Genomic DNA, 55,956 nt, shown 5'->3' with positions numbered 1-55,956 from the left:
CCGTCTGCTGTGGGATCACCGTCCGCTGACGGATTTCTGGCGGGTAGGCCCCGGCTATGCCCGGAAGCTGGAGGCCAATGGGCTCTACACCATGGGCGACATCGCCCGCTGCTCCATCGGCAAGGAAACCGATTATTATAACGAGGAGCTGCTCTACAAGCTGTTCGGCGTCAATGCGGAAATCTTAGTGGATCACGCCTGGGGCTGGGAACCTTGCACTATCGCGGACGTGAAAGCGTACAAGCCAGAAAATAAGAGCATCGTTTCCGGGCAGGTCCTGCAATGCCCATATCAGTTTGAAAAGGCAAAGCTGGTAATGCGGGAAATGGCGGACGCACTGGCCCTTGATCTGGTGGATAAGGGGCTGGTGACCAACCAGCTTGTACTGACAGTTGGCTATGACCGGGAGAATCTGGACGATCCCCAGCGGAGCAAAAGCTACAAAGGCCCGGTCACCACAGACCGCTATGGCCGAAAGGTTCCCAAGCACGCCACCGGCACCATCAATCTGGACAGGTACAGCTCCTCCACCAACGAGATCATTCGGGCGGTGCTGGAGCTGTTTGACCGCATCGTGGACAAAAACCTGCTGGTGCGGCGGCTGAGCATTTCCGCCAACCGTCTGATTTGCGAGGCAGACGCGCCCAAAGAGCCTGCGGCGGAGCAGTTGGACTTGTTCACTGACTACGCCGCCCAGGAGGAACGCCGGAAAAAGGAGGACGCTGCCCTGGTCCGTGAGCGGAAGGTGCAGGAGGCCATGCTGGGCATCAAGAAGAAATTCGGCAAAAACGCCATCCTCAAAGGCATGAATCTGGAGGAGGGCGCTACCGCCAGGGAGCGGAATAAGACGATTGGGGGCCACCATGAATGACGAACAGATATAACGACATCATTGGCCTGCCCCATCCGACCTCGGCCAAGCATCCCAGGATGCCTCTCAGTGATCGGGCCGCCATTTTCAGCCCCTTCGCCGCACTGACAGGCCACGGAGCGGCCATCGTGGAGACGGCCCGGCTGACTGACCGGAAGATCGAACTGGACGAGGACAGCAGGGCCGTCCTGGACGAGAAACAACGGTATCTAGAGGAGATCATCGGCCAGCAGCCGGAGGTCACGGTCACATGGTTCCAACCGGATGAGCGCAAGGATGGCGGCAGCTATGTTACTGTTACGGGAAAATTGAAAAGGACGGACGGCGTTGAGCGTGTTATGCTCCTGACGGACGGCACAAGGATCCCGCTGGATGACATCGTCGGTATCGAAAGCAAACAGCTCCCAGGTGCGTTTCGGGATGAATTCTGAAAATCGCTCTGGGAACGGAATACGGCGCCGTGGATATAACCACAGCGCCGTACATAAAAAATCGTATTATACATATCAAAAAGCGAGACGCACCACATACAGGATGGGCTGCGTCTCGTTTTTGTTTGTCAGGATAGCTGTCAGGTTGGATCGTCAAGCCGCAAACGGCGCAGTGAACTCTTCAGGGAAAGCACCATATCGGTGATCAGCTTGATCTCCATATTGCTGCAATCCGCCACAAGCTCACTCAGCCAGCTGTTCATCAGCGGACGGGCTTGATCGATCTCCATACAGAAAAGCTCATCCGCTGAACACCCCAAAGCATTGATAATATCCAGCATGACCTGAAGGCTTGGGATACTGTTGCCGGTCTCGATGTGGCTGATGTGGGTAACGCCCACTCCGACCGCCTCTGCCAACTGCTCTTGTGTCATTTTCTTTTCCAAACGAACTGCCCTGATCCGGGAGCCGAGCGTTTTATAATCGACCATACTGCAAGTATCCTCCGCCAGCCTTGATACTTGTATTGTATGTGCAATCTGGCCATGTTATAATAATCTAAAAGCGCAATAGACCTTATAGGCATATTACAAAAACCGGATAAATTCAATTCACCCAATGAAATGGAGTTCATCATGAGTATAAAATCATGTGCCATCACTGGCCATCGCCCTGCCCGGTTCAAGTGGAAATACAAGGAGAATAACACCGGCTGCAAGCGGTTGAAAAAACGGCTGCGGGATCAGATCGTGGCGCTCTATGAGCAGGGAGTCCGCCGCTTTTATGTTGGCGGTGCATTAGGTGTGGATATGTGGGCCGGGGAAATACTGCTCCAACTGAAGGAACAACCAGAGTACAACGATATTGAGTTGTTTATCGCCCTGCCCTTTGAGGGGCATGATGCTGACTGGGACAGCCGCAGCCGGGGCCGTCTAAAGGTCTTAATTCAACACAGCACGGAAACCGTGGTAATTGGGACAAAGGCAGAGGTGCTTGCGGTCTGCTATAAGCGGCGTAATTACTACATGGTGGATCACGCCGATATACTTCTGGCCGTGTATGACAATGACCGCTCAATCCGCAGCGGAACAGGCATGACGGTCAACTATGCCAGAAAAAAGGGGGTGTCTGTCATATTGATCCATCCAGACAACGCAAGGGTTTCTATGGATGCCTCTGCTGAGTCATAGTGTCCTTGGCTTTACTTCTCGTAGTTGAAGCACTGCCATCCATGTAGTATAATGATCGTGGTCAAAAGCAAGAAAGCCTTTGCATTTACAACTCGTAGATTGGAACAAAACTGCCATGCAAACACAGAAACTGATTCTCCTTGTGGATGATGAAGTCAAGATCACACAAGTCCTGGCCGCCTATCTGGAAAAGGCGGGATATCGAACCATGTCGGCCCATGACGGGGAAACCGCGCTGGAGTTGCTGCGGCTTCATCCGGTCAATCTGATCCTGCTGGACTTAATGCTGCCGGATATACCGGGAGAGACATTATGCGGGCAGATCCGCGCACAGTACCGCATCCCCATCATCATGCTTACAGCCAAGAGCCAGGAGCAGGACATTCTGGATGGTTTAGAGGTCGGTGCGGACGATTATCTGACAAAGCCATTCAGCCCCCGTGTTGTGGTAGCCAAAGTGGGAGCGGTATTGCGGAGGACGGAGAGCGACGAGTTGTTGAGCGTTCCAGTCTCCTATCGGGACGGATATCTGGTGATCGACTTTCAGAACAAAACCGTTTTGAAGGAAGGGGCGCCCATCCACCTGACGCCATCGGAGTATCAAATACTGCGGACACTTGCCAAAGCGCCGAAACGGATCTTTACCAGAGAACAGCTGATCTCCTATGCGCTGGGAGATGATTACGACGGCTATAACCGAAGTGTTGATACCTACATTAAAAGCCTCCGCAGCAAAATCGAACCAGACAGACATGACCCGGAGTTTATTGTCACTATGCATGGTGTGGGCTATCAGTTCCAAGGCTGATGGGAGGGAGAGCAAATGGTACATTCCCTGAAGGCGAAGTTGACTGTTTACTTCTCCGCCCTGCTAATATTCTCTCTTGGCGCAATGACGCTCCTGTTTAACCTGACTCTGGACAACCTGTTTGCGCACTATGCCAACGACCAACGCCAGCGCCAGATACAGCAGATCATTGAGCAGGTCGAGGAGCAGTACCTGCCAGAAAGCCAAAGCTATAACATTGACGCAGTAGAGGTGATCGGTAATGCGGCGCTGCAAAACGGCCTGATTGTCCATGTGCAGACGCGCAACGGAGAGGTGGACTGGGATATCTCCATACATAAAGCACAAGAGTGCCAAATCGCACTGCAGCATGCAGAGGAGAATATGCACAGCCGCTATCCCTCTTTTAACGGTGCTTATTCAGAAACCACATACGATCTCTCCAGCGATGGAACGCTGACGGGCTATCTGACGGTTGGATATTACGGTCCCTATGCGTTGGACGATGACGCATTGATATTACTGAATACGCTCAATCGAGTAACGCTGGGGCTGGGTATTGCTTTTCTGCTTGTGGCCATGGTGCTTGCCTTCTTTGCGGCCAGACGCATCGCCCGACCGATCTCGGCGACAGTCGAGGTGACCCGCAGTATCGCGGAGGGGGACTATGGGCGAAAAATTGAAACAAAGACGAAAACCAAAGAGCTGGCGTCCCTCATGCAGTCGGTCAACGAGATGTCTGAAACGCTAAAACTGAGGGAACAGCAAAAGCGCCGGATGACTGCGGATGTGGCCCATGAGCTGAGAACACCACTAACCAATCTGCAAAGCCATGTGGAGGCGGTCATCGACGGGATATGGGAGCCGTCCCCGGAGCTGTTTCAGGGCTATCGGGAGGAGATTTTGCGGCTGACACGGCTGGTGGAGCAGCTTCAGGAATTGTCCAATCTGGAAAGCGGACAGATCATACTACATCTGGAACCAATGTCTGTTGCGGAATTGTTAGAGGACATTCGCCTTGATTTTCTTGCCAGATTTCAGAACAAAGGGGTCGCCTTTGAGTTAGATACCACTCCAGAAGGACTTGCCATGGTATGCGATCAGGATCGCATCAAGCAATGTTTGACCAACCTTGTCTCCAATGCGCTGCGGGCCACGCCGGAGAGCGGGATCGTCCGGCTGGAAGGCCGGCAGGAAAAAGACTTGATCCAGTTATCTGTGTCGGATACGGGCGAAGGCATTCCAGAGGAGCACCTTTCTCAGCTGTTCGAGCGGTTTTACCGGGTAGACCCATCCAGAAGCCAGCAGACCGGCGGCATGGGGATCGGGCTGGCTATTACAAAGTCCATCGTTGAGGCACATGGGGGAACCATCACGGCAGAGAGCGTCATCGGGAAAGGCTCAAAGTTTACCATTTGCATTCCGCTGCAAAGCGTATAACGAGAGCGGCAGGCCGGTTTTGAACTGGCCCGCCGCTTCTTTATTTGTTCCCATCGATTCGGCTTTTCCCATGCAATTTCCGATATTCCAGGGGTGACATCTCATAGGTTTCCCGGAATACCACGGAAAAGCGGCTCTGGCTCTCGTAGCCCACAGCTTGGGCAATTTGGGCGATACTATCCTTGGTCTGCGTCAGCAGCAGGGCCGCTTTCTCCATTCGGTGTTCATTCATGTGGGCGGCAAGGGAATCGCCATAAACCGCCTTGAACACAGCTTTCAATGTGGTGGGGTTGATCAGATACCGCTGAGACAGCTCCTGAATGGTGACCCGCTGCTCCATGTGCTGCAAAATATAATCGTGGACGCTGCGGGCGATCTCCACCTGCTCCGTCTGGTATTTGTCCGCTTCCCGTTTGGGTGATAAAGAAACCGCACTGAGATGGAGCAGCAGTTCCATGACCTTCAAACGGAAATACGCCTGCTGAAGCGGTTCCGGCTGCCCATAGAAACCGCCGAAAATAGGCTCTGTTTTCTCGTTTCCCGTAAGCGTCGCAGATGTCCCTCCGGCACAGAACTTTTCTGCCAATGCCTGTGCGGTCACGCCTGTTCCGCCAAGGAAGTCAGGCAGAGCCATATCAAATTTGGACAGATCCAGCCAGATGGCCAGCCCCTCATAGTGCCCCACTGGGAATGTCATGACCGAACCGGCGCAGAGCTGTCTGGTGTGCAGGGAAAAATCGCCGGGGCCAAGGTAAATCGAACTGCCGTCTTTCATGTTCCAGCCAACACGCCCGTAGCGGCAGTAGTTGATCTCCAGAAGGTCGCGCTCCGCTCCATGCTGGCAGGAAACCTGCCCCGCCAGAAAGTCCTGAAAAACAAGGGTACAGCCGGGGAATACTTCCCAAGAGGTTTTTTGTCCTTTTCCTCCTGGAATGGCCTCCGTGTGCCTCACACCACCTTTCCCGTCTGCAACGGGATGATGCTCCTCCAGAAGCAGGCCGTCCGGAACATCAGCCAATGCAGTTTGAATTTTTGGAAGATGCTGATGATACAAGCCGATCCCTCCGTTTTCCTCCTGCCTAATCCGGGCAGGATATCTTCATGATCTTCTCGATGACCTGATGGAGCAAAACGCTCTGCTCCGTCTCCGCCGCTTTATAGTAGACCTCTTTCCCCTCACGGCGACTGACAATCAATCCACGGTCTTTTAACTGCCGCAGATGGTGGGACACAGCAGGGCTTGTCATCTCCACCATAGCGGAGATGTTGATGACGCACTCCTCGCAGTGACACAGCAGCCAGAAGATCCGCAGCCGGCTGGAATCATCCAAAAGCTTGAATGTCCCGGCAACGGTCTGGAATGTTTCCGGCTTTGCCAACTGCGCCTTCAAAAACTCCGTATTCTGTCCCTCGCCGTGGTGATGGGGGAGCTGCAAGTCAGACATCACATATCCCTCCTTGAAAATTGTCCGTTTTGGAAATGCTTTTTGCCGGTTTGGAAGAAAGGCAGCGTAAGGCATTGACTTCCCGCCGCGAATCCATCATACTACAATCACATCAATTAAACAAGTGCTTGATTGATAAATCCAACAATTTCGAGAGGAGCTATTCCGATGAAAAAGACCTATAAGATCGAAGTTGACTGCGCCAACTGCGCCAATCTGATGGAGGACGCCGCCAGAAAGACCCCCGGCGTCGCCGCCGCCACCGTTAACTTCATGACCCAGAAGATGATCGTGGAGTTTCAGGATGGCCAGGAGCCGAAGGAGGTCATGCAGGCAGTCCTGAAAGCCTGCAAGAAGGTGGAGCCTGACTGCGAGATTGAACTTTGACCCGCAAGCGCCCCGGACGCATCAGGCGAAAGGGGCGCGTCTTTCACAGAAAGTATTAAATGATTGAGCAATCAATAAATTAAAGGGGGTTATACCGTGACAAAAAAGCAAACGATCATGCTGGTACGCATCTTGATTGCGGCGGCAATGATGATTGCGTTGAATTTCCTGGCGCTGCCCATGGGACTCTCAACGGCGCTTTATATGGCCGCTTACCTAATTATCGGCTATGACATTTTGAGGAAGGCCGTGAAGGGCATCCTGAACGGCCAGGTGTTTGACGAAAACTTTCTGATGGCGGTGGCCACCATCGGCGCCATCGCACTGGCCATCTATGAAAAGAGCGGCGACTACAACGAGGCCATCGCCGTCATGCTGTTCTATCAGGTGGGTGAGCTGTTCCAGAGCTATGCCGTAGGAAAGAGCCGTAGAAACATTACCGCTCTCATGGACATTCGACCGGACTACGCCAATATTGAGCGGAACGGACAGCTGGAAAAGGTAGATCCGGACGAAGTGGAGATCGGCACTGTGATCGTGGTGCAGCCCGGCGAAAAAGTCCCCATTGACGGCATCATCATTGAGGGTAATTCCGCCTTGAACACCTCCGCACTGACTGGTGAAAGTCTGCCCCGTGAGGCCGCTGTGGATGACGAGGTCATCAGCGGCTGCATCAATATGACCGGTGTTCTGAAGATCCGAACCACCAAGGAGTTTGGTGAGTCTACTGTATCCAAGATTCTGGAACTGGTAGAGGAATCCAGCTCCCGGAAATCCAAGTCGGAGGACTTTATCTCCAAGTTCGCCAAGGTCTACACGCCGTTGGTCTGTATCGCCGCGTTGCTGTTGGCGGTGCTGCCCCCCATCGGAAATATGCTGATGGGCAATCCCGCTAACTGGGCTAACTGGATCTATAGCGCCCTGACCTTCCTGGTCATCAGCTGCCCCTGCGCTCTGGTGGTCAGCGTTCCCCTCAGCTTCTTCGCCGGTATTGGCGGCGCCAGCAAGGAGGGCGTTCTGATCAAGGGCTCCAACTATATGGAGACCCTGTCCCAGACCAAGGTGGTGGTGTTTGACAAGACCGGCACTCTGACTCAGGGCGTGTTTGAGGTCAACGGCATCCACCACAACACCATGGAGGAAGAAAAGCTGCTGGAATACGCGGCGTTGGCCGAGTGTTCCTCCTCCCATCCCATCAGCAAGAGCCTGCAGAGAGCCTACGGGAAAGAAATCGACCGCAGCCGTGTGACCGATATCGAGGAGATCAGCGGTCATGGACTGATCGCCAAGGTGGACGGCGTTGAGGTTGCCGCCGGCAATGCGAAGCTGATGCAGCGTCTGGCCATCCCCTATGCGGATTGCAGCTCGGTTGGCACCATCATCCATGTGGCCATCAACGGCGAATACGCCGGACACATCCTGATCTCCGACATCGAGAAGCCCAACTCCAAGGCAGCTATCTCCGCACTGAAAAAGGCCGGAGTGGAAAAGACCGTCATGCTCACCGGCGATGCCAAGCGGGTGGCGGACCGTGTGGCAGCCGATTTGGGCGTGGACGAGGTTCACAGCGAGTTGCTCCCCGGCGACAAGGTGACCCAAGTGGAGAAGCTGCTGGCCGCAAAGCCGCCGAAGGCGAAGCTGGCCTTTGTGGGCGACGGCATCAACGACGCCCCCGTGCTGGGGCGGGCGGACATCGGCATCGCCATGGGCGCTATGGGCTCTGATGCGGCTATTGAGGCGGCGGATGTGGTTCTGATGGATGATGACCCCATGAAAATCGCAAAGGGCATCAAGATCTCCCGGAAGTGCATCTCCATCGTCTATCAGAACATCACTCTGGCTCTGGTGGTCAAGTTTATCTGCCTTGCTCTGGGTGCGATAGGCCGGGCCAATATGTGGATGGCGATTTTTGCCGATGTGGGCGTCACCGTGATCGCGGTCTTGAATGCGATTAGAGCCCTGCGGGTTCATAATCTGTAAAAAGGAGAGAAAGGGCGCGGGCCACTACTTTGGCCGCGCCCTTTCCATCAACCATCAAATGAATCATCAGAAGGAACATCACTGCCCTTGCGATCCTAAGTTTGTGCCGGCGATGGCAGATTTTTTCCGTGTGTTGGGCGACCCCACCCGCATCCGACTGATTGCTATCCTCCATGAGCAGGAAACTTGCGTGACGGAGCTTGCAGAGCGGTTACGGATGACGCAATCGGCGGTTTCCCACCAGCTGAACATTTTGAAGGCCCACAAAATAGTGGCACAGCGCAGGGTTGGCAGACAGATATTCTATTCTCTGCCTGAGCAGAATATATGGCCGATCATTGAAACAGGGTTGTCCCATCTTGCGGAGAAATAGTGGATAGAATTATGGTATTAGTTCTATTGTGACGATTTCACTGTCTGTTCCGACACGGATGGGCAGTTGAAAATAACCAGTTCCGGCTGAGATAATGCCATGTGTGTTTCTCAACTGGGTATGCCCATAGAAATGCCCTGGCGGATGAAACAGCTTTGTGAGCAAGGTCACGGGGAAAAACTGGCCCCGGTGGGTGTGGCCACTCAAAACCATGCTGGCTCCACACTGAGCCGCTTCCTCAAAGCCGTCTGGACTGTGATCCATAACGACCACCGGTTTATCTCCTGTGACAGAGGCCAGCAGTTCAGCCAGCGGCAAACGCTTCCCGCCGCTCCGCAAGAGATCATCCCGCCCAACGAGACAGATCTCCGGTAATTCCACGCTGTCATCCAGAAGTAAATGGATCCCGGCGTTTTTGAAAAATGCTTGAAGCTGCTTGTCCGCTGGAGATGGATCATGATTTCCCAGAACGGCAAATACGCCCTGTGTTGTCCGGAGGTTTTGAAGACTGCCGCAGATGCTCTCCAGTTCCCAGCACTCCCCGACAGAGCCATTATTGAAAATGTCCCCGGCGATCACGACCAGCTCCGGGTGCAATCCATTGACTTCATCCACCATTTTTGCAATATGCCGGGTTCCCACAAATAGTCCGATGTGGAGGTCGCTCAACAGCACGATCCTGCAAGAGTTGTCTAAGCGGGCTCCACAAGGTATTGTGTAGGACACATGGCGGAACTGCCGAGCGTGGAGGCTGCCATAGAGCGTTACGCCTGCGGCAATTATAAAAGCTATGCTCCATAGGAACACATGGATGTCGATAAGGCAGGAGAGTAACGCTCCGGCAAGCAAGTTCAAAAGATCAGCGCAGAGCAGCAGGCAAACGGAATACAGCAAGAAGCAGAAATAAAGGTATCCAGCCATTGATACGGCTCTGGCAATCCGGCTTGTGTCCACTCGTTTCATCTGAGAGGCATAAAAGGCGGTAAATATAAGCTGTGCGCCAAATATGGGCCAGACGCTTCCCAGATCCCACAAGCCTTCCAAAACTCTTTCCATGCGAATACTCACATAAAATAGTGCGGCCAGATAGCCCAGAAAATAGACCGCAAAGAAACTGTCCCATGACAACAGCCGTCTAAAACACTTCATGGAAACTCCTCACATTCGTTGGATGAAACATAATTGATACGAAAACAGGCGGGCAGTGCTGCCCGCCTGTTTGTTTTCCCTTAGTGGTGGGAACCACCGTGTCTGCTGCTTCCACCGGTTTTCGTTCCGTGAGAGGAGCCATGATGCCCGGATGTCGTTCCATCTCCGCTGTGGTCATGTGTCTTGGTGCAGGTCGCATGGGTGGCGTGGTCATGGACCGCAGAGCAGCTTGCGTCCACCGCATGATCATGATTTAAGGTGCAGGCGGCGTCAACAGCGTGGTCATGCTCCAGCGTACAGATGGCATCGGCCGCATGGTCGTGATCCAAGGTACAGCTGCTGTGGATACTGTGGTCGTGATCCTGTGTGCAGTAGCCGGCAGATGCGTCTGCTGCAAAAGCACCGACAGAAAGTGCCGCCGTCATAAGCAATGCTGCGGGAACCACCACAAGCTTCCGGATGTTATGTTTCATGGAAAGGACCTCCTAATTATTCTTGAAAAGGCTAAAACCCTTTTCAGTATGATGGATTTATGGAAAGAAGTCAATCCTTCACGATGCCTTCTTTCCAAAAGGGAAAAAAGTATTTCCAAAACAGATGATGTGTAGGGATCGGTATGTCAATGTCCAGCTTACAGCATCTTCATCATTACAAAAAATCACCGCCTCTGCACTTTTTTCGACAATCGCTTTTCACAGAATGCCCACAGCCGGCAGGCCAGCGCCCCGGCCGCGATCCCGATCACCGCACCGGCAATGACATCTGTGGGAAAATGGACATAGAGGTACAGCCGGGAGAAGGCGATCAGTCCGGCCATCAGAAGCGCAGGCAGCCACCCCTTGCTTTTTTGAAACAGCAGCACAGATGCCGCAGCAAAGGAAACCGCCGTATGTCCGGAGGGGAAAGAATAGTCCTCTGGAGCGGGAATGAGCAGCTGAACAGCCGAGTTCAACATAAAGGGGCGGGGCCTTGCCACCAGAGGCTTGAGAATGATATTGCAGGCCAGCACCTCTATGATAATGGCAAGAAACATGACACCGCCCAGCTTTTTCGTTTTCGGGATCAATATCAGGATACCGCACAAAAGCACCCAGCCGATCCCCTCATCCGCAAAAGTTGTGATGATTGGGAAAAACACATCGCCAAAGCCGGAGCGCAGGGATGTCTGTATCCAGTCCAAAATGGACAGTTCAAAGGAAACCATTTTTGTTCATCTCACATTCAGAGATAATCATAGGGATTTTGCACCTCTCCGTTCACCCGCACCTCAAAATGACAATGGCTCCCGGTGGAGCGCCCGGTAGAACCCGCCTCCGCAATGGCTTGTCCCTGATAAACAGAATCGCCCTCGGAAACCAACAGGTTGGAGTTGTGGGCGTAGTAGGTCTGAGTTCCATCGTCATGGGTAATGATGACCAGATTGCCGTAGTCCCCTTTCCAGCCGGCAAAGCTGACGGTTCCGCCGTCAGCGGCCTTGACCTTCGTGCCATAAGGAACGGCAATGTCCAGTCCGGAGTGATAATTCGTGCTTCCAAACAGAGTCCGACTGCCAGGGGACGAGGTGACGGTACCGTCTACCGGCCAGATGTAGGTGCCTTTGGATGCCGTGGCAGGCCGCTCCTTTGTCCCAGTGGCTACCACTTTCTTTTCCGGCTCTTTCTGGACCACGGCCTCCAAAACCGTCCGTGCGATCTCCGTGCCATTCTGATAAGTCACCTCGGCACGGATCCAGTTCTCGCCTTCCTCGCCCTCAGACAGTACATTGGAGTCGCCTTCATAGAGGGAATCGTCCTCCACATACTCTACCGGAGCCGGGATCGGCTCCGTATAGGTGACCTCATCCACTGTAACAACGGCGAGGAACGGGACTGCCCGCCGGATATTCAGCACATCCCCGATCATCAGCACATCCGGGTCAACGGATGGATTCAGTTCGGACAACTCCCTCTGCCGCATATCCAGACCTGCGGCGATCTCCGAAAAGGTGTCTCCGGCCGCTACAGTATAAGAGGCCGCCTCCACAGAGTTTGCGGTAAGCGCCGCATAAATCTGCTCCGGGTCATCGGGAATTTCAGTGGATGCGTGACCATATTCAATGGAAACCTCTGGCTCGAAGCGCACCTCCTTGGTACTTTCATTCTGATATGGGGCGGAGAGCTCGTCCAGCATGGAATCTAAAGTTTCCCGGTCTGGGGAAAATCCTACCGCTTGTCCACCTACAGAGAGGACATAGCCCTCCCGGATCTCCTCCACCTGCTCCAACAGGCGCTCGGTCAGTTCTTCTTCCGAAACAAGATCATTTTTGCTGGCCATTGTCCAGCCGATGGAGATGTCATCCGTAATGACAGCGGACACGCCTATGGCATTTTCCACCTCGGCCTGTGCGGATTCCACAGCCCGTTGTGCAGTCTCCGTGTCGGATACAACGCCCAACTGTTCGCCATCCATGCTGACCGCATAGGCAGGCGTATAGAGAAGTCCGAAGGTCAAAGTCATTATAAGCGCAAACGATGCAATGGAAGCTGCCGAGATCATCAATTTCTTTTTCTTGAAGGGCATATGCGAGAGAAGTCCTCCTTTCAATAGTTACAAAACGGTAACAATCAACCTGTAAGAAAAATACCAGTCTGGAGGCGGGGCGCCCCTTCCTGGATGTACGGTTTGAAGTTTACCCGCGAAATGTGGGGATTTTATGAAGATTTTTCATCCTCATAAAATCCCCACATTTGTTCCTTAAACTTTCTGGTAGAAAGCCACCAGGATTTGGAGGAGCAATATGGAAGAAAAAAACAGACCTCGGCAGCCCCAGGAGGAGGAACAGCCCTCCGCGCTGTCCGATATGCTGGGGGCGCTGGGCTTCAAATCGAAATCTCAGCGTGCCGGCAAGCAGGAGAACATTCGGGACGGAACAGAGGAGGATGTTTCTCCAGATGGAGAAACTCAACTGGAGCGGGAAGTCAGAGAATCAGAGTGGGGCCGGGCGGAACAACCCGATGAACTGAGCAGTGTTCCCGCAGAGATCTCACCTAAAAAAAGCCCGCCACCCCCCAGAAAAAAGCGGCGCTGGATATTCCCCATGATTGGCGTTGCGGCGGTGGCCGTTGTGGGGACCGGATTCCTTTTCACGCGGGAGCCGGAACCACCCAGCCCCGATGTGGTGGCCTCCTATGATGGAAAGATCATCACGGTGGATGAACTAAACGCCTTTATCGCAGTGGAAAACGCCAAAGAGCGGGAGCATATCATCTGCCCCACCCACGGCTATGACCATTCAAAATGTACGCCGGACGAGGAGTGCGAGGCCCACCCCGTCCACACCTTGGAGGGCTATCGGGAGATGGTTTCCAGGCTGGCCACGGAGCAGATGATCGTTTCCTGGGCAGAGAGCAGCGGGATCACCCAGCGTTCCGATGTGCGGCATGGGATGTCTGACCTGCTTAACGACGCCATGGTCACCCAATATGTCTCCCAGCTCCATGAGGAGAACATCTCCCCAGAGTCCATTTCCAGCTGGGAGGTGCAGAAATACTACGACAGCAATCAGAGCGAATACGCCGGAAAGACGCTGTCGGAGGTGGAGAACGAGATCCGGCAGACGCTGGCAGCGCAGAAGGACGAGGACTTTTTTGCCGAATATCTGGATGAGCTGAAGAAAACGGCGGGCTTGCAGGTAAACTTTGATCTGCTGAAAGTGGCCCAGCCTACACAGGCGGAGATCGACGCCTACTACCAGGCCAATCAGTCCTCTTATGAAACGGCCCCTGCCGCAAAATTCCGTGAGATCAAATTTTCCGGCGATGATGCTGGATCCCAGGCCACCGCAGCCGGCCGCAAGCTGCGCTCCGGCGAGAGCTTTGACAGTGTGGCCGCCTCCAACGGCGGTGCGGTTGACGGCTCCATAGAAAAGGGGGCCGGTCCGCAGGCAAAGGAAACCGCCTTATGGCGGTTGAAAGCCGGTCAAACCAGTGACCCCATTGACAACGGCGATGGGACTTGGAGTATTTTGGAGCTGCAGGAGTTGTCCAGCGCGGGAGTGCGGCCCCTGTCCGAAGTCCAGGAAGAGATCACATGGACGCTGTTATCGGAGAATACGGCGCGTGAATATGAGACGCGAAAGACCGAGACTCTGTTCAGCATCCACAGCCGCCGTTACACACTGGGAGACTTCTATACCGAGTTTCAGGAGCTGTCTCCGGCCTACCAGCGGCAGTTCTCCAGCTTTGAGATGAAACAGCAGCTTTTGGAGCAGATTATCGCACAGGAACTGCTTTTGGAGAAAAGCGGCGACGGCTCCGACACAGGAGAGGATCACAGCATGGAGGAACTTCGTATCCGCTATCTGGCTCAGATCCTGCATCAAGACGAGGTGGACGACCAGTTGATCGAGCCGACAGAGGAGGAAGTCCGCCAATTCTATGAGGAAAACCAGGCAGACATGGTCGTTCCCGCTACCTTCCAGTTAAATCTGATCTGGATCGACCAGGGAACAAACGGAGAGAAGAAGGAGGATGCCCGCACCAAGGCAAACAGCGCCCTGGACGCTCTGACGGGCGGCATGGACTTTGCCGCGGTTGCGCGGCAGTATTCCGATGACTCCTCCGCCGCCTCCAACGGCGGGCAGATCTCCGGTTCCTTCCACGCGGAGGATCTGGTCGAGCCGCTGGCGCAGGCCATTGAGCCGCTGGCCGCTGGTGAGACCAGTCCCATTGTAGAGTACGACGGCGGTTACTATATCATTCAGGTGCGGGATCGCACCGAAGAACGCCAGCAGACCTTTGAGGAAGTAGCCGATACCATCAAGGCCCATTTGCAGGCCCAGCAGCATGAGCAGCTGGAGGCGGATATGCAAAACACCCTGCTGGAGCGGGCCAATCTGGTGATCTACGACAAAACCCTGCGGCGGCTGGTCAAGGAGACGGAACAGGGGGCGGCATCGTGAGCAATCCGCAAAATCCGAGGCTGGGAGCCGTGGGCGGTCAAGCCGTACTGGACGGCGTGATGATGAAAGCGGAGGGCCGCTGCGCAGTTTCTGTGCGCTGCCCGGACGGGAGCATCCAGACGGAGCTCGTTCTGTTCCAGCCGTTGGGAAAGCGGCACCCCATTTTAGGACTTCCGCTCATCCGGGGCTTTATCAACTTTTGTCAAATGCTTGCCTTGGGCCAGCGCGTCCTTTCCATTTCAGTTGTATTGACCGACCCGGAGCCGGAGCAAACAGCTTCTCACGTATCGGAACGGCTGTTCACTGCCGCTGTCTGGATATTTGCCGTTGTGCTGAGCGTGGGGCTTTTTATGCTTTTGCCCGCATCGGTCGTCAAGCTGGGAGGCCGGTTGCTGCCTTTGGACAGCGTTTGGCTGAAAAACATCGTGGAGGGACTGGTTCGGATATGCGTCCTGCTGACCTATCTGCTCCTGACCTCTCTGATGCCCGATATGCGCCGGACATTTGAATACCATGGGGCGGAACACAAATCGGTGGCCTGCTACGAGGCGGGAGAGCCATTGACGCCGGAAAACGCCGCCCGGCATACCCGGTTCCATCCCCGCTGCGGCACCAGCTTTCTGTTTATGATGATCTTTGTCGGTATCCTGTTTTACTCGCTCCCAATCTTTTCATGGAACAGTGTTTGGGAGCGGGTACTGACGAAACTGCTCTTTTTCCCTGTGATTTCCGGTGTCGGCTATGAGATCATCCGATTCTCCGGGAGACATCCCGGCAATCTCCTGCTGCGTATATTGACTGCGCCGGGGCTGTGGCTGCAGCACATCACCACCAGAGAGCCTTCGCTGGAACAGCTGGAGGTGGCGATTACGGCTTTGCGCAATTCGCTTGAAAATCAATGAAGGAGGCCCATATGGGACGAAAAGAAAAAACTCTGCTCATTACGATCATTGCCAATGTGATTTTGATCGCTCTGCGCTTTTTCCTGGCTGATCTGTCCGGGAGTGTTGGACTGGCCGCCAACGCATGGCACTCCATGACCGACGCCTTCGTGACCAGCGTGGTGTTCATCGGCCTGATGATAGCCCGGTACGGTGCGGAAAAACTGCGGCTGGCCAGCAAAAAGGTGGAGCATATCCTGGCGATCTTTGTTGCCGTATTCATTTTCTACATGGGACTGGAGATCCTGTCCGACGCACTGAGCGGCGAGACAACGGAGCTGCGCTATGTTCCCTTTGCGGCAGCGGGCGCTTTTCTGGGCATCGGAATCAACTACTTCATGGCCCGCTATAAAATCTATGTAGGCCAGCAGACCGGCTCCCAGAGCCTGATTGCGGACGGCTATCACTCAAAAATGGATATGTACTGTTCCGTGGCGGTGCTGGTAGGTCTGCTGGGCTCCCTGTTCGGGATGCCGAGCCTGGACAAAATCGCCGCCATTATCGCCATGGTGCTGCTGATGATCGCAGGTTATGAGATCCTATCTTCCAACCTCCATCTGCTGCTCCATCCGGAGGAGGACACCGGCGCCGAACACGGCCACCACCATCATGGACTCCCCGGAGGCAAAAAGCTCTATGCCGGGATAGGCGGCGTACTGGCGTGCGCCTGGCTGCTCTCCGGCATCTATGTGGTGCAGATGGACGAGAGCGGCATTGTCCGCCGTTTCGGAAGCGTGGTCAATGACGCCGTTACACCAGGCATCCACTATAAGCTCCCCGCACCCATCGAAACGGTGACGCTGGTGAAGGCGGAGAATGTGAGCCAGGTAGAGACTGGCGTGCAGGAGCTGCTGACCGGGGATACCAACTTGGTCAATGTGAACCTGTCTGTCCATTACAAGATAGAAAACAGTGCGGACTATCTGCTGAATGTCAGCAACTCCGAAGCCCTGCTGCAGTCCAGCGCCACCACCAGTATCCGGCAGATCGTGGGAGAGAACACCATCGACTATACCTTGACAGACGGCAAGCCGGAGATCGAATCGAGCGTCCAACAGGCGCTGCAGGAGACGATGGACAGGAACGGGACTGGCTTGGAGATTGTAAGCGTCCAGCTTGTGGAGGCCGCTCCGCCGGAGGCTGTGCTTTCCAGCTTTGAGGATCTGGCCACCGCCCGGCAGGACAGCGTCATCTACATCAACGAAGCCACAGCCTATCAAAACACCATCGTCCCCCAGGCGCGGGCCGACGCCTACCAGCAGGTCGCTGAGGCCGAGGGCTACCGGGAGGAAACCATCAAGACCGCCCAGGGTGATGCCGACCTCTTCTCCCAGCGGCAGGAAGCCTACGCCTCCTATCCCCGTGTGACCCGGTTCCGGCTCTATATGGAGGCCATGGAGGAAGTCCTGCCCAATGTGCAGAAGCTCCTGCTGGGCGGCAATGTCTCCGTCGACAATGCGGAACTCTGGCTGGGCAACGGTTCCAAATAAGCACCATCGAACAATTTCATCATTTGGAGGAATGATTTTATGACAAAGGCAAAAGGCGCACCCAAGAAGACGGTTCTCTTTGGTATCGGAGCGGCGATCATTCTGTTGCTTCTGACTCTCGTGATCTATCAGGTGGACAGCACGGAATATGCGGTGGTCACCCAGTTTGGACAGCCTGTCCGGGTGGTGGAGGATGCCGGCTTGAAGATAAAGCTTCCCGATCCCATTCAGTCCGTCCAGCGGCTGGATAAGCGGGTGCAGGTCTATCAGACCTCGTCCATCGAGCTGCTGACCCTGGATCGGCTGAATGTCTCTCTGGACTACTATGGCACATGGAAGATCGTAGACCCCATTCTCTTTTTGCAGACGGTGCGGGACAATATCGGCGCCGAGGCCCGACTGCTGGATGTGTTCTCCTCCAGCCTGAGCGTCCAGTTGGGCCAGTATAAGCTGGAGCAGTTGGTCAATACAGATGCGGAGAAACTGGAGCTGGACACCATGATCGCTGATACCGTGGCCTATGCCAAGGAGCGGGCTGCGGAGTACGGCATTGAGGTGGTGGACGCCCAGATCCGGGTCCTCAACTTCCCGGAGGCTAACAAGCAGAGCGTTTACGACCGTATGAGCGCCGAGCGTGAGCAGATGGCGCAGCGTTACCGCTCCGAGGGCAGCGAGGAAGCCTCTAACATCCGTGCGAACGCAGAAAAGGAGCAGCAGCTCATTTTGGCGGAAGCCTATCAGAAGGTTCAGGAGATCATGGGCGAAGGCGATGCCGAGGCCATCCGCATTTACGGCGAAGCGTTCCAGAAGGACCCGGAATTTTATGAGTTCATCCGCACTCTGGAAACCTACGAAAAGACCATTGATGGCAACACGACGCTGATCCTGCCTTCTACCTCGGAGATTTTGAAGTATCTCGGTGGAAGCGGCAACTAACAAGGAGAACAGTCTATGAAGAAATTTTCTCTTGACCAGCTGCGGGAAACCGTCAACCGCTTTTTCCTGCGGCTTGCGGCCATACCCCAGGGAAGTGGAAAGGGCGGCAAGAAAGAAGGTTCCGTCCGAAATGATCTGAAAAACGCTTTCCGGCATATCAACCCCAAGAAGGCTGGCCTGGGCGTGCTGGGCGGCGTGATTGCGGTCTACCTGCTCTCCGGCATCTATGTCGTCAATCCCGGTGAACAGGCCGTGGTGCGCCGTTTCGGAGCGGTACTGGATCAGACGGTGACGGAGGGCCTGCACTACCGCCTGCCCTGGCCCGTTGACAAGGTGCAGACCGTCAATGTTTCTGAAGTTCGCCGGGCGGACATCGGAATGACCCTGCCGGAGCATATCCACCAGCCCGATGACGAGCCCCAGGCGATCCAGCTGCTCACCGCCGATGAAAACATTATCACCACTCAGGCCATCGTCCACTACCGGGTGAGCAATGCGGCAAAGTTCCTCTACAATGTGAATGGCAACAGTGAGCAGCTGGTGCGGTACAGCGTGGAGGCGGCGCTGGTGCAGCTCATGGCCAGCGTCCCGGTGGATAATATCCTCAGCACTGATAAGGTGGCCGCCCAAAACGGCGTGATGGAGTTGGCGCAGGAGGCGCTGGACCGCTACGATGCCGGTATCCAGATCACAGCCTTCAATATTCAGAATGTGGTGCCGCCCGACCCCGTCTCCTCCGCCTTTCTGGATGTGACCAACGCCATGTCCGAGCGGGAGACCTCCATCAACGAGGCAAACGGCTATTACAATAGCCTGATCCCCCAGGCCAGAGCAGAGGCCAACCGCATGATCTCCAATGCGGAAGCCTACAAGCAGGAGCAGGTGTCCCGCGCCACCGGCGATACCGAGAAATTCCTCAGTATGCTGAAGGAGTATCAGAGCAATTCCTCCATCTACACGGCGGACACCACAAAGTACCGTCTGCTGCTGGAAACGCTGGACAAGATCCTGCCTACCGTCAAGCTGTATATCGTGGACTCCTCTGACGGCAGCGTGGATGTGAAGCTCTTTGATCCCAGCATAAGCGGAGCGGCTATTACGGCCAATTCACAAGGATAAACCGATGATCCCACAGGAGTGAATGCTTTCAAATGGTAGAAATTATAATGCGGCGTGAGGTGGACGGAAAAATCACAGAAACGGTACTGGTTTCTATTGATGAGGAGCCTCTGATCAAGATTAAGCCTATGGAATCTGTCCTGTCCTTTCCCGGCATAGAGATCCGATTAAACGAACATATTGTTTACAGGGATGACAGGGAAATCTTTCTGACCCATCGGGAATTTGCCACTCTGTCCTACCTTGCCCGTCATCCAAAGTGGGTGTTTACCGCAGAACAGATTTACGAAGCGGTCTGGCGGGAAGACGGCGAAAACTGCGGGACAGCGGTTGCCAACATTATCAGCCAGCTCCGACGCAAGCTGACACCGGATGATCCGAAAGGCGGATATATCCGCACAGTCATCGGCGGCGGATACAAATTTGAAGCCCCAGAATAAGTCGATCCCCCGGAGCAACCGCTTCGGGGGATTTTCTGTCGGTTTGCGTCGATAAGTTTTCCCCTTTTTGAGCGTATTTCATCGTAATTCCAAGGGGAGTGGAAATATACCAGTTACAATGGATCTATAGCAGCATCTCCCCGAATACCATGAAATGAGGTGCAATATGGATTGTTTTTTGTGAGTATATGAGCGTTATTTTCAATTCGAGTTGAGCAGCTCTTATCAAACATTGATTCTGAAAGCGAAGGAAGGAACCAAACAACGGATGAATTAAATATTCTGAATCGGCAAGGCGGCAGCAGCGGGCTGCCACAAGTTTAGAAAGGGGATGATGTAGCCGCCTGTGTGCCGGCCGCGTGAGCGGACAAAGGAAAGAGGTGCGATTTGGGTGACACCATTGATCGCATTAAGCTGTTCTGCCGTCTGACCCAGCCGAGACACACCGCTTTTAAGACAAAGAGAGGGAGAAGCCCCCACCATCATCATAGTGGGCATAAACACCATACCAGGCAGAAAGATAAACCTCCTCCTGGTGGTGCTCCGCTAAATCTCTGCGGACTTCTTAATGCACAGACTGTAAGAGCGGCCGATTTTGCGCATCAGCGCGAAACCGGCCGCTCTTTTTCTGTTTTACGGTACCGTCCACGGTGCCGCTCTCCTCCGCTTCTGAAATTTGATTTTTCTCAAATTTCAGAAGAATGGAGGAACGCCGTATGGCGAAGCATGATAAGTACCACCCAGACTACTCGAAACTCTACCCTGGGATCGAGAGCCGGCCCGAGATACTCGCCGTGCTGAAGCAAAGCGACCGTAAGATGAAATACATAGAGGTAGACCTCAAGACGGAGCGTCCCGTCTACAGCAAAAAAGCTGGCCGCATCATATTCCGGCCCAGCCGGGAGGATTCCTTTGAACGGCTGTGTGAAGATGAACACATCCAGTTTGCCTCTGATGATTCTTCCCTGGAAGAAGAACTGGCCCACAAGGATATGCTCCAGCGGCTTCGGAACGCCATGGGGAAGTTGGAGCATGACGAGGCGTCCCTGATCCACGCCCTGTTCTATGAGGGGCTGAGCGAGCGTCAGCTCTCCAAGCGAACCGGCATCCCGCAGCGGACGATCCATGACCGCAAAAGGCGGATACTCGTCAAATTGCACAAACTTATGGAAAATTAAAAAAATTTCCGCTCAACCCCCTCGCTCAACGGCAAAGAGAGTGAGGGGGTTCTTTCGTTTCTCCCTGTGCAGCTTGAAAAGTGAATATCCAGCGAGTGAATAACATCAGCGGACAAGCCTCCAAAAGAGGAAAAGCGATGAGTCGGACGCGCCAAGACCACCTGTGCGGGCTTTCCCGCATCAAAGACGGCCAAATAAGGTGCCCAGCGGTCCCCGTCCAGACGAAAGCAGCCCTGGCAAGCTGTTTTGCAATGACCTTGTCCGCCCACAATGGTACCCCTGCCCAGCCACAGCCTCAAGCAATGGGGGCAGCTCGGAGAGATCCTCGGAGGGGTGAGATTCCCGGAGCGCGGCGCCAGCTGCGGTTCACTTGACTGCCCATGGCCTGGGAAGTAGTGTCGAATAGGGCCAATGATACAAATTTCAGAAGCGGCGGGGGCCGCATTCCAGCAAAGAGTTAGTCATACTTTTGCACGCACTGGAGCGGCCCCCGTTTTTGCTCAGAAGTAAGGAGGCAAAAAGGTTGAGATCACAGAAACAACGCGCCATCCAGCGTGGGGATATTTATTATGCTGACCTCATGCCAGTCACCGGATCGGAACAGGGCGGCATCCGGCCTGTGGTGATCATCCAGAATGATACAGGCAACCTCCACAGCCCCACGGTGATCGCGGCGGCTATCACAGCACGGCGAAAGGGACAGCATCTGCCTACCCATGTACAACTGCGTGGATCCGCCTGCGGCCTGTTCCGGGACTCCACCGTTCTGCTGGAGCAGCTCCGGACACTGGACAAGTCCCGGCTGGGAGAGTACATGGGCAATGTAGGCGCGGAAAAGCTGCGCCAGATCGACGCGGCGCTGGGCATCAGCGTTGGGCTTGGAAACTCAGATAGCTGTTGAATGAGCGCATCAAAGCTGAAAAACCAGTCGGTTACAAACTGTATCCAACTGAAATTAATAACCCAACAGGCGGAAAATAGTTATACATAGCGCCGGCCATCTGCTGTTGAGATGGCCGGCGTTTCATATCATCATGGGCCGTTCACCGGCCCGCGGTGGGCGGCCTTCCTGACAAGGAGGGCTATGTATGACAGGAAAAGAATTATCGGATAACCTGACTTTTCTCTCTGCTCTGAAGCTGCTGGAGCAGTTGGTGGAGCGGGAGCTCCTGACCACGGAGGAGGCGGAAGTGACCCACCGGGAGCTGGCCCGAAGGCTCCGCCCCACCCTGATCCTTGGATAATATCCCGTCCCGTTCCCTTTGTCAATTTGCGCGGGTTTCCCGCCGGTTTCTTATTGGCTTTGGTGAATAGCTATCCTGCCAAACCTGTGGTATTGTCGTTGCTGAAAGGAGGTCAATATGACTATGGTACAAGCACAAAGCATCATGAAAGCGGCGCCCCGGATCACAGTCATCGATCCCCGGCCGCCGGAACAGGCCAAGCTCCGTGTAGCGGCCTATGCCCGCGTCAGCAGCGACTCAGAGGATCAGCTCAACTCCTACATCGCCCAGGTGGACTTCTACACCAAATACATCTCCTCCAAGGAGGACTGGGAGATGGTGGACATCTATGCCGACGAGGGGCTCACAGGCACGGAGGCCCAGAAACGGGACGACTTCAACCGCATGATCAATGACTGCCGGGCCGGAAAAATTGACCGGCTGCTGGTCAAGTCCGTCTCCCGGTTTGCGAGGAACACCGGGGAATACATCCAGTTCATGCGGGAGTTGCTCCGGCTGGGCATTTCCATCTACTTCGAGAAGGAGAATCTGGATACCGCAAAGATGACCTCGGAGCAGGCGGCGGACCTCTACGGGGCTTTCGCCCAGATGGAGTCCACCAACCATTCCAGCAATATGCGCGTCAGCAACCGTATCCGCATGGAGAAGGGCATCTTCACACCACCCACGCCGCCCTACGGCTACCGCTTGGTCGAGCGGGAGCTGGAGATTGACCGGGATGAGGCCGATGTGGTGCGGTATATCTTCCGCGCCTATCTGGACGGACAGGGCAAGGAGGATATCGCAAAGGAACTCAACGAACTGGGCGTGGTCAGGGGTCATGGCCGGGAACGCTGGTATCCCAGCACCATTCATTACATTCTGACCAACATCTCCTATACCGGGAACATGATCTGGCAGAAGACCTGCGCCACCGATACCTTCCCCTTCCGTCAGATCAGGAACACGGGCCAGAAGCCCCAATACTTCGTGGAGGATTCCCATCCGGCCATTGTCAGCCAGGAGGACTTTCAGCGCGTGCGGGAGCTGATGGCACGGCGCAGGGAGCAATTCCTCTCCCACGCGCAGCGCCGGCCGTCTGTATACAGCAGGCGCGTCTTCTGCGGGGTGTGCGGCTCCATGTGCCGCAGGAAGGATATCCGCGGCAAGGTCTACTGGGTATGCCACCGGCACGATCAGGAGAAAAGCCGCTGCCCCGTGCCCCAGGTGCCGGAGGCGGAGATCACATCAGCGGTACTCCGCCTGTACCACAAGCTGGCACAGGATCCCGCCAGGATATTCCGCCCCATGGCGGAGCGGCTCCGGGAGCTTCGGGAACTGGAGCTGCGCTCCAACCGGAAGATCACCGATATCGACAAAGAGATTGCGCGTTTATCAGAGCAGAATCTCGTACTGGTTCGGCTGAAGTCGAAAGGGTATGTGGATCCTGCTCTTTACTTATCCCAGCAGGATGAGATCACGCACAAGCTGAAGGAGTTGAAAAAGCTCCGCCGGCGGGCGCTGGAAGCATCCGGAGAGGACCAGCAGCTCCAGAACACAGAAGCGATCCTGGAATATCTGGAGGACAGCGGCAGACCGTTCCAGCGGGAAACGGTAGACGAGGAGCTGTTCGAGTTCCTGATCCAGCGCCTCACCGTTTACTCAGCGGAGACAGTCAAATTCCGCCTGTACAACGGGCTGGAGTTGGCGGAGACGATGGAAAGGGCGGTGCGGTAAATGGCGTGGCAGAGAAAGATCCCTTTCGGCTATATGATCCGGAACGGAAAGGCCGGTCTTCACCCGGTAGAGGCCGACGCAGTAAAGCGCATCTACCAGATGTATCTCGACGGCCTCTCCTACCAGCAGATCGCCAATGAAATGGAGCGCCAGGGCGTCAAATACCACCAGCACACGGACCGCTGGAATAAGCACATGGTCAAGCGGATGCTGGAAAATGAAACATATCTCGGCACGGGGATGTATCCCCGCCTGATCACCAGCGAGGTTTTTATGAAGGTTTGTCTCCAGCGGGCTGGTAAAGCCTCCGGTACCCCCTGTCCGGATCATATAGCTCCCATCCGCAGGAAAGCCGTATGCGCCCGCTGCGGAGCAGCGATGGCGCGAGACACCAAGTCCTACGGAGTTCCCCGTTGGCGGTGTGAAAATCCCGACTGCGCTCAAACCGTCCGTGTGGAGGATCCTGTCCTGCGGGACAGCCTGACGCAGCGGCTCCAGGCGCTGGCTGAGAAACCCTCCCTGCTGATACCGCCGGATACCAGGCGGCAGGACGGCCCGTCCATGGACGCCATCCGCATCCAGAATGAACTGAATCTGGCCTTTAACCGCGGCGCGGAAAGCGCCGAGCTGATCCGCGCGCTTATCTTTGCCGCCGCCGCGGAGAGCTACAGCGCCATCCCGGACCCCACTCCCGGCTGCAGGCTGGATTGTCTGCGTAAGCGCCTGGATGCGGGACCGGCAGATGAAGGTGTCCTTCAGGAACTGATGGATACAGCCGTCAAAGCAATCCGCCTGGGAAACGGCGGCGCGTTGGAACTGGAGCTGATCAACGGGACCATCTTCACATCTGACAGAGAGGAGAGAACGGCATGAGTACCACGCCAAAAACACCCAAGAAAATAACAGTCATCCCCGCTGACCCGCAGATGGTCAACCGGGACTTTCGGAAACAGCATCTGCGTGTGGCTCCCTATTGCCGTGTCTCCACGGACAAGGACGAGCAGCTCTCCAGCTATGAGGCGCAGATCGAATACTATACCGAGAAGATCGACAGCAACCAGGACTGGACCATGGTCCGCCTGTACGCCGATGAGGGCAAGACCGGCACCTCCACCAAGAAACGCAAGGAGTTCCTGCAAATGATTCGGGACTGTGAAAAGGGAAAGATCGATCTGGTCATTACCAAATCCGTCTCCCGGTTCGGACGCAACACGCTGGACGGCCTCAACTATGTCCGCCGTCTGAAGCGGCTGGGTGTGGGCGTCTACTTTGAAAAAGAGAATGTCAACACCCTCTACATGGACAATGAGATGATCCTGACATTCTTCTTCTCACAGGCCCAGGCGGAGAGCGAGTCTCTCAGCGGCAGCGTCAAGTGGGGCCACCGCAAGAATTTCAAGGATGGAAAGGTGTACTATCAATTTGACAGCTTCCTTGGATACCGCAAAGGTCCGGACGGCCAGCCGGAAATTGATGAGGAGCAGGCCGCTGTGGTGCGCAGGATCTTTGCCCGCTATCTGATGGGCCACAGCACCTGCCGGATCTGCAAGGATCTGATGGCGGACGGCGTCAAAACGGCACGGGGCAAAACGACCTGGCACGACAGCGTGATCCAGAGTATGCTGCGGAACGAAAAATACATTGGGGACGCCCTGCTCCAGAAGACCTACATGGCGGACCTGTTCACCCACCAGCAAAAGAAGAACATTGGAGAGCTGCCCAAATACTATGTCCACGAATGCCACCCCGCCATCATTGACCGGGAGACATTTCAAAAGGTGCAGGAGGAACTGGCGCGGCGGGCCGGCCTGAAAAAGACTTCTTCCAAGACCAGGACGGAGCTTGGCAAATACAGCGGCAGATACGCGCTGAACGAGATATTGGTCTGCGGGGAGTGCGGCAGCCCGTACCGCAGGCGGCTCTGGATGCCCAACGGCGAAAAGCGGTATGTGTGGCGGTGCCTGAACCGGCTGGAAAAGGGCAGGCGGGTCTGTAAGGACTCGCCCACGCTGGAGGAGCCTGCCCTGCACGCCGCCATCCTCTCCGCCATGAACGAGATGTTCCAGATGCGCACGGCCAAGCAGACGCTCAGAGACAGCATCCAGGCGGCTCTGGCGGGCAGCAGTGATCCATTGACGCTCCCTGCTGTGGAGAACCAGATCCGGGCCTTGCAGGAGCGCCAGCTGGAGCTGTTCCAGCTGGCGGTGGGAGCCGGAGCGGACTGTGTGGAATACGACGAGGAGATCCGGCAGATCAACATGGCCAAGACCCGTCTCATGGCAAAGAAGGCGGAACTGGAGCGCCAGGGGCAGACCGCCGCCGAATTTGACCGGCGCATGGAGCAGATCGAACACGAACTGGAGCAGACCAGCGCCGCCCTCACGGATTTCGACGAGGTCACGGTACGCCAACTCATCAGCAGCATCAAGGTGCTGGGACGGGACAAGCTGCTCATTCTGTTTAAGGATGGGACGGAGATCGAACAGCGCATAGAGAATGAGAAAGGGGCCAGGGCGTCATGATCTGTATCACGGGAGATACCCATGGAGGATTCCAGCGGTTTGGAAACAAATACTTCCCCCAGCAGCGGGAGATGAGCCGGGATGACTACATGATTATTTCAGGCGACTTCGGCGGCTTATGGGATGGCTCGGCTGAGGAGAACTACTGGCTGAACTGGCTGGAGGACAAGCCCTGGACGACCCTGTGGGTGGATGGGAACCACGAAAACTTTGATATGCTGAAGCGACTCCCCGTGGAGGAATGGAAAAATGGCCGGGTGCAGCGGATACGGCCCCATATCCTGCGGCTGCTGCGCGGGCAGGCTTATGAAATAGACGGCCTGACCTTCTTCACCATGGGCGGCGCGTCCTCCCACGACATTCAGGACGGCATCCTTGATCCCAGCGCCCCGGACTTTGAGCGGGAATACTGGTGGAAACGAAGGACCCGACAGCGGTTCCGCGTCCTGGGACATAGCTGGTGGCCGGATGAGCTGCCCTCCGATGAGGAATATCTCACCGCGCTGGCAACTCTGGAACGGATCGGCTGGCGGGCGGACTGTGTGATCACGCACTGCGCCCCGTCGAGGATCGTCAGAAGGCTGAACCCCGATTATACGACGGACCGCCTGAACGACTTCCTGGACATGGTCGACCAGCGGCTGGAGTTTCAATATTGGTTCTTCGGACACTATCATGACAACCAGGCTGTCGATGATAGGCATATCCTGCTCTGGGAACAAATCGTCCAACTGCTTTGAGTATATACCGGAGAGATTGCCAGACGATATCAAGGTTCTGACGCAGGGGAAGACACGGCAGATGCCGTGCCTTCTCTTTATAAGCAGGCGGCAGCGCCGGGAGGGAGGATCCCATGAATATCAAGAAGCCCACAGCCTATGCGGAAGCATTGATAACAGAGTCAATGGAACAGCGCCTCCTTATGGCACATTTGAGATGCCCCTCGACTATCCGGAGCCTGTATGCTATACTGAGCCTACCGAAACAATATAGGAGCGCACAAATGACGAGGATACTTTTTATCTGCCACGGCAATATCTGCCGCAGCCCAATGGCTGAATTCGTGATGAAAGATCTGGTGAAAAAGGCGGGGCTGGAAGCCTGGTTCCACATTGAGTCCGCGGCGACCAGCACCGAGGAGATCGGCAATCCGGTCTATCCCCCGGCACGGCGCAAGCTGACGGAGCATGGGATCGACTGCTCCGGCAAGACCGCCCGGCAGCTCCAGAACGATGATTACGAGGAATACGACCTCCTGATCGGCATGGATCAGGCCAATCTCCGCAATATGCATCGCATCTGTGGCGGGGACTTCGAGGACAAGATGCACCTCTTGATGGAATACACCGAGCGCCCCGGCGATGTGGCCGACCCGTGGTACACCGGCGATTTCGAGGCCACATGGCGGGATGTGCTGGAAGGGTGTCAGGGGTTGCTGCATAAATTGACGGAGGCGAAAACACAATGTTGATGAATTCCAACGAATATCTGAATATCGTCGAATCGATCAAGCAGGAGATCCGCACAGCGCAATACCGTGCGACAGTCAGCGTCAATCGGGAATTGCTGCTCCTCTACCACTCCATCGGTGAAGTCATCAACGCGCACAAGACATGGGGGAGCAAGTTCATAGAAAACCTTGCCGCCGACATCAAGATTTCTTTTCCGGATGCCACTGGCTACTCTGTGAGAAACCTAAAATATATGGCAAAGTTCGCGGCAGCTTATCCGGGTGATGGATTTGTGCAACAGCCTGTTGCACAAATCCCGTGGGGACACAATGTTGCTCTGCTGGACAAACTCTCGGATATGGAAGAACGCCTCTGGTATGCGAGAAAAATCGCAGAGAACGGGTGGTCCCGCAATGTGCTGATTCATCAAATTGAGAGCGGTCTATATCAACGGCAGGTGCTGGCAGAAAAAGTGTCTAACTTCGAAAACCGCCTTCCGTCCCCGCAGAGCGAACTCGCCACGCAAACAATGAAAGATCCGTATATCTTCGACTTCATTCCGTTCAAAGAGGATATGGTAGAGCGCGACATTGAGCGGGCACTGGTCAAGGATGTGACGAAACTACTGCTGGAGCTGGGGACCGGCTTTGCGTTCCTCGGCAATCAGTACCACCTCAATGTGGGCGGAGATGATTTCTACATTGACTTGCTGTTCTATAATCTGAATCTCCGCTGCTATGTGGTGATTGAACTGAAGACTGGTGAGTTCAAGCCGGAGTACGCTGGGCAGCTCAACTTCTATCTCTCTGCGGTAGATGGAATTCTGAAGAAAGAACAGGATAATCCCTCAATCGGCTTGCTGCTCTGCAAGAGCAAAAACGACCTTGTGGCAGAGTATTCTCTGAAGGATATGAGCAAGCCCATCGGTGTCAGCGCCTATCAGATTACCAGCAATCTGCCGGAAGAATTGGAGCACCAACTGCCGTCCGTGGAGGATATCCAGAAGCGGATCAAAGGGGCGAAAGAATGACAGCATTATAAGTCAGAATTTATCCCACGGCTCTATCATTGTACCAGCAAGTCTGACATAATATATCTATAAAAGCCCAATCTATTGTGGTACAAGGCTTTAGGAGAAAATAGTAATTCTCACGCATTGGTACAAAAGTCTCTGAAATCGTTGATTTCAGAGACTTTTTCTTTGTTTATTGCGGCGCAGAATGTGAGGGGGATTGTACTGCTTTTTACAAAATATTGAAATTTGTATCAAGTTGCATTATAATAAATTAACGGTAGGCCTTTGTGCCACCAAGGCAGCCGTTTGGTATCACCATGCGGCTGTTTATACTTAAGGAACTTTGCTATATGAACAAGATCGCAAGTATCTGATCATGCACAGCTGCACTAATATTTTACTCTATTGTTTAAAAACATGGGATAACAACATTAACTCAAGAGGTGAATCCAATGAAATTAAAAGAAGAATTCGAGCAGTTTTATAAAGATATTAGAATAGACGGTGAGCAAAACACGCTTATTCAAAAAAGGACCACACTTGAGAGCGAAATCAAAGATAAGTTGCCGGAGATTATGGGAGATCATGATATTGAGTTAAAGAAGAGCGAGATTAGAATGATCGACCAAGGCAGCTACAAGTACAACACAACGATTCGTTCGACGGTTGTAGATCGCGATGTCGCTGTAATGATACCTCTCGATATCGAGGCGAATCCTGATCCAAGAAAAATCAAAGGATATCTGCGTGATTCCATTGATATTGCTGTACGCACAGTCCAAATCAAAGAGCCGTGTGTGCGAGCCGCATATTATAAGGATGGGGAAGAATACCTACACATTGATCTTCCTTTATATGCTCAAGATGGAGATAGTGTCTATCTCGCACGAGGTAAAGAATACGGATCTTACAGTTGGGAACGTGCTGATCCCGATGGATTAAATGATGACCTATGTGGCATGATTAACGGAAATGCACAGTTGAGGCGAGTGATTTGTTACTTAAAGAAGTGGAAAAATGAGCACTATGCGAGTTCTGTTAGCGATCACGAAATTCCTCCGAGCATCGGCCTGACATACCTAGCATGTGACTGTTTTGAAGCACAGTCTACTGATGATGGCGACAATGATTTGCTTGCGCTCCAGAAAACAGTTCAAAATATATGCAATCGTTTTTTAATTACTCAAGACTATTCTGGTAATATAACAAGCGCAAGCATTAGTAGATATTTAACTGTTCAACCATACACAGATGTTTTTGAGAAAATGAAGGATAGCAGCAGCTCGTACATGATCACTTTTTACAAACGGCTTTGTGTTGCTAAAGATAATCTCACCAATGCAGTCAATGTTGAGTCGGATCATGATGCTGCAGAATATGTTGTAAAAGTACTTGGAGACGAGTTTGAAGTCCCCCCTAAGCCTGCAGCAAACAAAACTGCGCAAATTAACAGGGAGCATAGCTTTGGATAATATTGCATTTGAAATTCTATCTGCTTATGAAGAACTTGATGTGGAGCCGTCAGTCTCTACCGAAGATGTTATCGTCTTTCGACTTGAAGAAATGCGTTTCGCCTTTCTGTGTCCGAAAAAAGATAGCATCACATCATGTGCCCACATCTTCGCTTTAGATGTTGAAACATTCGATCAGCCTCATATTTTGTTGAATGAGATTGATTTCGAAGGAAATTCGACTCTCCCAAAAGGAAAATACCGGAGCGTATGTCTATACGAGAGTGGCAGCATTATTAATGCATTGGTGTCTTATGAAGAAAAAATAGTTGACGCCATCGAACGATTACTTGCGCTATTGTCACTGTCTCCATTGCAAAAAGAGAAAGAATTTCAAAAGGAATTCCTCTTCTATTGGAATAACGCTGCTCAAAATGGAAAAAGGGATATCTACTTAGATAATGACACTGCCTTTTCCATTTTATCCGTATATCAGAGCAAAGACCGTGTTAGATATATTGCGCCTAATGTGTGTTTATCCGATTTGGATGCTACTCGCAATGGCAATAGGGTTTGGCAACAACGCGTTGATATTGCTGCTATCTTCCTTCCAATTATTGATAATCGTGGCATCCTGCCTCCAAGGAACAACCATCCTTGGGGCAAAGAACAGATTCTGGAAATTGTATGCAGTGATACCACAAATCATATAAGTCGCGATACTTTTCTTCAGCTTAGGTTAGGACAAACAAAGTATGATACATTGGATATTGTTTTTGGTATGACGATAACGAAAACGCCATACACCTTCCTGGCACGTATAAAGTTTCACGGCGGCAATCAGAATTCTATGCTCGAAAGATTAATCCACAATATCCATTCTGTTGAGATGCTTCAGAGCGAAGAGATAGATTATCGCCATCTCAATCAAGTAATCGGCAACAGTACAGGAAATTTGAGTAAAAAGGTATTGTTAATTGGTGCAGGGTCTTTGGGAAGTTATGTTGCCAGCGAATTAGTCAAAAACGGATTTAAAGACCTAACAATTTACGATGGAGATGCTTTATCGCCCGAAAATTTTATGCGATGGTATTGCTCCGGAATATTTAAGAATGGCAAAAAAGCATCCCTTTTGGGATTTTACTTGGAAATGATGCATCCTGAAATCCATGTTGATACTCATGATGAGAATATCGATGCTGCAAAACTTATCAAAGAGATGCCTACTGCAGACTATATTATTTTCACTGTAGGAAGCAGTGACACACAACTTCGGTTAAACAGAGTTCTAAAAGAGAACGGCTGTAAAGCGAAGGTACTATTTGCTTGGTTGGAAGCCGGCGGGCAGCACAGCCACCTGCTGAGAGTCGATTATAGCACAAGCGGTTGCTTCGAATGTCTGTTCACCGACAATGTCGGAAATATGGTAAACAACCAAGCTAACATTACTGCAGACGAAGATATCGAGCTAAACACCATTCGCAATGGTTGTGGGGCTACACGAGTTGCATATGGTACATCGGTACTGCTACGCACGACTTCTGCACTACTTGATATACTGCACAAAGAGGAGTTTGAAAACGTCCAAGGTAACTACCTGGTAAATATTAGCCCGAATTCTGTTGCGTATGACTACGCTTCGTTTACGAAGGAGGCCTGTCGCTGCTGTGGCAATTAAACTGAATTGTGGTTGCGTTAAACTGGCTCTCCCCAACGGCTGTGTTGTAGACATACTAACATCGGTTTTAGATGAAATTGCAAAGTGGCTACAGATAGACCCTGATGCTCCAGAAAGCGGCGGGTATATTATTGGATATGAACATAAAGATACCGGAAACATAGTTCTTGAAAAAGTATCTGTTCCACATAGCCTCGATCGGCGGACACGTACTCATTTCGATATGCTTAATCCTGCGCATAGAGTTTTTCTGCTCAAAGAGAAGTTCCATAAGAGCTTTTACATGGGTGTTTGGCACACTCACCCCCAAGTCACACCTGTTCCTTCTGCAATAGATTGGGACGATTGGAGAAAGACTCTGGAATCCGATAGAACCGCCTGTGACTATATCTTTTTCCTTATTTCCGGAACCGATAGTACTCGCGTATGGATCGGAGATCCACGAGATAAAACAATTGTAGAAATATTTGAATGTCCCAAAGTTGACGGACTATATACTAGGCAATAGTATCTTGCAACAGATAGGAGAGAGAATAATATGAGAATTAAGTGGCTACATCTTTCCGATATTCATTTTAATTTTAAAAACTTTGATTCTCATTCTCTGCGTGAAGACTTTATAGCCCGAATTAGTAATTTGAGTCAAACCGAGCCGTTTACGCATTTGTTCCTAACTGGTGATGTTTTGTTCCGAAACAACCAAGCGGATACAGAAACTGTTGAGTTTGTCAAGAAACTAATTGATGCGATGCATTTACCTCTGGAAAATGTAATACTTGTTCCGGGAAATCATGACCATGACAGACAAATTGTAATTGAGCAACTGAATACCTTGCCAGATCTAAAAGATACCACAATCGATGCCTTGGATGAAGCTCATTGCACATCTATGTTAACTGCTTTTGATAAATTCGATGCTGTATATACAGGAATATTTGGCTCAAGTTATTACTCTAACTACGATAATCCCCACGCAATTTGCTTTTCCTCTCCCATAACTGTTGTAAAACTCAATACAGCGTGGTTTGATACCGACTCTTCCTCTAGCCGGTCTTTGAGAATCGGCAGTCGACAACTCCAACTACTTCTGTCCTCGGCCGACGAAGACTTGCAAAAATCTGTTAATATTGCAGTTGGTCATCATCCATTAGATGAACTTACGATTTCTGAGCACGATAGAATTCTCGAGTTGTTTCAAAAACATAACATCGGCATATATTTCTGCGGACATACGCATCGAGCTAATATTAAAATCCACAGATACCACGATGTTATTGAAATTGTCGCCCCAGGCGGGTATGTCGATGATGAAGGTTACTCTGTTGGTGGCTACGTCTGGGGTGTTATTGACACTGATATCAACTTTTATAAAGCTGAAATCTACAGTTGGAAAAGCGGGAAGTGGTGTATTGATAGTACACTTCCTGAAACAGATGATCACGGTATCTTCTACTTTAACACTTCCCACTTTCCAAATAATATCGATATTGTTGCTGTTGATTGTAAGACAATAGGTGGGCATATTTCCAGAAAACAGTTGGATGAATCACTCGGGATTAAAAATTATGATATACACACTTACTGTGGTCCATACGGCAATCCTACTGGATTCTCTCCAGAAACTGTTCGGGACTTTTCTGATACAATTCTCCTCTTATCAGAAAAGGGTAAAACCGTACACTTATATCCTCTTGCACCAATCCCCATGCTACTGTCTCTTGGTTTCAACCTGCAAAAAAACGCCGCGCTCATAATTCATCAATATGATCGTAACACAGAAAAGTGGGTATATAATGAAGCATCAGATCATATATCCACTTCTTGCGAAGCCTCTTTGTCAAATAATAACATCCTTGTTGTTTCCGTTTCAACTTCGTTTAAAATCGAGTCTAAATTAATATCTGCTACGATGGATGGACAGCACTACGATTTGCTGGAGTTTACAACAGATCGGATTGAAGTCGGGTATCCTCTGTACAACGATGATTTACGCAGTGTTGCAAAAACAATTACCGACATCCTAAATCCACTTGCTTCCAAGTACGCCGAGATTCACCTTTTTGCTGCTATTCCTGCAGGACTGGCGGTCGAATTGGGCAGAAGCCTACTCACATCTGTATACCAAAATGTGTATACATATCAATTGGCGCAGGGGCAATACACACAAGATCTTATTATCAACAAGGTTTCCACACCTGAAACACCAAAAACTATCCTATCTCGGTTTACTTTGGAGAGCACCAGTGTTGTGTACATTCCTATTCTTGGTAGAGTTCCTTGTGGTCCTGTAAAGGAGGCGATAACCGAAAACGAAATATGCCTTCCCTTACCAGAATCAATACTGGATAATGGCGATTACTACATACTTGTAGCATCAGGTGACTCTATGATTGATGCCGGTATTGAAGATGGAGATTACGTACTTGTTAAACAACAAGTTACAGCATGCGAAGGAGAAATTGTTGTTGCGTTGATTGAAGGCAGTACGACAATAAAACGACTACACTTCGATGACGATAATAAGAGGATTGTGCTGTATCCGGAAAATGATCAGTACGAGCCATGCTCGTACAAAGATTTGGACATTCAGGGTGTAGCTGTAAAAGTAATCAAGAACTTGTAAAGAGTATTGATATTTTGAAGTATATAAATTACAATCCAACATACGACTGTGTGAAGGATTGTAGCTACTGCCGGCCAGCGTAAAATAATCAACCACCGACATAGTACCGAGCAATCGGTGCCTATGTCGGTGATCCTTTTTACATCCACTTTTTTGCTTTCTTATCCGCTCTCTGGGGCTTCCCCTTGCGCTTTCTGCTTCTTCAGCTTTGCCAGCTCAGCTTTCATCTCCACAATCAGAAACTTGAGCTTCTCCTCGCACTCCTCACGGGTGTGTGCGTAGACATTACGGGAGTGCTTCTTGCCGTCGATCCACATGGGCGAGTAGCGCCCCTCCCACAGGTTTGGCCCTTTGGATGAGATACACCCGGTACCCGCCCTGCGTCGGCTCATGACGGGCTTGAAATCGGTCATCCTCGGCTTTTCCGGCGAGGCCGGGGCAGTTTCCTGCCCCGGCTCTGAACCGCCCTCTAGTGGCGCTGCTTTGCCGATTCCACGGTCGATGTTGGCGGCGGCTGTGTGCTGCATATCGTCGGTGATGTGGGTGTAGATGTCCAGCGTGGTCGCCGCCGACACATGGCCCAACATGGCGGAGAGAGTTTTCACATCCATACCGTTTTCTAAAGCCAGCGTCGCGAAGGTGTGCCTCAAGTCATGAAACCGCACCTGCTTGCACCCGGCGTGTTCCAGGATGAGTTGGAGCCGTTTGCGCACCACGCCGGGGGTGATCGGACGATCCTCCTTCACCGGAGACGGGAACATCCATCGGGAGTCCACCGTTTTCTTGTACTCCTTCAGCACCTCGACCACCGATGGCGGCAGTACGATTTTACGAATGGAGTTTTTCGTTTTCGGTTCGCTGAACTGGAGTTCTCCATTGACCTGATAGACCTGCTTGTTCACATTCAGCACACCCGTTTCGAAGTCCAGATCATCCCACTGGAGTGCCATGAGCTCGCCCCGGCGCAGGCCGGTAGCCAGGTCCAGGAGAAAGAGCTCGTAGTAGCCCTCAGCCTTAGCCTGAATGAGAAACCGCTGAAGCTCGTCCCGGTCCAGCACCTGCATCTCACGTGCTTTTTTGGGCGGGAGCTTACAGCCGATGGCCGGGTTAGTGCGGATGAGCCCTTCCTGCACCGCTTTCTCCAGTGCGGTGCGGCAGGTGGCATGACACATACGCACCATCCGGTCGGACAGTCCCTCGCCGAAGCGTTCCGTGAGGGTCTTCCGGCCATTCTTTTTGAGTCTTGCGTAAAACTGTTGGAGATCATTCTGCGTCAACTTGTTCAGCGGGATGTTACCGATCTCCGGGGCGATATGCAGACGGATGCGGCTCTCATAGCCTAACTGAGTGGTGGCGCGGATCTTGGGCTTAGCGTGGGTCTCATACCAATACTCCAGCCAGTCGCCGAACCGCATGTCTGGCTTCACCTTGTCGGATTTGATGCCGCCCAGTTCCTCTTTGAGCTTCTGAAGTTTCTCGGCGCACTCCCGTTTGGTTTTTGCGAGGACATTCTTCGTCTTGGGATAGCCCTTATCGTCGTAGCCGACGACATAGCGGCCCTCCCAACGTCCATCAGTACGTTGCCTTATGGTTCCGTCTCCGTTTTTTCGCTTTCTTGCCACGGTTTCAACTCCTTTCCGAACAAGTCTTCTATGAAGCCGCCCACGATGCCGCTGGCCTGCCGCTGCATATCCGAAGTCACATGGGTGTAAGTGTCCAGGGTAAAGGATGCATTGGTATGGCCCAGGATACCGGACAGGGTCTTGGCGTCCACGCCGCTGGCGAGGGCGTGGGTGGCGAAGGTGTGGCGCAGGTCATGGAACCGAATGTCAGGCAGGCCTGCCTGCTGGAGCAGCACTTTCAGCCGGCGGTAGGCCGAGTCAGGATTCGCCGGCAACTCCGGGCTGGTGGGGTGGGGGAAGATCCACTGGCTGATGGCTCGTTTCTTTCTCTGCCGCAGGAGTTCGACGATGCTCTGAGGCAGGATGATGGTGCGGGTACCCTTGCTGGTCTTGGTGTCGCCCAGAGCGAACACGCCCATCTTTTTGCTGTGGAGGGTGCGGCACACTTTCAGCGTGCCTTTCTTTTCGTCAAAGTCCTTCCACATGAGGCCACAGATCTCGCCCCGACGCAGGCCGGTCATGAGCTCAGTGTAGAAGAACTCGTACCAGACTTCGTCCTGTCGGATGGCCTCCATGAAGGTGTCCAGCTCCTGCTCGTTCAGGATGCGCTTGGGCTTGTAGTTTGGTCTGGGGGCGGTCGGCCCCTCAGTTGGATTCTTCGCAATAATATGCGCCTGCACCGCGTCCTTCATGGCACCGTGGAGCATGGTGTGGATGTGATTAACGGTGGCATCGGAAAGCTCGTATCCATCTTCGGAATGCTCATGGATACGCCCCTCTTTTTTCAGCCGACGGTACATGCGCTGGATGTCCTGACTGGTGATGAGAGACATCTGTTTGTGGCCGAGCTGGGGTTTGATGTAGCAGTCGACAAACTGACGGTAGCTCTTCATGGTGCTGGGACGGATAGTGCCTTCCTTATACTCCTCCAGCCAGATATCCAGCCATTCGCCCAGCGTCATGCGGCTGTCCTCGGTCAGCTCCACATCCTGGTAACGCTCGATGCTCTGGTGGAGCTTGTCCGTCAGTTCCTTTTGGGTATTTGCGTAGTCGTGATGAAAGATGGGGTCGCCGTTTTTCTTGTGGCCCACCACGATGCGGCCCTCCCAGCGACCATCGTCGCGTTTGCGCACCATGCCGTCACCGGACGGTCTGCGCTTTGCCATTAGTCATCCCTCCTTAAGTCTGCAAGCTGCCCCATCCTGCGCTCTTCTTCCTCGGCGAAGGAGTAGGGCGGCTCTATGTTCAATTCACCGATAATACCCCACGCCAGACGGAAGCCTGCCGTAAAGCTGGCGAGGGAAATTTCGTCCCGCAACTCCGCTTCCAGATCCACCAGCTTCAGCAGCCTGCGCCGCTCATCCTTGGGCTTATCCTCAGTCAACTCCTGGTGGAGCACATTAAGTTCCTGCCGCAGTTCCGGGAAGTCCGGTTCTTTGAAGAATTGCCGCTGCAGCCCTCTCATGTATTCGTACATCAAATCGCCTCCTCGTCAGCGACACACCATACCGCAATTTCGAAGCAATAGCTATGTGTCGGGGCAAGTGTTATCAGAAAGTTATCAATTCACGCGTAGGGGGTGTACGTTCCGGGCTTGCCCACGAACATATAACAGAATGCTCTGCCGTTGCTCACGGTGATGCCGACACCGACAGTATCGCAATCCGGGTCGGTCATTGTTTCCAGGTGGCCGGGAGACTTGCTCCAGTTTGCCACCGCCTTTTCGGGAATTTTTTCCGGGTCTGTGACAGTGAACACCGTCAGATTGGAACCGAAGCCATGAGGGTATCCGGACGCTGCCACGGTTTCACATTCTACCCGGTTATGGTGCGAGGTGAACATCTGTGCGGAGCAGTCCTGCGCGGCATCCATCAGAGCTTGGTCGACTGCCAATGTCGCTGCGCCGTGCTCTCTGCGTACCTGATTGATGAGCCGCACCATCTCCTGGCGGAGTTCCTGATTGGTGGGTGAGACGGATGTTTCTTGTAAAGGTGCCGTGCCGGTGTAGCGGGAGACATTCGCTTCTACGGGCGGCTGAAAACCATCGGCACCACGTCCCGGCAGCTCCGGCGGATTATCCGCACCCAGGCGCTGCTACTCTCCCTCATTGGCATCCCTGTGGGGCTGCTGTTGGGCTGGCTGCTGGGCGGCGTGCTCACCCCGGTCATTACTGCTCGACTCAATGGCGTGACTACCGTGGTCTCTGTCAGTCCTCTTCTCTTTGTAGGTTCGGCCCTTTTTGCCCTGGTGACGGTGCTCATCTCCTGCCGCCGCCCCGGCCGCCTGGCAGGAAAAGTCTCTCCGGTGGAGGCGGTGCGCTATACCGAGGGCAAGGCGCTGAAGCGGAGGGGCAAGCGAAGCGGCAGAGGCGTGTCCCTGTTGTCCATGGCCTGGGCCAACCTGGGCCGCAGCCGTGGGAAGACCTTCCTCACCGTGCTGTCCCTGACTCTGGCCGTGGTGCTGCTGACTGCAACGGTGACCTTCACAAGTGGTTTTGACATAGACAAATATGTGTCCAACTTCACCGCCAGCGACTTTATCCTGGCCGATGCGGGCCAGTTCCAGACGGGCGGGGAGAGCTTCAGCGACGAGATGGGAGTGCCGGAGGAGGTCATCGACGCCGTGGACGCCCAGGGCGGCATCACCGGGAGCGGCCGCGTGTACGGCAAGACCGCTCCGGCGCTGGAGTTCGTCACTGAGGAATACTATCGCTCTATGTGGGGACGCTGGAACACCCAGGAGCAGCTGGACAGTATGGTAGCATTCAAGGACCGCACTGAGGACGGCCTGCTGGCGGATCGGGTACAGCTCTACGGCATGGAGCCGTTCACCCTGGACTATCTGACGGTGTTGGAAGGGGATATCTCCAAGCTCAATGACCCGGACGGAAACTATGTTGCCGCCGTGTACAGTACCGATGACTACGGTAACCCGGAGATGAGCAGCCATTGGGCCCGGCTGGGGGATACGGTGACCATCCGCTATGTGGAGGAGTTTGAATACTATAATCCAAACACCGGCGAGGTTTATGGTTCCTTGGAGAATGTGCCCGAAGGCGCCGCTTACGCCGAGCGGGCGATCAAGTACCGGGATGTGGAGTACACTGTGGCCGCCCTGGTAACGGTGCCATCTGCCCTGAGCTACCGCTATTACGGTGCTGATGAGTTTGTCATGGGGGCGGAGACCTTTCTACGGGATACGGAAACCGACTCCGTCATGTACTATGCCTTCGACACCTCAGATGAGGCCAACGCCGCCATGGAGGCCTTCCTTCAGGACTACACGGAGAACATCAATCCTCAGTTCGACTATGAGAGCAAGGCTACCTATGCTGAGGAATTTGAGAGCACCCGAAGCATGTTTCTCCTGCTGGGGAGCGCCCTCAGCTTCATCGTCGGGCTGGTAGGCGTACTGAATTTCTTCAACGCCATCCTCACAGGCATCACCGCCCGCCGCCGGGAACTGGCAGTGCTCCAGTCCATCGGCATGACGGCCCGGCAGCTGCGGACCATGCTGGCCCTGGAGGGACTGCTCTATACCGTAGGCGCGGCCCTTTTGGCCCTGGTGCTGATCGTGGTCACGGCCCCCTTCGTAGGTCCCGCCCTCAACGGACTGATTTGGTTTTTTACCTATCACTTTACCGTCTGGCCCATCGCTGTGGTGCTGCCGCTGTTCGGGGCCCTGGGCGTCCTCATCCCACTGCTCAGCTGCCGCGCTGCCCAGCATTTTTCCGTGGTAGAGCGCCTGCGGCAGGAATAAAATACAGAGCCCTAAAGAGGGACAATACCCCAAACCCAAACATGAAAAGAGCCCTTCTGAACAGGCTGCGGCAGTGATACCGTGCCTGGTCAAGAAGGGCTCTTTGACCACATGTAAGACCACAGACAGCGGAGGTGCATCCATCACAAATCACTTTCTTTGCAGAGCTGTAATTCCAGTTGCACTTTGGGCTGGCCGATGTACTGACGGGACTCCTGAAGGCGCTGCTCCATGGTGAGGATATCCTTCTGAATCTGTCGGCGGCTTTTTGCCTGGTTCATCTGTAAATAGAGATGGTACCGATATTGTAAGGTTTCTGCCTTAGGCGGAAACGTAATGACTTCATCCCCAATCTGGTTGCCTTCCAGCTCATTCCGGCAGATCTCGTCATCCATGACTGCCATATAGAGTGCATAGCGGGTGAATTCCTTGAGGGGCATCCGAATCATCCAGTACCGGTAGACGGCAGAGCCAACTGTGGCAGCCATGCATCCAAGAACCGCAATTTTGTGAGTTTTCTTCATATCCTTTTATCCTCCGATGTATTCTGTATGCAGCAGAATCCAAGCTGCTGCCAAGTCCCGGCGTTGACAGGCCAGGGCACTGACGGTATGATAGGGCCAGCCATGACACAAGCGGCAAACAATGAGGTGATCAAAGCATGAAATCAAAGCAAATGTTCCGGCACAAAAAGTGGCTTATCGCTGGTGGCGTTGTTCTTCTGGTGCTGGTCATTCTGGCCGGAGCGTTTTTCTGGTATGTGTCCGATTACTACCGGGCGGAAGATGTAGCGCTGGAGGTGTTGGCCCAAGACAACGGCATTACGGTCCAAGACAATCTGACCATCCTATCTCCCACGTATCCCACCGATACCGCCATTATTTTCTATCCCGGCGCCAAGGTGGAGGCAGAAGCCTACCTGCCTCTGCTGGATCAGGTCCGGCAACTCGGCGTCACCTGCATCTTGGTACATATGCCGTTCCATATGGCGATATTTGATGCCAATGCGGCGGAAGATGTCATCGCCCAGTTCCCTGAGTTCCAGCACTGGTATATGGCCGGACACTCCATGGGCGGCGCTATGGCGTCCAAGTTTGCTGCGGACCATCCGGATCAGGTAGATGGACTCATTTTGATGGGCGCCTACATCTACGGCGATTATCCCGATGAAAAGACCTTGACTATCTACGGTTCCCTCAACCAGAGTGTGGAGGACCACATCGACTACACGGAGAACATTGTGGAGATCGAAGGGGGCAACCACGCCTAGTTCGGCAATTATGGTCCCCAGAAGGGGGATCTTCCGGCTGCCATCTCGGCCCAGGAGCAGCAGGCACAGACGGTGGACGCCATTGAAGCCTTCCTAGCAAAGGCAGAAGGAGACTGAATCCAAAAAGAATTTACACGACCTGGCTGATGTGCCGGTGAAAGGCCTCAACCACCGGGGTCAGTGCCTGATCCTTTTTCCAGACCAGTACCGTCCCCGTCTCCATAGCCGGAGAAAGGGGGAGAAACCGGAGATCATCAAAGGCCAGGTTCAAGTCAAAGCCCAGCGCCGCGCCCACGCCGCAGCGCACCATATTGGCGGCGTTGAGGATCAAATTGAAGGTGGCGGCGATCTGCAGACGATCCCAGCTGTCCCCAAACCAACTGGCCAGCTCCTGCTGTACGCGCTCTCGACCGCTGACCAGCAGCGGGATCGATTCTAAATCCTGGGGCGTGACCGCATCCAGTTCTGCCAGGGGTGAATCTGTCCGCACCAGCACGCCCCAGCGGTCCTTCTCCTGCATCCGGCAGAAGGCGTATTTGCCCACATCCACCGGCTCTGTCAGCAGCCCCATGTCCAGAAGCCCCGTATCCAGCCGCTCCTTTACATCATCGGCGTTGGCGCTGAAGATTCGGAAGACGACCTTGGGGTAGCGCTCCCGGAAGGTGCGGATGGCCTGGGATAGGGAGGTCATGCTCCGGGTTTCGCCCGCGCCGATGGCGATCTCGCCCATCAATTCCGTATCCCGGGCGGCGAATTCCCGGGCGGTTTTATCCGCCAGGTCCACCAGCTCCTGAGCCCGGCGGCGCAGCAGCATCCCTTTGTCGGTCAGGACAATATGGTAGCGGCTGCGGTGAAAGAGCTGAACCCCCAACTCCTCCTCAAGCTGCATCAGCTGCCGGGACAGGGTGGGCTGGGTCAGATGGAGCAGGGCAGCAGCCTTGGTGATATTCTCCTCCCGGGCTACCGCCAGAAAATAGCGCAAAACACGAAGTTCCATAGGAATCCCTCCTTCTTTCATCCTATCATGGCTGTCCCATGCCTGCAAGATAAATATGCTTTCTTGGAATAACTGTAAATAGGAAATGAGTATTTTACATTTTTAAATATCAGGTCTACAATAGAAGAAAGAAGTGCGTAAGGAGGTTATTCACATGAACGCATTGGTTGCTTATTTTTCTGCTACCGGTACTACTGCCAAGGCGGCAAAGGCTCTGGCAAACGCCGTGGGCGGGGAGCTTTATGAGATCAAACCCGCGGTGCCCTACACCAGCGCCGACCTGAACTGGATGGACAAGGGCTCCCGCTCCAGTGTGGAGATGAAGGATCCCCACTCCCGACCTGCTCTGGCTGACACCGACGCCCCAGTGGCGGGACACGATGTGATCTTGCTGGGCTTCCCCGTGTGGTGGTATGTGGCCCCCACCATCCTCAACACCTTCCTGGAGGCCTATGACTTCACCGGAAAGACCATTGTCCTCTTTGCCACCTCCGGCGGCAGCGGCCTGGGCAAGTCGGCGGCCGGGCTTCAGGCCAGCGCCCCTGGTGCCAAGATCGTGGATGGCCGGATGCTCAATGGCCGCCTGAACGAAGCGGAGCTGAAGGCCTGGGCAGAAGGACTCAAACTGTAATACATCCCGAATTTAAAAAAGTGGAGTGTCCCAACGGACACTCCACTTTTTGATCGTTTTCCAGGTTTCAATCTCCGCCGCCCCTATTGTACTTAAGCGTCGGAAAAAGAGCAAGGCAAAAAGAAACAGGACAGACAGTTGTCCGGTTCCCGTGCTATAATACAGAGAAAAGAGGGAAGGGGAGTCCTGTATGAAGATGGAGCGGCTCATCGGCATTCTGTCCATCCTGCTCCAGCGGGAGAAGGTCACCGCCCCGGAGCTGGCAGAGCAGTTCGAAGTGTCCCGCCGTACTATCCAGCGGGACATTGAGTCCCTGTGCCGAGCGGGTGTTCCCATCTCCACTGCCCAGGGTGCGGGGGGCGGCATCTCCATCATGGAGGGCTACCGGGTGGACCGGACGGTGCTCACTGCTCCGGAGATGCAGGCCATCCTAGCGGGGCTGCGCAGCCTGGACAGCGTCAGCGGTACCCGGCGCTATGTGCAGCTGATGGAGAAGCTGTCTGCCGGGACGAGTGAACTAGTGCCCGGCGGCGCCCACATGCTCATTGACCTCTCCTCCTGGTACAAGACCAGCCTGCCGCCGAAGATCGAACTCATCCAAGGGGCCATCGAGCAACACCATACCATCTGTTTCACCTATTTCTCTCCCAAAGAGGAAACGGTGCGCACCGTGGAGCCCTGTTATCTGGTGTTCCACTGGTCCACCTGGTATGTGTGGGGCTGGTGCCGGATGCGGAAAGATTTCCGGCTCTTTAAGCTCAACCGCATGACTGCGCTCACCACCGGCGAGCCCTTTGCCCCTCGCCGCGCACCTCTGCCCAACCTGGAGCCTGAGCTGGTCTTTCCCGTAAAATATCAGGTCACGGTTCTCTTTGATCCCACCTGCCGCTGGCGGCTGGTAGAGGAGTACGGCGCGGACCGTTTCACCGTGCAGTCAGACGGCAAGCTTCGCTTTACCGGTGGCTTTCCAGACGCGTACAGCGCGCTCAGCTGGGTTCTGGCCTTTGGAGACAAGGCGGAGCTGCTGGAACCACAAGAATTGCGGGAGCAGCTTGGAGCGTTGACCGAAACATTGGCCAACCGTTACAGGAGGAAGTGATATGGCATCTCATAAGGACTTTGTGGACTATGTGGTTGAGCAGCTGCGGGAGGCCGGAGCCATCCGCAGCCGGAAGATGTTCGGCGAATACGGCCTCTACTGCGACGATGTGTTCTTCGCCGTCATCTGCGACGACCAGTTTTTTGTGAAGGTCACCCCGCAGGGCGAAGCGGCGTTTCCCGGCCTGCCCAAGGCCCCGCCCTATGAGGGGGCCAAGGATTATATCTGGGTGGAGGATGTGGACGACCGGGACACCATGACCGCCCTCACCCGCCTCACCTGTCTGGCCCTTCAGGAGCAGCCCCAAAAACGGAGGAAATGACGATGGACTTTGACTACAAAAAAGAGTACAAGGAATTCTATCTGCCGCCCAGGACCCCGGGTATCGTCACTGTGCCCGCCATGAATTTCCTGGCCGTGCGGGGGTATGGCGATCCCAATGAGGAGAATGGTGCCTATAAGCAGGCTCTGGAACTGCTCTATGCTGTAGCATATACCATTAAAATGAGCAAACTGGGTAAGCGCCAGCTGGAGGGCTACTTTGACTATGTGGTGCCGCCTCTGGAGGGCCTGTGGTGGCAGGAGGGTGTCCACGGGGTGGACTACGCCCATAAGAAAGATTTTCAGTGGATCTCCCTTATCCGTCTGCCGGAGTTTGTGACAAGGGAAGCCTTCGACTGGGCCATCCGGGAGGCCACGGAAAAGAAACAGAAAGACTTCTCTGCAGTGGAGTTCTTCCACTGGGAGGAGGGACTGTGCGTCCAGTGTATGCACATCGGCCCCTATGACGACGAGCCCGCCACCGTGGCAGCCATGGAGGGTTATGCTGAGGCCCAGGGCTATAAGGAGAACTTTGGGGAAGACCGATTCCACCATGAGATCTATTTGAGTGATGTGCGGCGGTGCAAACCGGAGCGGCTGAAAACTGTCATCCGGCACCCAATCAGGAGGGTACTAATCTGCGTTGCTTGCGGCAATCGTTGGCGTCTGTTTGACGAAGAAGAGGGTATAAAAGTTTGAAATCAGCACAAAAGGCGAACGGTGTCGTTCTCTTTTGGGCCGGCATCCTCTATGATCATATCAGCAGCTGCAAAAACTCGATCATAAGAGGAGAATATCACCATGAATACGGATAAAATTTTTGCGGAAGCCATCGCCAATGAGTACGCGCCCAAGGATACCTCCAAGGTTGTTGCTCTGAGAAAGCTGGATTGGAAAGCAAAGCGCTCGGCAACCATCTTTGCCTATGGTTTCGGTATTGGAATGGCTCTGGTCCTCGGTTTGGGGATGTGCCTTTCCATGCAGGTGATCGGAGGGGGCGGCATCCTGCTGATAGGCGGCGGGATTCTCCTGGGCATTCTGGGCATCGTCGGCGTTGGCTTGAACTATCCCATCTACAGAAAGCTCCTGCGGTCCGGCAAGGAAAAGTATGCCTTTGAGATCATGCAGCTGGCCCGGGAGATCAGCGAGTCGGCAGAATAAACGGAGAGGAGGGCGGCAGATGAACAAGTCCGAAAGCAAATACTTCAATACCGCCCTGCGGATGGACGAGGCGCTCCTGGCTCTGCTGGAAGAGAAAGATCTGGACTATATCACGGTGAAAGAGATCTGTCACCAGGCAGGTGTGAACCGATCCACCTTCTACCTGCACTATGAGACCATTGCCGATCTGGTAAACGAGACTTTGGAGATGGTCAACCAGCGTTTTCTCTCTTATTTTCCCCAGCAGGAGGAAGTAGTCCTGGCGAACATGAGCAGCCGGGAGCGGGAAGAATTGGTGCTGGTCACCCGGGAATACCTGCTGCCCTATCTCCGCTTCATCCGGGATAACAAAAAGGTCTATCGGGCGGCATTTCGGAACCCAGGCAGCATGCAGGCCCATACGCGATATGGGGAACTGAAGCAGCGTATTCTTGGCCCCATTCTGGAGCGGTTTGAGATTCCTGCTGCCCACCATCCCTATTACATGGCCTACTATGTGGAGGGGATCATCGCGATTGTGAAGGAGTGGCTGCGGCAGGATTGTACGGATGAGGTGGAGATGATTGCCGATATCATTGAGTCCTGCGTGGGGTACGGAGACGGAAGAAGGCCGTGCGGCAAATAAACATAAAGCCTCCCATGCTGTGTTGTTTTCAAGAAAACAACACAGCATGGGAGGCTTGTCTTTTTAATCGTATCACGGGAAGTAAAAAGTGTGACAATGGTTTCTTGAAAAAGATCTGCGGGAAGCAAGAAAAAAGCAAGGATTTCATTCCCCGCAGCAGGGCGATTCTATGGTATGATAGAAAAACCCTGCGGAGGTGAGGCAATGAAAGCAAATCCCATCGCCCATCGGCGTGTCCTGGATTACGCATACGTGGACATTGACACGCTGTTCCGGGATTTTCATATTTCCGGCCAAGGCTACAGCCAGGAACAGGTGGAGGAAAGCCGTACCCGGTACGGAAAAAACAGCCTGTCCGGCCGGGCTTCCGATACGGTGTTTTATCGCCTGAGACGGGCTTTTCTCAACCCCTTCACCATCATTTTATTCGTGTTGGCTTGCATTTCCTTCTTAACCGATGTAGTGTTGGCCTCCAATTTCAGCCGCAACATCACCACAGTCGTTATCATTTTAGGGATGCTGCTGATCAGCGGCGCGGTACGCTTCACCCAGGAGCTGCGGGCAAAGCGTGTGGCAGACCGTCTGACGGGGATGATCGCATCCACCGTGCTGGTGCGCAGGGGGGGGAGCGTGGGTCAGGGTGGCCTCCACCGAGCTAGTGGTGGGTGATCTGGTGCGTCTGTCCGCGGGGGACCGCGTCCCAGCGGATATTCGACTGACTGTGGCCAAGGATCTGTTCGTTTCCCAATCGGTCATCACCGGTGAGAGCGAAATTTTGGAGAAAAACGCCGGCACGCTTTCCCGGGGACAGGCCCGATCCTACGCCGAGTACCGCAACCTTGTGTTTATGGGCTCCGCCCTCACCGGCGGCAGCGGGGAAGGGGTGGTGCTGGCGGTGGGTGAGGACACCGTTTACGGCGGCTTTACGGCGGCGGAATCCTCCCGGAAAAATGGCTTTGACCAGGGCGCCAATTCCATTGCGTGGGTGCTTATTCGCTTTATGGCGGTTCTGGTGCCGGTGGTTTTGATCGCCTGCGGCCTGACCAAGGGCGATTGGGTTTCCGCATTCCTGTTCGCGTTGTCGGTTGCCGTGGGCCTGACCCCTGAAATGCTCCCAATGGTCATCAACGCCTGTCTGGCCAAGGGCAGCGCGGCCATGGGGAAGAAGCAGACAGTGGTGAAAAACATCAACGCCATGCAGGGCTTTGGCAGCATGGACATCCTGTGCGTGGACAAGACCGGCACCCTGACCGGAGATCAGATCACGCTGGAATATTACATGGATATCCTGGGCAATGAGAGCCAAAAGGTTCTGGATCTCGCCTACTTGAACAGCCTCTATCACACCGGGGTGAAAAATCACCTGGACGATGCCCTTCTGCAGTGCCGGGAGATGCCGGGCCGTCAGGGCTACTTTCTGGAATTGGCCGCTCAACATCCCAAGCTGGACGAGCTGCCCTTTGACTATGAGCGCAGATTTGCCAGCGTTCTGGTGGAGAAGGAGGAAGAAAACCTGCTCATCATCAAGGGCAGCATTGACGAAGTGTGCGGCCGGTGCGGCAGTGTGGAATACAAGGGACAGCGCCAGGCCATCTCCGGCGACGGAATGGAAAGTGTCCGCGCCATTGTGGACGAGATGCTGGAAGACGGGATGAAAGTGCTGGCGGTGGCCTACAAGCCCCTGAATCAGGCGACGTTGTCGCCGGAAGATGAGCATGATTTCATCCTGCTGGGCTACCTGGCCTTTTTTGACGCGCCCAAAGAGAGCGCCGCTGGGGCCATCCAAAAGCTCCATATGAAGATCTTCCGTGACCTCATCTATGTGATGCAGGGCATGATGAAGGCCGACCATAAGTTCTATAAGGCCCACGGCATCTACGATTTCCCACAGAAGCAGAAGAAGCGTATTTTGCAGATGAAGCTGGTGGGCGCCATGCTGGCCGTTCCGTCCATCCAGAAGAAGATGAAGGGGCAGATGAACCAGTACATCATCGGGCCGTATCAAAAGGTCGTAGAGCAGGCAAAGAAACAAGCAGGTCCCCGCTGAGGGGACCTGCTTGTTTCTTAATCAACCGTTTCCGGTGGACATAAAGGGACGGATGGAGGCCGCCACATTGCAGATGGGCATGGTCTGGAGCCAAACGCGGCCTGGTCCGGTCAGAACGGTGTTGAACAGGCCCTCACCGCCCAGCAGCTTGTTCTTCAGGCCGGGTACCTGCTGGATATCCATCTGGACGCCCGGCTCAAAGCCAGCCACATTTCCGGTATCCACAACGAGCCGCTGACCGGCGGCCAATTCGTACTCCACCAGTTCGCCATCGATCTCCACGAAGGCAATTCCGCGGCCGGACAGCCGCTGCATAATGAAGCCCTCGCCGCCGAAGAAGCCAGACCCTAGCTTTTTGCTGAAGTGAATGGAGAGCTCCACGCCGGCTTCCGCCGCCAGGAAAGCGCTCTTCTGTACGATCATTTCCTGCCCGGGCCCGATGGTGAGTGCCTTGATTTGCCCGGGGAAGCTGGAGCCAAAGGTGATCATACCATCGCCCTGGGCGGTGTAAATATTCTGGAACATGCTCTCTCCGGAGAAAGCCTTGGAAAACATCTTGCCCAGGCCGCCGCCCCGCGTGTCCATTTTCATGTTGGGACTCATCCAGACCATAGAGCCCTTTTCCGTGATCATCTGTTCGCCGCTGTTCAGTTGGCACACAACAACCGGGAACGAGCCGCCTTTTACTTCATACCGCATATCTTTCCCTCCATAAATAAAGGTTTGATGGGGTTGCATGGTCGTCCAACCTAAGATGCCCGCCTTTGGAATGGGCAGGATCTTTTGTATGATTTTATTCTACAGGAATGTAACATGGAAATAAAGGTATGCATTGGTAAATTATCGTGGTTTATTTCTATCAAAGGAGAAAATAAATCTTGTGTTTCTGTGTGGTGTAAGAGATATTGGAATCCGCTTCCATGCTGTGCTATAATTCCTGAAGTGAGGTTCGATACCATACGCAAGAATAATATCAGGAGAAACCTACCATGATTCGAGAGATCTGCAAAGACGAGACGTTTCTGGCCCAAAAGGCGGAACTGGCCACGCCGGATGATATCCAGGTGGCTGCCGACCTGCTGGAGACCCTGGAGCATCATAAAGCCGGCTGTGTGGGCATGGCCGCCAACATGATCGGCGTGAACAAGCGCATCATTGCTTTCGACAACGAGGGCGCCTACATGGTCATGTTCAACCCGGAGATCATCAAAAAATCCGAGCCCTACGACGCGGAGGAAGGCTGTCTCTCCCTCACCGGTATCCGTCCGGCCAAGCGGTGGAAGTCCATCAAGGTGCGTTGGCAGAATGAGAAGTTCCAGGAGCGGCTGAAGACTTTCACCGGCTGGACGGCTCAGATCATTCAGCACGAGATCGACCACTGTGAGGGTATTATCATATGAAAAAGTGTAAGATCACCGTCATGCGTATTACCCAATATGAGGATCTGATGGCCCAGTATGAGAATCCCATTTCTCACGCCTGTGACATGGAGGTGGGACAGGTTTTTATCGCCAACGGCTGGGAAAAGCCGGAGTGCTTCTGTCAGAGCGCCTGGGATACCCTTTCGCCCTTTGTGCTGGCCCTGAGCCACGGGGGAGAGAACTTTTATGACGGCTGGATGAAGAATCCCAAGTCCGCCATGCTCTCCTGCAACGACGGGTTCCGTCCGGTGAGCTTTCTGGTAGAAGCCCTGGATGAGGATGCCCAGTAAGGAGGAAGGACCGATGAAAACCGCGATTTGCTACTACTCCCGCCACCACGGCAATACCCGCAAAGTTCTGGAGGCCATGGCAGGGGAGGGGGAAGTAGACCTCATTGATGTGACCACCCGTCAGACGGTCCGGCTGGAGGAATATGACTGCATCGGATTTGCCTCCGGCATCTATTTTGGGAAATTTCAAACCAGTGTACTCCAGTTTGCTCAGCAGTATCTGCCGGAGAGAAAGAACGTATTTTTTGTTTCCACTTATGGGATGCTTAGCCCTGGCTATACCAAGACCATCAAGCAAATCGCGGAAGAAAAACACTGTTTGGTGCTGGGCGAATTTGGCTGTAAAGGGTTTGATACCTACGGCCCCTTCAAGCTGGTGGGCGGCATTGCCAAGGGGCACCCGGATGCCCAGGACCTGGAGAAGGCCCGTATGTTCTACCAAGAAATCCAAGCTCAATAAGGAGGTCGTATGATGTTTGGTCCCAATCCGAATGCGATTCACCCCAACGAGAATATCCCCAGCGTCTGCTATATCAAAAATGTGATTACCCGGCCCAATATTGAGGTGGGAGACTACACCTATTATGACGATGCGGCTACCGGTGGGGAGGACTTTGAGGCCCATGTGACCCACCATTATGCGTTTATCGGGGACAAGCTGATCATTGGAAAGTTCTGCGCCATCGGCAAGGGCGTGGAGTTTGTGATGAATGGGGCCAACCACCGCATGGCCTCCGTTACCACCTATCCCTTTAATATCTTCGCCCACGGTTGGGAGAAGTGTACGCCCACTCTGGAGGAACTGCCCTTCAAGGGAAATACCGTGGTGGGCAACGATGTGTGGATCGGTCAGAATGTCACCATCCTGCCCGGCGTTCATATTGGTGACGGCGCTGTCATCGGTGCCAATTCTGTGGTGGCTGGAGATATTCCGCCGTACGCCATTGCGGCGGGCAATCCCTGCCGCGTGATCCGTCCTCGCTTTGACCGGGAGCTGATAGATTATCTGCTGGAACTCCGCTGGTGGGACTGGGAGCCTGAACAGATTTTCCGCAATCTGGAGACCTTGTGCAGCGGTGACTTAACGCAGATCCGCCGCATCCAGTTATAATGGGAGGAACCCATATGAAACTTGCCATTCTCTCCGACACCCACGGCCTGCTGCGGCCTGAGGTGGTGGAGCATCTGAAAACCGCCGACGCTATTCTCCATGGCGGCGATATCAACAAGCAGAGCATCGTGGACCAGCTGCAGCAGTATGCGCCCCTCTATATCGTCCGGGGCAACAACGACAAGGAGTGGGCGGAAGCCATTCCCCACGACCTTACCGTTACCCTGGGCGGCGTGACCTTTGCCATGGTCCACAACAAAAAGGAACTTCCTCCAGCGCTTGACGGGGTGGATGCGGTGGTGTTCGGCCATTCCCACAAGTACGTGCAGGAGGAAAAGGACGGCATTTTATGGCTCAACCCCGGCTCCTGTGGTCCCCGGCGGTTCCACCAAGAGATCACCATGATGATGGCAGAAGTGGGGGAGGGGAAGATCCGGGTGGAGAAGGTCACCATCCCCCACGAGGTGAAGTGATGGAGCTGGGGCTGACCTTTCCTCTCCAGCGTTTCTTGAAGGTGAAAACACCGGACTACGGCATGGAGGCGGACCGGCGCTTCTGCTGGGACCTCCATGGCATCGACCTGCGGGGACGCAAGTGCCTGCTGGCGGTCCACTGTTACAGCCGGTATACCTTTGTCCGCTTTGATGTAACGCCCTTCCAGTGGACAGACCTTCCCGGCCTGTTCCGGGAAGGCCTTCTGGACAGCCTGATTGCCGCCGGGTTTGCCGGAACGCAAGTGGAGGACTATTGGGAGCAAGCGGGCGGTATCGAAATCACCCGCACCCATGGCCGCCGGGAGGTGGCCTTCCTCAACCGGGCCTGGGAGGACGTGCTGGCCCTGGACCTGTGTCTGGACACGGCCAGCCAGGCCCAGCCGCTGCTGGATCATGCGGTCAATACCCGCCCCAGCCGCTGTGTGGGCTTTAAGGGGCTTGGGACAGGACTGGAACGGATGGCCGCTATGCTGAATCAATGGGGAGGATCCTGTTAGATGGAAGAATGCCTGATCTGCAAGGCGCGCCTGGAGTATCTGACCCAGGATGAAGTTATGGAGTGCGCGATCTGCCATAAAAAGGAGACCAGCAAGACCCACTGCGTGAACGGCCACTATGTGTGCAGCGACTGCCACACTCAGGGCATGGACAGCATATTCGGTCTGTGCCTCTCGGAGACCTCCACCGACCCTGTGGCCATTGTCCGCCAGATGATGGACCTGCCTTTCTGTCATATGCACGGCCCGGAACACCATGTGATGGTGGGGGCGGCGCTACTTACTGCTTATAAAAATGCCGGAGGCAACCTGGATCTGGAGAAAGCCCTCCGGGAGATCTACAACCGAGGCAAGGCCATTCCCGGCGGAGCCTGCGGCTTTTGGGGTGCCTGCGGGGCGGGGATCAGCGCGGGGCAATTCCTGGCCATTGTCACCCAGTCCACGCCCCTGGCCAAGGAGCCCTGGGGCCTGAGCAACCAGATGACCGCCCGTGCCCTGGACAGCATCGGCAAGGCAGGCGGCCCCCGGTGCTGCAAGCGGGATTCCTTCCTGGCCATTCTGGCTGCCATCGACTTTACCCGGGAGCATCTGGGGGTGGAGATGAAACGGACCGTCCCGGTCTGCTCCTACAGCAGCCAAAATAACCAGTGCATTGGGAAAAAGTGCCCCTTCTCTGCGTCCGGAAGGCAGCAGCATTCCGCGGTCAGACCGCTTAAATTGAGGCAGCTTTGAATGTAAAACAGCCCGGAGTTTCCAACAGGAAACTCCGGGCTGTTTTGGCTTTGTGAGTATGAACGATGGGGGGGTCAGGCCCTCAAAATCCGTTCCATAGCTTTGCCCTTGGCCAGCTCGTCCACGAGCTTGTCCAGATAGCGGATCTCCCGCATCAGCGGGTCCTCAATGGTCTCCACCTGGATGCCGCACACCTTGCCGGTGATCAAAAAGCGGTTGGGATTCATGGCGGGGGCATTGCGGAAAAAGTCGCCATAGGTGGTGTCAGACTGCTCCAAATGGGCAAGGTCCTCTGCGGCGTATCCGGTGAGCCAGGTGGTCACCTGATCCACCTCTTCCCGGGTACGACCCTTTTTCTCAGCCTTGCTTACCAGCAGCGGATACAGTTTTGCGAAGGGCATCTGTGTTACATCGGTACGGGGCATGGGGCTACCTCCTTGTCAGATATCCACATGGTAGGTTCCGTCGATCCTGTGTTCCACAACATTGGTGTACCCATTGACGTCCTGGTAGTGACTGCGAATGTACGATTTGCTCATGATCAGACAACGGAAGCGGTGAGATCCCTTCAACGGGTACCACAATTCGTAGCCTTATCATAGCACGGGCAGCGCCATCTGACAATCAGGCAGCTGATTGCGAAGAATTGTTATGCTTCCGTATTCCCCAGCGCCAGATCGATCCGGGCCTGCAGGCTGTCCATCTGAGCCTTCACATTGCCCACCATAGGAGCACCGATGATGTTTCCATCACGGCCCACCACGTAAGTGGTGGGGTAGCCCGTAATTTCGGAAACAAAATCCTTATAGAAGGCCTGTTCCGGATCGGGAGAAATATTCTGGTAGGTTACGCCCTTTTCCTGCAAAATGCTGCGGGCAAGCGCCAGCTGCTCCTCGTCTTCACCGGAATCGGCCCCTACGCCGATCAGATTGATATTCTGCTTCTGGAACTGCTGGTACAGCTCCTCCAGCTCCGGCATTTCCGCGATGCAGGTTCCGCATCCGTTGTTCCAGAAGTTGACGATGGTAACGTCATAGTCGGCAAAGATTTCGTTAGTGATGTTGTTTCCGTCCATGTCGGTTTCCGAAAATTCGGGGAAGGGCGTTTTGGATACCAAATCCTGCTTCTGGGCACCGCAGCCCGCCAGAAAAACGATGCTGAGGGCAAGCGTCAGAAACAGACAAATGAATTTTTTCATTTGCTAATTGCCTTCTTTCTGTCAGATTTTAAAGAAAAGGTTTTTGCGATCGCCTGGTGAGGGCAGGTGCGGATACAGTCGCCGCACCGGATGCACTCCGCGTGATTCGGCGTACGGAATACGTCCACATCCATTTTGCAGACCTTGCTGCACACGCCGCAGGCGGTGCATTTATCCCCGTCAATGTGAAAGCGGTAAAGGGAGATTTGATTGAACAGAGCATAAAAGGCGCCAAACGGGCAGATCCATTTGCAAAATGGGCGATAGAAAAATACGGAGAGCACCACGATTCCCAGCAGGATACAGCTTTTCCGGGTAAACAGATCCCCGAGGCTGGCCCGGATACTCCCATTGGCCAGGGACAAGGGGATACCCCCCTCCAGGATGCCGGCGGGGCAGATATATTTGCAGAAAAACGGGTCGCCCAATCCCACCTCATTTACAATGGTCAGCGGCAATACGATCACAAAGCACACCAGGATGACATATTTGAGATAGGTCAGGATGTGCAGCTTTTTCGTGCTGAATTTTTTGGTAGGGATTTTGTGGAGCAATTCCTGGAACCACCCAAAGGGACAGAGAAAACCGCACACCACACGCCCCAGCAGAACGCCTATCAGGATCAGGAATCCCACGATGTAGTAGGCAAAGTGAAACTTAGAGGAGCCGATCACGGCCTGCAGAGATCCAATGGGGCAGGAGGCTGCCGCCGCCGGGCAGGAATAGCAGTTCAAGCCGGGGACACAGAGAATTTTGGAACTTCCCTTATGAATTTTCCCTCGAAAAAAGTTCAGAAGAAAGGGGTTGGAAGCGAGGGTTGCTGCCAGCTGGAATTTCCAGCGGTGTTTGTTCTTAGCCAATGCCCACACACTCCAAACACAAATTGATCCCCTTGCTTAAAACGGTGTCCGCCTCGCCCCGCAGGATGCCGAAAGCCATCATCACAAGGGAAGCCGCCAGGGAAAACAGCGGTGCTTTTCGCAGACTCATCCCATCACCGCCATCCCGCCGTTGCTGCCGGTATTCCCATTGGCTATTTCCTTCTGGGTCTCCACAAAGCTGGCTGCGGAGTCGCCCAGCTTATCGGCCTCGACAGCGGAGAACCAGGCAGAATAGAAGGAGGTATTGACGCACCAGGAGGCGGAATTGGGCAGGCCCTCGATCATCTCTTTGTGATGTTCAGTGGCGGCCTTCAGGGAATCGTTGTAGTGGATTACGGTAAAAGGCGCCTGATCAAACATCTCATTTCCGGTTTCGCCCTTGGTGCAGACCAGGATCTCCGCGCCCTGCTCCTTCACCGCCTCATAACCGTCTACCAGCGCCTGATAGAATGCCTTTGCGTCCGCATCTGCCGGGTCAAGGAAGGCAAACAGGGTGACATTTCCCATATCTTCGTGGGTAAATTCCTCCCCGGAAAGCGTCGTGGTCGTGAACGCACCAATGGCCCCGGCTTCGGTCTTGTTGCTGGCCGGAACGCTTTTCTCTTCCTCATACGCATCCGCCCATTCCTGGGTGACCCAACCGTTATCTACCGCGTCCTCCATGGTCAGGGTTCCGTTTTCCAGGGCCTGCTTGACCTCATCCAGGCTGGGCTTCTGACTGCCGCAGGCCGCCAGAGAGAGGGTACAGGCTGCTGCGACTAAAATGGCTGCAAATCGTTTCATAAAAAGAACTCCTTCTGCTGTTTTATTGCAGAAGGAGTATAGCATAGTCCATATAAAGCTGCTGTTAAGACGGAAAAACGATCTCAAAGATACTGCCGCTGGGATGATTGGGCCGGACGGAAATTTGTGCGTGGTGCCGCTCCAGAATCTTTTTGCATACCGCAAGTCCCAGGCCGCTTCCGCCCACCGCGCGGCTTCTGGATTTGTCAACCCGGAAGAAG

63 protein-coding genes (2 of these 63 cut by a window edge) are annotated in these 55,956 nt (G+C 54.0%); 43 read left to right on the top strand and 20 right to left on the bottom strand.

All coding sequences use genetic code 11. The features are described 5' to 3' along the window. Together J9789_RS10875 and J9789_RS10870 are read left to right on the top strand one after the other, a co-directional pair. Nucleotides 1-871, top strand: partial view of a DNA methylase gene (locus J9789_RS10875; RefSeq protein WP_209345271.1) — the 3' portion only. The gene continues 653 nt to the left of window position 1, outside the view; 871 of the gene's 1,524 nt are visible here — the last part of the coding sequence; its start codon lies beyond the left edge, outside the window; it ends in the stop codon at nt 869-871. Continuing rightward, nucleotides 868-1,302 carry a hypothetical protein gene (locus tag J9789_RS10870; RefSeq protein WP_209345270.1) on the top strand — a complete coding sequence of 145 codons (435 nt, stop codon included), beginning with the start codon at nt 868-870 and terminating at the stop codon, nt 1,300-1,302. Before J9789_RS10875 ends, J9789_RS10870 begins: the two co-directional genes overlap by 4 nt. A 140-nt stretch (nt 1,303-1,442) precedes the next feature. Here J9789_RS10870 and J9789_RS10865 read toward each other — a convergent pair whose 3' ends face one another. After that, nucleotides 1,443-1,793, bottom strand: a complete 351-nt coding sequence (locus tag J9789_RS10865; RefSeq protein ID WP_209345269.1) for a helix-turn-helix transcriptional regulator — start codon at nt 1,791-1,793, stop codon at nt 1,443-1,445. Nucleotides 1,794-1,937: 144 nt separating this feature from the next. Between J9789_RS10865 and J9789_RS10860 the strand changes: the two genes are divergently transcribed. The 3 genes from J9789_RS10860 to J9789_RS10850 all read left to right on the top strand — a co-directional run bounded on the left by J9789_RS10860 (nt 1,938) and on the right by J9789_RS10850 (nt 4,719). After that, nucleotides 1,938-2,492 (top strand): SLOG family protein, encoded by a 555-nt coding sequence (locus J9789_RS10860; RefSeq protein ID WP_209345267.1) that lies wholly within the window; start codon nt 1,938-1,940, stop codon nt 2,490-2,492. 115 nt (nt 2,493-2,607) lie between these two features. Beyond that, the gene (locus J9789_RS10855; RefSeq protein WP_209345265.1) at nt 2,608-3,300 is read left to right on the top strand and encodes a response regulator transcription factor; all 693 of its coding nucleotides are present in this window, start codon (nt 2,608-2,610) and stop codon (nt 3,298-3,300) included. Between the two features lie 15 nt (nt 3,301-3,315). After that, nucleotides 3,316-4,719 (top strand): ATP-binding protein, encoded by a 1,404-nt coding sequence (locus J9789_RS10850; RefSeq protein ID WP_209345263.1) that lies wholly within the window; start codon nt 3,316-3,318, stop codon nt 4,717-4,719. A 40-nt stretch (nt 4,720-4,759) separates the two neighbouring features. Here the strand turns inward: J9789_RS10850 and J9789_RS10845 are convergent, their stop codons facing one another. Then, a complete protein-coding gene (locus J9789_RS10845) occupies nt 4,760-5,773 on the bottom strand; it encodes an AraC family transcriptional regulator (RefSeq protein ID WP_209345261.1) in 1,014 nt (337 codons plus the stop codon). Nucleotides 5,774-5,798: 25 nt separating this feature from the next. Then, complete coding sequence (locus J9789_RS10840; RefSeq protein WP_209345259.1) at nt 5,799-6,164, bottom strand: metalloregulator ArsR/SmtB family transcription factor; 366 nt, start codon at nt 6,162-6,164, stop codon at nt 5,799-5,801. A gap of 168 nt (nt 6,165-6,332) precedes the next feature. Here J9789_RS10840 and J9789_RS10835 point away from each other — a divergent pair, with 168 nt between their 5' ends. Beyond that, complete coding sequence (locus tag J9789_RS10835; protein ID WP_209345257.1) at nt 6,333-6,551, top strand: cation transporter; 219 nt, start codon at nt 6,333-6,335, stop codon at nt 6,549-6,551. A gap of 96 nt (nt 6,552-6,647) precedes the next feature. Further along, nucleotides 6,648-8,531, top strand: a complete 1,884-nt coding sequence (locus J9789_RS10830) for a heavy metal translocating P-type ATPase (protein ID WP_209345255.1) — start codon at nt 6,648-6,650, stop codon at nt 8,529-8,531. A gap of 382 nt (nt 8,532-8,913) precedes the next feature. On the opposite strand, the gene J9789_RS10820 is transcribed toward J9789_RS10830, so the two are convergent. From J9789_RS10820 to J9789_RS10805, 4 genes are all read right to left on the bottom strand, one after another. Beyond that, a complete protein-coding gene (locus J9789_RS10820; RefSeq protein WP_209345251.1) occupies nt 8,914-10,053 on the bottom strand; it encodes a metallophosphoesterase in 1,140 nt (379 codons plus the stop codon). An 80-nt stretch (nt 10,054-10,133) separates the two neighbouring features. Beyond that, a complete protein-coding gene (locus J9789_RS10815; protein ID WP_209345249.1) occupies nt 10,134-10,526 on the bottom strand; it encodes a hypothetical protein in 393 nt (130 codons plus the stop codon). A gap of 185 nt (nt 10,527-10,711) precedes the next feature. After that, nucleotides 10,712-11,257 carry a phosphatase PAP2 family protein gene (locus J9789_RS10810; RefSeq protein WP_209345247.1) on the bottom strand — a complete coding sequence of 182 codons (546 nt, stop codon included), beginning with the start codon at nt 11,255-11,257 and terminating at the stop codon, nt 10,712-10,714. A 17-nt stretch (nt 11,258-11,274) separates the two neighbouring features. Next, the gene (locus tag J9789_RS10805) at nt 11,275-12,612 is read right to left on the bottom strand and encodes a M23 family metallopeptidase (protein ID WP_209345244.1); all 1,338 of its coding nucleotides are present in this window, start codon (nt 12,610-12,612) and stop codon (nt 11,275-11,277) included. Between the two features lie 217 nt (nt 12,613-12,829). On the opposite strand from J9789_RS10805, the gene J9789_RS10800 reads away from it, so the two are divergent. The 19 genes from J9789_RS10800 to J9789_RS10710 all read left to right on the top strand — a co-directional run bounded on the left by J9789_RS10800 (nt 12,830) and on the right by J9789_RS10710 (nt 34,796). Next, nucleotides 12,830-14,992: a peptidylprolyl isomerase gene (locus J9789_RS10800; protein ID WP_209345241.1), complete on the top strand. Its 2,163-nt coding sequence runs from the start codon at nt 12,830-12,832 to the stop codon at nt 14,990-14,992. Continuing rightward, entirely contained in the window at nt 14,989-15,894 is a 906-nt protein-coding gene (locus J9789_RS10795) for a DUF1385 domain-containing protein (protein WP_209345237.1), read from the top strand. Before J9789_RS10800 ends, J9789_RS10795 begins: the two co-directional genes overlap by 4 nt. Before the next feature lie 11 nt (nt 15,895-15,905). Next, nucleotides 15,906-17,423, top strand: coding sequence for an FtsH protease activity modulator HflK (hflK, locus tag J9789_RS10790; protein WP_209345233.1), 1,518 nt, complete (start codon nt 15,906-15,908; stop codon nt 17,421-17,423). Nucleotides 17,424-17,462: 39 nt separating this feature from the next. Next, nucleotides 17,463-18,359 (top strand): protease modulator HflC, encoded by an 897-nt coding sequence (hflC, locus tag J9789_RS10785; protein ID WP_209345231.1) that lies wholly within the window; start codon nt 17,463-17,465, stop codon nt 18,357-18,359. Nucleotides 18,360-18,374: 15 nt separating this feature from the next. Beyond that, a complete protein-coding gene (hflK, locus tag J9789_RS10780) occupies nt 18,375-19,478 on the top strand; it encodes an FtsH protease activity modulator HflK (protein ID WP_209345229.1) in 1,104 nt (367 codons plus the stop codon). Nucleotides 19,479-19,510: 32 nt separating this feature from the next. Further along, nucleotides 19,511-19,918 (top strand): winged helix-turn-helix domain-containing protein, encoded by a 408-nt coding sequence (locus J9789_RS10775; protein WP_209345227.1) that lies wholly within the window; start codon nt 19,511-19,513, stop codon nt 19,916-19,918. A gap of 716 nt (nt 19,919-20,634) precedes the next feature. Continuing rightward, nucleotides 20,635-21,096 (top strand): sigma factor-like helix-turn-helix DNA-binding protein, encoded by a 462-nt coding sequence (locus J9789_RS10770; protein ID WP_209345225.1) that lies wholly within the window; start codon nt 20,635-20,637, stop codon nt 21,094-21,096. Nucleotides 21,097-21,619: 523 nt separating this feature from the next. Then, entirely contained in the window at nt 21,620-21,997 is a 378-nt protein-coding gene (locus tag J9789_RS10765) for a type II toxin-antitoxin system PemK/MazF family toxin (RefSeq protein ID WP_209345223.1), read from the top strand. Between the two features lie 187 nt (nt 21,998-22,184). Beyond that, a complete protein-coding gene (locus J9789_RS10760) occupies nt 22,185-22,340 on the top strand; it encodes a hypothetical protein (protein WP_209345221.1) in 156 nt (51 codons plus the stop codon). A 123-nt stretch (nt 22,341-22,463) separates the two neighbouring features. After that, nucleotides 22,464-24,056, top strand: a complete 1,593-nt coding sequence (locus J9789_RS10755; RefSeq protein ID WP_209345220.1) for a recombinase family protein — start codon at nt 22,464-22,466, stop codon at nt 24,054-24,056. Further along, nucleotides 24,057-24,929 (top strand): recombinase family protein, encoded by an 873-nt coding sequence (locus tag J9789_RS10750; protein ID WP_209345218.1) that lies wholly within the window; start codon nt 24,057-24,059, stop codon nt 24,927-24,929. Beyond that, entirely contained in the window at nt 24,926-26,578 is a 1,653-nt protein-coding gene (locus J9789_RS10745; RefSeq protein ID WP_209345216.1) for a recombinase family protein, read from the top strand. Before J9789_RS10750 ends, J9789_RS10745 begins: the two co-directional genes overlap by 4 nt. Then, entirely contained in the window at nt 26,575-27,318 is a 744-nt protein-coding gene (locus J9789_RS10740; RefSeq protein WP_209345214.1) for a metallophosphoesterase family protein, read from the top strand. Before J9789_RS10745 ends, J9789_RS10740 begins: the two co-directional genes overlap by 4 nt. A 263-nt stretch (nt 27,319-27,581) precedes the next feature. Next, nucleotides 27,582-28,049 carry a low molecular weight protein-tyrosine-phosphatase gene (locus J9789_RS10735; RefSeq protein ID WP_209345212.1) on the top strand — a complete coding sequence of 156 codons (468 nt, stop codon included), beginning with the start codon at nt 27,582-27,584 and terminating at the stop codon, nt 28,047-28,049. Continuing rightward, nucleotides 28,043-29,059, top strand: a complete 1,017-nt coding sequence (locus J9789_RS10730) for a PDDEXK nuclease domain-containing protein (RefSeq protein ID WP_340039124.1) — start codon at nt 28,043-28,045, stop codon at nt 29,057-29,059. The genes J9789_RS10735 and J9789_RS10730 overlap by 7 nt, the downstream gene beginning before the upstream one ends. 437 nt (nt 29,060-29,496) lie before the next feature. Then, on the top strand, nt 29,497-30,516 hold the full coding sequence (locus J9789_RS10725; protein ID WP_209345210.1) for a cyclic GMP-AMP synthase DncV-like nucleotidyltransferase: 1,020 nt from the start codon (nt 29,497-29,499) through the stop codon (nt 30,514-30,516). Next, nucleotides 30,509-32,173: a ThiF family adenylyltransferase gene (locus J9789_RS10720; RefSeq protein ID WP_209345208.1), complete on the top strand. Its 1,665-nt coding sequence runs from the start codon at nt 30,509-30,511 to the stop codon at nt 32,171-32,173. The genes J9789_RS10725 and J9789_RS10720 overlap by 8 nt, the downstream gene beginning before the upstream one ends. After that, nucleotides 32,163-32,681 (top strand): Mov34/MPN/PAD-1 family protein, encoded by a 519-nt coding sequence (locus J9789_RS10715; RefSeq protein ID WP_209345206.1) that lies wholly within the window; start codon nt 32,163-32,165, stop codon nt 32,679-32,681. Before J9789_RS10720 ends, J9789_RS10715 begins: the two co-directional genes overlap by 11 nt. A 30-nt stretch (nt 32,682-32,711) precedes the next feature. After that, on the top strand, nt 32,712-34,796 hold the full coding sequence (locus J9789_RS10710; RefSeq protein WP_209345204.1) for a S24 family peptidase: 2,085 nt from the start codon (nt 32,712-32,714) through the stop codon (nt 34,794-34,796). Nucleotides 34,797-34,957: 161 nt separating this feature from the next. Here the strand turns inward: J9789_RS10710 and J9789_RS10705 are convergent, their stop codons facing one another. The 4 genes from J9789_RS10705 to J9789_RS10690 all read right to left on the bottom strand — a co-directional run bounded on the left by J9789_RS10705 (nt 34,958) and on the right by J9789_RS10690 (nt 38,359). Next, nucleotides 34,958-36,418 carry a site-specific integrase gene (locus tag J9789_RS10705; protein ID WP_209345202.1) on the bottom strand — a complete coding sequence of 487 codons (1,461 nt, stop codon included), beginning with the start codon at nt 36,416-36,418 and terminating at the stop codon, nt 34,958-34,960. Further along, complete coding sequence (locus J9789_RS10700) at nt 36,382-37,584, bottom strand: site-specific integrase (RefSeq protein WP_209345200.1); 1,203 nt, start codon at nt 37,582-37,584, stop codon at nt 36,382-36,384. The genes J9789_RS10705 and J9789_RS10700 overlap by 37 nt, the downstream gene beginning before the upstream one ends. Continuing rightward, nucleotides 37,584-37,895, bottom strand: coding sequence for a DUF6809 family protein (locus tag J9789_RS10695; RefSeq protein ID WP_209345197.1), 312 nt, complete (start codon nt 37,893-37,895; stop codon nt 37,584-37,586). Before J9789_RS10695 ends, J9789_RS10700 begins: the two co-directional genes overlap by 1 nt. Nucleotides 37,896-37,984: 89 nt before the next feature. Beyond that, nucleotides 37,985-38,359, bottom strand: coding sequence for a CAP domain-containing protein (locus J9789_RS10690; RefSeq protein WP_209345195.1), 375 nt, complete (start codon nt 38,357-38,359; stop codon nt 37,985-37,987). Nucleotides 38,360-38,434: 75 nt separating this feature from the next. Here J9789_RS10690 and J9789_RS17415 point away from each other — a divergent pair, with 75 nt between their 5' ends. Then, nucleotides 38,435-40,177 carry an FtsX-like permease family protein gene (locus J9789_RS17415; protein WP_348633678.1) on the top strand — a complete coding sequence of 581 codons (1,743 nt, stop codon included), beginning with the start codon at nt 38,435-38,437 and terminating at the stop codon, nt 40,175-40,177. Between the two features lie 143 nt (nt 40,178-40,320). Here the strand turns inward: J9789_RS17415 and J9789_RS10680 are convergent, their stop codons facing one another. Beyond that, on the bottom strand, nt 40,321-40,701 hold the full coding sequence (locus J9789_RS10680; RefSeq protein ID WP_209345193.1) for a hypothetical protein: 381 nt from the start codon (nt 40,699-40,701) through the stop codon (nt 40,321-40,323). Between the two features lie 137 nt (nt 40,702-40,838). Between J9789_RS10680 and J9789_RS10675 the strand changes: the two genes are divergently transcribed. Then, complete coding sequence (locus J9789_RS10675; protein WP_245185205.1) at nt 40,839-41,447, top strand: alpha/beta fold hydrolase; 609 nt, start codon at nt 40,839-40,841, stop codon at nt 41,445-41,447. A gap of 130 nt (nt 41,448-41,577) precedes the next feature. On the opposite strand, the gene J9789_RS10670 is transcribed toward J9789_RS10675, so the two are convergent. Next, nucleotides 41,578-42,444, bottom strand: coding sequence for a LysR family transcriptional regulator (locus J9789_RS10670; RefSeq protein ID WP_209345191.1), 867 nt, complete (start codon nt 42,442-42,444; stop codon nt 41,578-41,580). A gap of 154 nt (nt 42,445-42,598) precedes the next feature. On the opposite strand from J9789_RS10670, the gene J9789_RS10665 reads away from it, so the two are divergent. From J9789_RS10665 to J9789_RS10635, 8 genes are all read left to right on the top strand, one after another. Beyond that, the gene (locus J9789_RS10665) at nt 42,599-43,075 is read left to right on the top strand and encodes a flavodoxin (RefSeq protein ID WP_209345189.1); all 477 of its coding nucleotides are present in this window, start codon (nt 42,599-42,601) and stop codon (nt 43,073-43,075) included. A 190-nt stretch (nt 43,076-43,265) separates the two neighbouring features. Further along, complete coding sequence (locus tag J9789_RS10660; RefSeq protein ID WP_209345186.1) at nt 43,266-44,174, top strand: YafY family protein; 909 nt, start codon at nt 43,266-43,268, stop codon at nt 44,172-44,174. A gap of 1 nt (nt 44,175) precedes the next feature. Further along, nucleotides 44,176-44,496, top strand: a complete 321-nt coding sequence (locus J9789_RS10655) for a TfoX/Sxy family protein (protein WP_209345184.1) — start codon at nt 44,176-44,178, stop codon at nt 44,494-44,496. 2 nt (nt 44,497-44,498) lie between these two features. Next, a complete protein-coding gene (locus J9789_RS10650) occupies nt 44,499-45,194 on the top strand; it encodes a GyrI-like domain-containing protein (protein ID WP_209345182.1) in 696 nt (231 codons plus the stop codon). 102 nt (nt 45,195-45,296) lie between these two features. Continuing rightward, complete coding sequence (locus J9789_RS10645) at nt 45,297-45,656, top strand: dihydropteridine reductase (RefSeq protein WP_209345180.1); 360 nt, start codon at nt 45,297-45,299, stop codon at nt 45,654-45,656. Between the two features lie 19 nt (nt 45,657-45,675). Beyond that, complete coding sequence (locus tag J9789_RS10640) at nt 45,676-46,281, top strand: TetR/AcrR family transcriptional regulator (protein ID WP_209345178.1); 606 nt, start codon at nt 45,676-45,678, stop codon at nt 46,279-46,281. Between the two features lie 204 nt (nt 46,282-46,485). Next, entirely contained in the window at nt 46,486-46,950 is a 465-nt protein-coding gene (locus J9789_RS17075) for a cation-transporting P-type ATPase (RefSeq protein ID WP_245185204.1), read from the top strand. After that, on the top strand, nt 46,922-48,328 hold the full coding sequence (locus J9789_RS10635) for an HAD-IC family P-type ATPase (RefSeq protein WP_348633673.1): 1,407 nt from the start codon (nt 46,922-46,924) through the stop codon (nt 48,326-48,328). The genes J9789_RS17075 and J9789_RS10635 overlap by 29 nt, the downstream gene beginning before the upstream one ends. Before the next feature lie 21 nt (nt 48,329-48,349). Here J9789_RS10635 and J9789_RS10630 read toward each other — a convergent pair whose 3' ends face one another. Then, on the bottom strand, nt 48,350-49,027 hold the full coding sequence (locus J9789_RS10630; protein WP_209345176.1) for a TIGR00266 family protein: 678 nt from the start codon (nt 49,025-49,027) through the stop codon (nt 48,350-48,352). A 290-nt stretch (nt 49,028-49,317) separates the two neighbouring features. Here J9789_RS10630 and J9789_RS10625 point away from each other — a divergent pair, with 290 nt between their 5' ends. From J9789_RS10625 to J9789_RS10595, 7 genes are read left to right on the top strand one after another with little or no spacing between them, the layout of a single operon-like run. After that, nucleotides 49,318-49,728, top strand: a complete 411-nt coding sequence (locus J9789_RS10625) for a peptide deformylase (protein ID WP_209345174.1) — start codon at nt 49,318-49,320, stop codon at nt 49,726-49,728. Further along, complete coding sequence (locus tag J9789_RS10620) at nt 49,725-50,039, top strand: TIGR04076 family protein (protein WP_209345172.1); 315 nt, start codon at nt 49,725-49,727, stop codon at nt 50,037-50,039. Before J9789_RS10625 ends, J9789_RS10620 begins: the two co-directional genes overlap by 4 nt. Before the next feature lie 13 nt (nt 50,040-50,052). Beyond that, nucleotides 50,053-50,499: a flavodoxin family protein gene (locus tag J9789_RS10615; protein ID WP_209345170.1), complete on the top strand. Its 447-nt coding sequence runs from the start codon at nt 50,053-50,055 to the stop codon at nt 50,497-50,499. 9 nt (nt 50,500-50,508) lie between these two features. Beyond that, on the top strand, nt 50,509-51,150 hold the full coding sequence (locus J9789_RS10610; protein WP_209345168.1) for a Vat family streptogramin A O-acetyltransferase: 642 nt from the start codon (nt 50,509-50,511) through the stop codon (nt 51,148-51,150). 14 nt (nt 51,151-51,164) lie between these two features. After that, complete coding sequence (locus J9789_RS10605; RefSeq protein ID WP_209345166.1) at nt 51,165-51,623, top strand: metallophosphoesterase family protein; 459 nt, start codon at nt 51,165-51,167, stop codon at nt 51,621-51,623. Continuing rightward, the gene (locus J9789_RS10600; RefSeq protein ID WP_209345164.1) at nt 51,623-52,141 is read left to right on the top strand and encodes a hypothetical protein; all 519 of its coding nucleotides are present in this window, start codon (nt 51,623-51,625) and stop codon (nt 52,139-52,141) included. The genes J9789_RS10605 and J9789_RS10600 overlap by 1 nt, the downstream gene beginning before the upstream one ends. Next, on the top strand, nt 52,142-52,873 hold the full coding sequence (locus J9789_RS10595; RefSeq protein ID WP_209345163.1) for a DUF5714 domain-containing protein: 732 nt from the start codon (nt 52,142-52,144) through the stop codon (nt 52,871-52,873). 74 nt (nt 52,874-52,947) lie between these two features. Here J9789_RS10595 and J9789_RS10590 read toward each other — a convergent pair whose 3' ends face one another. From J9789_RS10590 to J9789_RS10570, 6 genes are all read right to left on the bottom strand, one after another. Then, nucleotides 52,948-53,298 carry a DUF2200 domain-containing protein gene (locus J9789_RS10590; protein ID WP_209345161.1) on the bottom strand — a complete coding sequence of 117 codons (351 nt, stop codon included), beginning with the start codon at nt 53,296-53,298 and terminating at the stop codon, nt 52,948-52,950. A gap of 224 nt (nt 53,299-53,522) precedes the next feature. Continuing rightward, entirely contained in the window at nt 53,523-54,071 is a 549-nt protein-coding gene (locus J9789_RS10585; protein ID WP_209345159.1) for a TlpA disulfide reductase family protein, read from the bottom strand. After that, on the bottom strand, nt 54,068-54,931 hold the full coding sequence (locus J9789_RS10580; protein WP_209345157.1) for a 4Fe-4S binding protein: 864 nt from the start codon (nt 54,929-54,931) through the stop codon (nt 54,068-54,070). Before J9789_RS10580 ends, J9789_RS10585 begins: the two co-directional genes overlap by 4 nt. Continuing rightward, a complete protein-coding gene (locus tag J9789_RS17310) occupies nt 54,924-55,061 on the bottom strand; it encodes a CD1871A family CXXC motif-containing protein (RefSeq protein WP_280842682.1) in 138 nt (45 codons plus the stop codon). Before J9789_RS17310 ends, J9789_RS10580 begins: the two co-directional genes overlap by 8 nt. Next, complete coding sequence (locus J9789_RS10575) at nt 55,058-55,735, bottom strand: hypothetical protein (protein ID WP_209345155.1); 678 nt, start codon at nt 55,733-55,735, stop codon at nt 55,058-55,060. Before J9789_RS10575 ends, J9789_RS17310 begins: the two co-directional genes overlap by 4 nt. Before the next feature lie 64 nt (nt 55,736-55,799). Next, nucleotides 55,800-55,956, bottom strand: the 3' portion of a protein-coding gene (locus J9789_RS10570) for a HAMP domain-containing sensor histidine kinase (protein ID WP_209345153.1). 953 nt of this gene lie beyond the right edge of the window; only the last 157 of its 1,110 coding nucleotides appear in the window; its start codon lies off the right edge, out of view; it ends in the stop codon at nt 55,800-55,802.

This window comes from Flavonifractor sp. AGMB03687 (genome assembly GCF_017811815.1).
GTDB lineage: Bacteria > Bacillota > Clostridia > Oscillospirales > Oscillospiraceae > Flavonifractor.
Note: the sequence above shows the minus strand (reverse complement) of the source record. Positions and strands in the feature narration are given on the sequence as shown.

What these genes read in the sequence shown, in the direction of transcription:
- J9789_RS10625 (WP_209345174.1), top strand. Translation starts at nt 49,318, where the DNA reads ATGATTCGAGAGATCTGCAAAGACGAGACGTTTCTGGCCCAAAAGGCG.
- J9789_RS10670 (WP_209345191.1), bottom strand. Translation starts at nt 42,444, where the DNA reads ATGGAACTTCGTGTTTTGCGCTATTTTCTGGCGGTAGCCCGGGAGGAG.
- J9789_RS10760 (WP_209345221.1), top strand. Translation starts at nt 22,185, where the DNA reads ATGACAGGAAAAGAATTATCGGATAACCTGACTTTTCTCTCTGCTCTG.
- J9789_RS10590 (WP_209345161.1), bottom strand. Translation starts at nt 53,298, where the DNA reads ATGCCCCGTACCGATGTAACACAGATGCCCTTCGCAAAACTGTATCCG.
- J9789_RS10755 (WP_209345220.1), top strand. Translation starts at nt 22,464, where the DNA reads ATGGTACAAGCACAAAGCATCATGAAAGCGGCGCCCCGGATCACAGTC.
- J9789_RS10675 (WP_245185205.1), top strand. Translation starts at nt 40,839, where the DNA reads ATGAAATCAAAGCAAATGTTCCGGCACAAAAAGTGGCTTATCGCTGGT.
- J9789_RS10640 (WP_209345178.1), top strand. Translation starts at nt 45,676, where the DNA reads ATGAACAAGTCCGAAAGCAAATACTTCAATACCGCCCTGCGGATGGAC.
- J9789_RS10770 (WP_209345225.1), top strand. Translation starts at nt 20,635, where the DNA reads ATGGCGAAGCATGATAAGTACCACCCAGACTACTCGAAACTCTACCCT.
- J9789_RS10650 (WP_209345182.1), top strand. Translation starts at nt 44,499, where the DNA reads ATGGACTTTGACTACAAAAAAGAGTACAAGGAATTCTATCTGCCGCCC.
- J9789_RS10730 (WP_340039124.1), top strand. Translation starts at nt 28,043, where the DNA reads ATGTTGATGAATTCCAACGAATATCTGAATATCGTCGAATCGATCAAG.
- J9789_RS10645 (WP_209345180.1), top strand. Translation starts at nt 45,297, where the DNA reads ATGAATACGGATAAAATTTTTGCGGAAGCCATCGCCAATGAGTACGCG.
- J9789_RS10665 (WP_209345189.1), top strand. Translation starts at nt 42,599, where the DNA reads ATGAACGCATTGGTTGCTTATTTTTCTGCTACCGGTACTACTGCCAAG.
- J9789_RS10690 (WP_209345195.1), bottom strand. Translation starts at nt 38,359, where the DNA reads ATGGTGCGGCTCATCAATCAGGTACGCAGAGAGCACGGCGCAGCGACA.
- J9789_RS10750 (WP_209345218.1), top strand. Translation starts at nt 24,057, where the DNA reads ATGGCGTGGCAGAGAAAGATCCCTTTCGGCTATATGATCCGGAACGGA.
- J9789_RS10805 (WP_209345244.1), bottom strand. Translation starts at nt 12,612, where the DNA reads ATGCCCTTCAAGAAAAAGAAATTGATGATCTCGGCAGCTTCCATTGCA.
- J9789_RS10695 (WP_209345197.1), bottom strand. Translation starts at nt 37,895, where the DNA reads ATGTACGAATACATGAGAGGGCTGCAGCGGCAATTCTTCAAAGAACCG.
- J9789_RS10820 (WP_209345251.1), bottom strand. Translation starts at nt 10,053, where the DNA reads ATGAAGTGTTTTAGACGGCTGTTGTCATGGGACAGTTTCTTTGCGGTC.
- J9789_RS10835 (WP_209345257.1), top strand. Translation starts at nt 6,333, where the DNA reads ATGAAAAAGACCTATAAGATCGAAGTTGACTGCGCCAACTGCGCCAAT.
- J9789_RS10850 (WP_209345263.1), top strand. Translation starts at nt 3,316, where the DNA reads ATGGTACATTCCCTGAAGGCGAAGTTGACTGTTTACTTCTCCGCCCTG.
- J9789_RS10615 (WP_209345170.1), top strand. Translation starts at nt 50,053, where the DNA reads ATGAAAACCGCGATTTGCTACTACTCCCGCCACCACGGCAATACCCGC.
- J9789_RS10810 (WP_209345247.1), bottom strand. Translation starts at nt 11,257, where the DNA reads ATGGTTTCCTTTGAACTGTCCATTTTGGACTGGATACAGACATCCCTG.
- J9789_RS10860 (WP_209345267.1), top strand. Translation starts at nt 1,938, where the DNA reads ATGAGTATAAAATCATGTGCCATCACTGGCCATCGCCCTGCCCGGTTC.
- J9789_RS10865 (WP_209345269.1), bottom strand. Translation starts at nt 1,793, where the DNA reads ATGGTCGATTATAAAACGCTCGGCTCCCGGATCAGGGCAGTTCGTTTG.
- J9789_RS10855 (WP_209345265.1), top strand. Translation starts at nt 2,608, where the DNA reads ATGCAAACACAGAAACTGATTCTCCTTGTGGATGATGAAGTCAAGATC.
- J9789_RS10600 (WP_209345164.1), top strand. Translation starts at nt 51,623, where the DNA reads ATGGAGCTGGGGCTGACCTTTCCTCTCCAGCGTTTCTTGAAGGTGAAA.
- J9789_RS10605 (WP_209345166.1), top strand. Translation starts at nt 51,165, where the DNA reads ATGAAACTTGCCATTCTCTCCGACACCCACGGCCTGCTGCGGCCTGAG.
- J9789_RS10870 (WP_209345270.1), top strand. Translation starts at nt 868, where the DNA reads ATGACGAACAGATATAACGACATCATTGGCCTGCCCCATCCGACCTCG.
- hflK (WP_209345233.1), top strand. Translation starts at nt 15,906, where the DNA reads ATGGGACGAAAAGAAAAAACTCTGCTCATTACGATCATTGCCAATGTG.
- J9789_RS10585 (WP_209345159.1), bottom strand. Translation starts at nt 54,071, where the DNA reads ATGAAAAAATTCATTTGTCTGTTTCTGACGCTTGCCCTCAGCATCGTT.
- J9789_RS10840 (WP_209345259.1), bottom strand. Translation starts at nt 6,164, where the DNA reads ATGTCTGACTTGCAGCTCCCCCATCACCACGGCGAGGGACAGAATACG.
- J9789_RS10710 (WP_209345204.1), top strand. Translation starts at nt 32,712, where the DNA reads ATGAGAATTAAGTGGCTACATCTTTCCGATATTCATTTTAATTTTAAA.
- J9789_RS10800 (WP_209345241.1), top strand. Translation starts at nt 12,830, where the DNA reads ATGGAAGAAAAAAACAGACCTCGGCAGCCCCAGGAGGAGGAACAGCCC.
- J9789_RS10740 (WP_209345214.1), top strand. Translation starts at nt 26,575, where the DNA reads ATGATCTGTATCACGGGAGATACCCATGGAGGATTCCAGCGGTTTGGA.
- J9789_RS10680 (WP_209345193.1), bottom strand. Translation starts at nt 40,701, where the DNA reads ATGAAGAAAACTCACAAAATTGCGGTTCTTGGATGCATGGCTGCCACA.
- J9789_RS10735 (WP_209345212.1), top strand. Translation starts at nt 27,582, where the DNA reads ATGACGAGGATACTTTTTATCTGCCACGGCAATATCTGCCGCAGCCCA.
- J9789_RS17310 (WP_280842682.1), bottom strand. Translation starts at nt 55,061, where the DNA reads ATGAGTCTGCGAAAAGCACCGCTGTTTTCCCTGGCGGCTTCCCTTGTG.
- J9789_RS10630 (WP_209345176.1), bottom strand. Translation starts at nt 49,027, where the DNA reads ATGCGGTATGAAGTAAAAGGCGGCTCGTTCCCGGTTGTTGTGTGCCAA.
- J9789_RS10700 (WP_209345200.1), bottom strand. Translation starts at nt 37,584, where the DNA reads ATGGCAAAGCGCAGACCGTCCGGTGACGGCATGGTGCGCAAACGCGAC.
- J9789_RS10725 (WP_209345210.1), top strand. Translation starts at nt 29,497, where the DNA reads ATGAAATTAAAAGAAGAATTCGAGCAGTTTTATAAAGATATTAGAATA.
- hflK (WP_209345229.1), top strand. Translation starts at nt 18,375, where the DNA reads ATGAAGAAATTTTCTCTTGACCAGCTGCGGGAAACCGTCAACCGCTTT.
- J9789_RS10610 (WP_209345168.1), top strand. Translation starts at nt 50,509, where the DNA reads ATGATGTTTGGTCCCAATCCGAATGCGATTCACCCCAACGAGAATATC.
- J9789_RS10775 (WP_209345227.1), top strand. Translation starts at nt 19,511, where the DNA reads ATGGTAGAAATTATAATGCGGCGTGAGGTGGACGGAAAAATCACAGAA.
- J9789_RS10660 (WP_209345186.1), top strand. Translation starts at nt 43,266, where the DNA reads ATGAAGATGGAGCGGCTCATCGGCATTCTGTCCATCCTGCTCCAGCGG.
- J9789_RS10815 (WP_209345249.1), bottom strand. Translation starts at nt 10,526, where the DNA reads ATGAAACATAACATCCGGAAGCTTGTGGTGGTTCCCGCAGCATTGCTT.
- J9789_RS10745 (WP_209345216.1), top strand. Translation starts at nt 24,926, where the DNA reads ATGAGTACCACGCCAAAAACACCCAAGAAAATAACAGTCATCCCCGCT.
- J9789_RS10620 (WP_209345172.1), top strand. Translation starts at nt 49,725, where the DNA reads ATGAAAAAGTGTAAGATCACCGTCATGCGTATTACCCAATATGAGGAT.
- J9789_RS17075 (WP_245185204.1), top strand. Translation starts at nt 46,486, where the DNA reads ATGAAAGCAAATCCCATCGCCCATCGGCGTGTCCTGGATTACGCATAC.
- hflC (WP_209345231.1), top strand. Translation starts at nt 17,463, where the DNA reads ATGACAAAGGCAAAAGGCGCACCCAAGAAGACGGTTCTCTTTGGTATC.
- J9789_RS10655 (WP_209345184.1), top strand. Translation starts at nt 44,176, where the DNA reads ATGGCATCTCATAAGGACTTTGTGGACTATGTGGTTGAGCAGCTGCGG.
- J9789_RS10595 (WP_209345163.1), top strand. Translation starts at nt 52,142, where the DNA reads ATGGAAGAATGCCTGATCTGCAAGGCGCGCCTGGAGTATCTGACCCAG.
- J9789_RS10575 (WP_209345155.1), bottom strand. Translation starts at nt 55,735, where the DNA reads ATGAAACGATTTGCAGCCATTTTAGTCGCAGCAGCCTGTACCCTCTCT.